The organism is Paenibacillus vietnamensis (assembly GCF_020169515.1).
GTDB classification, from domain to species: domain Bacteria; phylum Bacillota; class Bacilli; order Paenibacillales; family Paenibacillaceae; genus Pristimantibacillus; species Pristimantibacillus vietnamensis.
The window spans coordinates 1-57671 of the sequence record NZ_JAHMHW010000019.1 but is presented as its reverse complement, the minus strand read 5'-3'; the positions used below and the strand labels follow the sequence as shown (position 1 = coordinate 57671).

The window sequence follows — 57671 nt, the reverse complement described above, 5'->3', positions numbered from 1 at the left end:
TTGTACGTGTCTCCCGCCTGATAGTCCCTAACGCCCGCAATCACGAACGGGTCGTTAATAATCCAGCGCCGCACGGACCGGTCGCCCTGCCAGCTGTGATACGGCAGCTCGCTTATCGGAACCTCGGCCGGGCGCGGATAAACGAGCATCCGGCTCTCGAGCGGGATCTGCTTTGTCGCATTTGTAAGGCCGAGCGGATCCCCGCCTGTCAGCGTAACCGTGTGCAGCTGGTACCAGCCTCTTTTGGCGCATGTAATTTTATGCTTGCGGGTAATTTTCGTGTAAGGCGGCAAGCTGAAGAAACTTTTATGATTCTGGTAAAGCTGTCCGCTGCTCACCTGAAAGTTTTCCTGCTTTTGAAAATGAAGATGGGAGGACAGCTGCGATTCCACTCGGAGCCAGGGAACCGGCAGCCACTTCGCATTCGATATTTTCTCGACCAGCTCGACCTGATCGCCGCGGAAGCAGGCTTTGCTCTGAAAATGACGCCTGTACTCGATTTGGCGGAGCACGCGGCTCTTAAACAGCTTGCTCTGCGCCAGCAGGATGGCGGCTGCGGCGACGATAAACCAGAATAAAATCATCGCGGCGGCGCCTAACCGACGGTCATGCCTGCTTCAGCAGGCACGGCCGTGCGGTTCACAATTTGCTCGATGATGCCGTCGGCGCTGCCTGTATTCCGCGCCATCCCGCGCAGCGCCAGCCGGTGAGCAAGAACAGGAACCGCCATCGCCTTGACATCGTCCGGCGTCACGAAATCGCGGCCCCTCAAAATCGCGTGGACCTGACACGCACGAAGCAGAGCCTGGCTGCCTCGCGGGCTTACGCCAACCGATACCTCCTCACACAATCTCGTTTGTTCGACGATTTGCAGCATATAACGAAGGACGTCATCCGTCACCTTTACCCCGGCATAAGCCTGCTGTGCCTTTAGAATGTCATTCATTCCGGCCACCGGCTCAAGCCGGGCAAGCGGATCGTTGTCCTTAAAGCGCTTCAGCAGCAGCATCCCCTCTTCGGTCGATGGATATCCCATTTTGATTTTGAACAGGAAGCGGTCAAGCTGAGCTTCGGGCAAAGGAAAGGTGCCTTGGTGCTCGACCGGATTTTGTGTTGCGATAACCATAAACGGTTTTTGAAGCTGCTTCGTTTCGCCGTCAAGGCTGATTTGCCTTTCCTCCATACACTCGAGGAGGCTCGATTGCGTTCGCGGCGTCGCACGGTTAATCTCGTCGGCTAACAGCAAATTCGTAAAGAGAGGCCCGGCCCGAAATTCGAATTCGCCAAGCTTCTGATTATAAAAATGAATGCCGCTAAGATCCGACGGCAGCAAATCCGGCGTGAATTGTATGCGCTTAAACGACAATGAAACCGATTTGGCAAGCGATTTCGCAAGCAGCGTCTTTCCCGTTCCCGGAACATCCTCCAGCAGCACATGACCGGAGGTAATTAACCCGATTAACAAAAAATCGACAACCTCTTCCTTCCCTACGATCACCTTGCCGATATTGGCCTTCACTTGCTCGGCAAGCGACATGACAGCTTCAAATGACATTTACGAGCAGCTCCTTTTTCGTTAGTTCGGATGACCGCTGCGGCCATGCTGCAGCCTCTGCAGCTCGCCCCAGCGGATAAGGCGGATGTTCTCCTCCTGCAAAGTACGGCGAATGTCTTCGTCGCGGAACAGCTCCAGCTCCATGCCGCGCTTCTCCGGCTGTCCGTGGAAGGCACGGAGCTCTTCGGTGACATGCGAAGGATGAATGATGATTTCCGTCACTCCCGGGCGAAGCCCCCGAAGCAGACGCTTCATCTCTTCCTTCAGGCTGCCGTAAGTTTCGCCAGCCTGCAGCGAAAACGGCAGGCCGGCCAAATAATCTAGGATAACGACGCCCATCGAGTCTGCCAGGCTTGCAAGCTGCCTTGCCTGCTCCTCCAGCTCGGGAGGCGCCACCACCCCGTTATCCTGCTGCAAGTAACGCGGCAGCCGGAACGGCAGGCCGAATTTAGCGCATACCTCGAGCACCTGCGGCAGGAAGTTGCGGCCGGTAGCCAGCCCATAAAGGCTGCCCATATGGTTATCCGCATGCGTAGGCTTCATCCCGAGCGATAAAGCCATTTCGATTTGGGCGGTCATTTCCTCTTTCACCTGATCCGGGTCGGCCTGACGCTCGAAGCTGGCGCTGTCTTTCGGGAAATAACCTTCTTTATCCGTTAATGATGAGGTGACGCCGTTCCGATTGACAGGTCCCCACTTATAGCTGTCCCATTCGCTCGTAAAGGTCAAATGAATCCCTACGTCCGCCTGCGGATAGCTGGCGCTCCATAACGCCGCCTCTCTCGCCCAGCCGCATGGCATCATAATCGTCGCCGAGCTGACCGCGCCTTCCAGCAGCAGCTGCTGGATCCCCGTATTCGTCGAATGGCATAAGCCGTAATCGTCCGCATTTACAATAAGCAGCCGGTCCTTTTCTCCGTAACCAAGCGAAGCTGCCAGGCTCATAGCTCCATCTCCTCCCAATGTTCGTTGATCCAGGTACAACCGTAGTCGGATGAGTCGATAATGCCGCAGAGAACGTCGGTGCCGTCAAGGCCGTCCCGCAAACGCACCGCGAAGTGGAGCGCGACGTCCAGAAATCTGAGCTTCATCAGCAACGGCAGGCTGACAAGCTCCTCTTCCGGCAATGGAAACGATTGCAAATAGCCGCGGAGCAGCGTTTTTACCTTTTCTGCAAAGGAAGGGTTCTCCGCTTTGATCAAATCGGCCGCGATGACCGCAAGCTCCATCGGCCTGACATCGACGGTGGTGAACTCAAAGTCGAGCACACCTGCGATTTCGTCGCCCCTGACCACCGTATTGTTAAGCACGAGATCGCCGTGGATCCACTGCTTGGGCAGCCGGGATAGCGCTTCGCATTCCTCCAGCAGCTTTCTCCGCTCCGCTTGGAGCCGGTCAAAGCCTTTACGCCTCGCCTTCAGCTCCTCCGTGCGATCGGACAGGCTCAGAAAGGCCGCTTCGTCCATCTCCGAATACGTGGTTTCCAATTCGTAATACGGGCTGTAAAGCGGCTTCCCTTCAGGCGAAATCCGGCTGAGAGCGGAAGTAAGCTGCGCGGCCGCCCTGCCCAGCGATAATAGTTGCGCCGGATTGCCGGCGCTGGGGCGTTCGCCTTCAATGTAACGGAACAGCGCAGAAAGCGTGCCGTCCTCCGCTATGCTGACCGTCTCTCCAAGCATGTTCCGGACGGGCACCGGCACCTGAAACGGGAGCTCCTGCCGGCTCAGCTGCCCCAGCACCTCATGCTCCAGCCTGGCGATGTCCGCATCCTTATGGTTGTTATAGATCCGCAGCACATAACGGCCGTTCCCCGACTTGATCATACGCGTCGTATTGTTCATTCCGCTCTCTCTATGTTCTACCTCACAGGGAGCTTCGAACGTGTATTGTGCCAAATAAGAATCAAAATCCGTATGCACTTTCAAAGGTGAAGCCTCCTCGGTCTAACTTCGTATTACTGCTCCAGACGCTGCAGCCGGCTGCCCAGCTGGTCCTGCCAGCTTTGCGCCAGTTCCTTGACCTCCAGCAGCGAGCGCAAGCCTTCTATGTCTTCTTTATCGATATACATCAGCCGATTGGCCTCCGCAATCGTTTTTCCCGCCGGATGCCTTTGCTTCAGCCGAAGCTTCGTGCCGGCTGTCATGCTGCCTTCCTTCAGTACGCGGAAATAAAAACCGGTATAGCCCCGGCTCTGTACCATGGCAGGCAAATCAGGCAGCCCGTGGCGCAGACCCAGCTTGTAGCAAGGCTGACGGGGCTGGCTGACCTGCAAAAGCACGTCCCCCGCCTCCACGATATCGCCGATGCACAGGTCGTCCTCCGTCCAGTCCGAGAGCGTAAAATTTTCGCCGAAAGCGCCGTATTCGAACGGCAAGTTCAATATTTCCCGCCAATAAGGATAGCGAGTGCCGAAATAAGCGCAAACCGCCTTATCGGGACCGCCGTGATGAACCGTATCTCCTTGGCCGTCCCCGCTCAGTCCGGTGAACGTTAGCGTATGGGATGTATCGGATGAGTATTTGTAAATACCGGAAAAAATCTCTTTCGCGCCGTGAGCCAGCGCCGCAGGCTTTCCGACATTTAAGGATAAGAGGCGTGCCGCCTCGAGTTGCTGCGCCATTGCGGATTCAGGCCTCCCTACCGATTTGATCTTTTCATTATAATCCCCCGAGGGAGAAGTTGGCAAAGCGGCCCCGCTTTTTATATCGATAATGCCTTTAAACAAGCGGAGTTTCGACAGGTTTTCGGATTTCTCCCGGTGCGATTGTCGAATCGGTCGGGTTTGTGTTGCATTCTGCGCTTCCCCGGGAAATGTTTTCGCAATTGTTAGAATATTTCCTAAATTGCCGAATCCCATTTCCCGGCGCATACAAGTTTAAGCGGCTGATGTCGTCCCCTGTAAGCACTCCCATCGTGTCGCGAGGAGTCCGAACACCATTCGGTTAAGCTTCTTTTTCGATTAGAAGTCAAAAAAATAAGCTCCGCATCCTCTCGGATGGAAGCTAAACCGGATAACGCCGGCGTTCTGCAGCCTTAATCGTTGACAAGCATCGGGCCAAGCGGGCCTTCTTCGTTCACGATATCCTGCAGCTCGTAGACCGATATCGGGAAATATAGAAACCCGTAAACATAAGCCGCAAGCTCATACAGCTGAAAATAGATCACGAGCGAGCGGTCGGCAACGTAAAAATCCTGATCCGGGCGGATCTCCTTGAAAGGCTCCAGCGTATCGATCGCTCTGGCCGCAATTTGGGCGCTGACAATCGCGCTGATCCGTTTCACGTAATCGGAGCCGGGCTTGAAGAGCTGGGCCAGCGTATAGGTTTGGCCCGTCGACTGCTTAAATGTAAGCGATTCCTGGAGCGTAAGCCCATGGGCGCCGCCGGTGTATGCGTAGTTGAACAACGATAGGCTGAGCACATCCTTTTCGTTGGTCTTCTGTTCAAAATGCCCAAGCATCTCCGCACGCGGGTCCTCAAGCGAGCCTTGACTGTTGACGAGCTTCTGAACGGTTGCATGGATTTTCGCGTTTATCGTCCGGTCCGCAGCGCTGCTGGGGCCTCCGCTTACGTGCGGCATGTACAGCTCCGCTTTCGGAAAAGCGGCTTTGGTCGTCTGGATGACGACGGGTGCTTGAAACGGCATGACGAAGGCACCTTCCTATTCGGTCAGATGCTCCATCTTATGCAGACTCCGGCTCATTTCATACCATTCGATTCCACCGTGAGCGGAAGACGATACGCCGTGCAGGCTGAATTTCTCCGCTTCATAAAAAGGAATCAAATGCTTCTCGCACATCAAAATGATTCTTTCAAGGCCGTAAGCCTCGCATTGGCTGACGAGCATGCGTAAAAGCCGGGCACCGATCCCCCGGCCTCTCCATTCCGGATCAACGGCCACCGTCAGCACGCAAAAGCCGCTGCCGCTGCCGTCGTCCGTTTGCTCGCCCTTCATTTCGTCGCCGCAGGACGTTTGGTCGGTCCGAATCCCGTTGGCGATGCCGATCAAACGCTCACCTGACCAGGCGCTCCAGAAAAACGGACCGTACTTCCGAAACCGGTGAACGAAGCCGGCAAGTTCAGCGGCTGCCTCCGGCGGATAGCAGCGCTGCTCGAGCGCGATCGCAGATTCCAGCTCCTGTTCTTGAATCGGGCGCAATTCTATGACCTCGTTCACAGCAGCGACTTCTCCCGCTCGGTCAGACGTCTGCCTCGAACGTCCAGCACGAGCTTCCCTTTGTTCAGACCGAGTATTCGATCGGCAAACCGCTCGGCCCAGTCGCCCTGATGCATGACTGCGATTACGATAACCCCTTGCTCCTTGCACAGCGCTTTCAAATCGCTCAAAACCTGATCGGCGGTATGCGGGTCCAGCCCTGCAACCGGCTCGTCGGCCGCGATCACCTTGGCTCCGTGGACGAGCGCTCTTGCAACCGCCATCCGCTGCTTCTCCCCGCCGCTCAGCGTGCTGGCCTTTTGATGCGCTTTGTCGATCAGGCCGCGCTTCTCGATCATATCCATAGCTCCCATATAATCGTCGCTGCGCATCATCCCCGTCCATCTGCGCCAGGCCGGCGTCTGCGATACGGAGCCGATGATGACATTTTTCAATCCCGATTTGTTCGGGAACAAAAACGGCTTTTCCTCTATGTAGGCTACCTGTTGCTTGAGCTTGAATCTGCCCTTTAAGCCTTCCTTAAACACATCCTTGCCTTCAAACTGGTAAGTGCCGGAGGTCCATTTTTCCTGAAGGGCGAGACATTTCAGCAGCATCGACTTGCCGCTTCCGCTGTCTCCCTTTATCGCGATAAAGTCGCCGGGATAAGCCTCGAAGGAAATGTCGTCCAGCACCTTCGGCCCTCCCGGAATCCGTTTGGTTAAGCCTTTTATTCTGATCATATTCCGCGCTCCTTCTGTTAGCAGCAATCGATTCTATGAATCTAGTTTACGTGAAACAAAAAACAGTTTCCATACGAACAAATGTTTGCTATAATAAAAACAAGAACAAACGTTCCCTATGAACAATAATTCACCCTATTTAAGGAGGCTTGATCACCATGAATATGAGCTGCGAAAATTTCCGTTACGTAGAGAAAGTACGCCCTTGGCGGGACCTGACCTTCAAGTTTTACTCTGACGGCCGGCTCGTTATTATCGACAATGTTGCGGAGGAGGTGATCACTCCAAAGGATTTGAAGGGCGACAGCAAGGACTTTTATGTACGCAAGCGGATTGCTTTCATTAAGAATCAATTAAACGCAACGCGTCTCAAATATGCATAAGGGAGAGGGGAGACCCTCTCCTCATTCATTTCGAACAGCCGCTACTGCTGCTGTTTGTCGATTTCATTCAAGCTCGGCGGCCGCTTCGCGAATTTTTCGGCTGACAGAGTCCTAACGTGCTCGCTGACGCTTGTATGATTGCGATGACCCCCGGATTTTCCGCTTTTATCCTTTGCCATTCTAATCACCTCCACATTAACAGTATGCGGATTAGGCGGTACCGCTATGTAATTCTGCGCAGTCACATTTTCGCCACATTGACTCGGCCCCTTCTTTTGCGGTAGATTGATCATACAGATTTCACTTCCGTAAAAGGAGACATGACTATGAAGCAGCAAATCATGTTCGATTTGGACGACACCCTCATTCACTGCAACAAGTACTTCTACATGGTCGTCGATCAGTTTGTAGATGCGATGACAACTTGGTTTGGCGGCAACGCCCTCGTTACCGAGAAAGCCATCCGTGACAAGCAGACGGAAATTGATATCGCGGGAGTTGCTGTGTTCGGATTCAAGAGCGAGCATTTTCCACAATCTTTTGTCGATACGTACATTTACTTCTCCGATCTCACCGGACGCAAACGCTCCGTCACCGAAGAAAACTTCTTATGGAAGCTCGGGTTAAGCGTCTATGAGCATGATACGGAGCCTTACCCGAACATGGAACAGACACTGTATTCGCTTGCAGAGGCAGGACATGAGCTTCATTTATATACAGGCGGCGAATTGCCGATTCAGCGGCGCAAGATCGAGAAGCTGCAGCTGGAACGATACTTCGATTCTCGGATCTATATCCGGCGGCTGAAGAACAACGAAGCGCTGGAGGACATTTTGTCGAGCGGGACTTTTAAGCGCGACATGACCTGGATGATCGGCAACTCGATCCGTACGGACGTCGTTCCTGCTCTTACGGCCGGCATTCACGCCATACACATGCGCGCTCAAACGGAATGGGAATACAATGTGGTTCAGATCGATGTGGAGCCGAAAGGCGCATTTTTTACTCTGGATCACTTGAAGGACGTTCCTGATACGATTCATCAATACGTGAATCGTTGAGCGGCTGCCTAGCAAATAGGGGCAGTCCCGAAAGCATCTTGGCTGATGCTCGGGACTGCCCCTTCGTTATTGCTCAACGGCAAGCTCGCCGGTTTCGATATTTTTTACAACGATTTTGCCTTCGGTCGGATTGCCGTCCTCTAACACGAGCTTGAGCTTCGCGGTTTTCCCTTTTTCTGCCAGCGCCTTTACCTGCGAATCCGTCAAGCTTCGTCCGAAGCTTTGTTTCCAAATGACAAATTTGCAGCCTTCTTTATAATTGGAGCAGCCGTAGCCTTTACGCCCCATGAATAATGATCCTCCGCAGCCGGGACGCGGACAGGCTGCAAGCAGCACGGGTCCATCCGTATCTGCTGCAGCTGCGCTCTGTTTGGTCTTTGCAGCCGCAGGCAATTTAGACCTGGGAGATTTGCTTCCAGTAGCGGCGGATGCTTTTGCCTGCCCGGATTTCCCCTTTGACGGGGAGTCGGATTCAAACGAAGTTTTGTCGGCGCGCTGCTGCAGGCGGACTTTGTCGACGATCATAGTTGCAAATTTTTTGACGTTGTCCATAAACTGCTCGTTCGAAGCCGCACCTCTTGCGATTTCGTTCAAGCGGCGCTCCCAGAGGCCGGTCATTTCCGGCGAAGTAAGCAAATCGATGCCCGCTCTGCGGATCAGCTCGATCGCTGTTCGCCCTTTCTGCGTAATCATGATTTTTTTACCCTGCATTTCCACGTAGCCGACGTTTTTCAGCCTTTCGATTGTAGCGGCCCGCGTGGCAGGCGTACCCAGGCCGGAATCCTTCATGGCATCGCGCAAATCCTCGTCTTCAATTTGCTTTCCGGCGCTTTCCATCGCTTTCAGAAGTGTTCCTTCCGTATAATGCTTCGGAGGCTGGGTATCCTTTTCTTTGACGGCCGCATCCGAGCATACCACACCTTCGCTCGCAAGAATGGAGAATGGCTCGCTGACTTCTTCCTCTTCTTCCTCAGCATCCTCTTTCTCTTTGCTTTTGACGGAAGACTTCGGCTTCTCCTTCTTCTGATCCGCGTAAATGACTTTCCAGCCCAAGCTTAGCAGCTCTTTGACGGTCGTTTTGAACAGCTCTTCCTCTACTTCCGTCATGACCGTATGCACCTTATACTCAGCAGCCGGATAAAACTGCGACAGAAACCGTCTCACAATCAAATCGTACAGCTTCTGTTCATCGGCGCTGAGCCCGCTTGCTTTGCGGTTGGTCGGCAGAATCGCATGGTGATCCTCTACCTTGGCCGGGTTGCAGACAAACTTGTTTCCTTTATGCACGAGTCCTCTGCTTGCGCCTTTCACGAACTCATCATATGACGTGCCCTGCAAAGCTTGCAAAGTACGGTGCATTTCCGGGATGTTCTGCTCGGTTACGTAATTGGAGTTCGTTCTCGGGTACGAGATGACTTTGTGCTTTTCATATAGCGCTTGTGCGGTATCCAGCGTTTTTTTCGCTGAAAAACCGAATTTTCCATTCGCTTCGCGCTGAAGAAGCGTCAAATCGTAAAGTTTAAACGGATATTCCTTCGTATCCTTTATTTCATAAGATGCAATCCGTCCGGCTTTTCCTTTCACCTTGGCGGCCAGAGCATTTGCCTTTTCCGGATCGGTCATGCGCTCCCCTTGCCACATGCCGCGATAAGTGACCTCACCCTGTGTAAAATGCCCCTCCAGCTCAAAAAACTTGAGCGAAGAGAACGCTTCAATCTGCTTCTGCCGGTCATAAATCAGCGCCAGCACCGGTGTCTGCACCCGGCCTACCGACAGCAAAACATTATGCTTCGTCGTAAAAGCGCGGGAACCGTTCATCCCGATCAGCCAATCCGCTTCGCTTCGTGCGGTAGCGGCACGAGTCAGGTTGTCATAATCCGCACCTTCCCGCAGCTCGTCAAACCCCTTGCGGATCGTCTCCGGCGTCAGATCGGAAATCCAAAGCCGCTTGACCGGTTGACTCAGCTTCAGATGACGCTGAATAAGCGAAAATATATATTGGCCTTCGCGCCCGGCATCGCATGAATTGACAAGCAGACTGCACCGCTTTGCCAATTCTTTAATGACCTTAAGCTGTTCCAGCGTCTTCGGGTTAGGCACGAGCTTAAATTGCGAGGGAATAATCGGGAGATCATTTATGTTCCATTTTTTGTATTTATTGTCATAAGCGTCCGGCTCGGCCAAGCCGATCAAATGGCCGATCGCCCACGTAATAATATAATTTTCCCCTTCTAGATAGGAACGGTGATTTTTTGCTTTAGGATCGATTGCGGCAGCAATATTTCGCCCCATGTCCGGTTTTTCCGCAATGATTAACGTCTTCAAAAGATAATCGCCCCTTCAAAAGATTAATGCCATTAATCAGTCCCCTGCCGTGAAGCAAAACAAAGGGCTGAATTCGTCTATTCATGAGTGCCGGGCTTCTCCAAATAAGCCGTTATGGCTTTGAAAATCGAACGTACCCCGTCCGCCCAATTCGGGTCTTCCGCGTATTTGCGGTTAATCCATGTGAACGGGTCCGTATCCTCGGGTCTGCCTTTGCTTAAGTTCACGATCGTTCTGGCCGCGATTTCGGACGATTGCCCGATCGTCGTATTAAATTCTCTCCAGCTGTGGAACACGTTAAAAGGATTATTCGCAATTTTCTTGTGCAGCTTGTTCGACTTCGGGACGAATGCCTGCTCCTGTCCGGTGATGGCAAACAACAGGGCCGGGTGAATATCAAAGGCCGCCGCAGCATCCACGATAGATGCAAAATAAGGCGACTCCGCAAGAGCGGACGATCTTTTCTCCAAATATCCGTTCAGCCTGACCAGGTCAACCTCGCGGTATCTAAGCTCCGCAGGAAGTCCTTCCACACTCGGCTCCGGAGCTTTCGTTTGTTTCAGCATAACCGGCGGCTGAAGAATAGACACGGAGGGCTTCCCGAGCGACCAGCCGTACAGCAAGTTAGACGATAATAGGCTCAAACCCAGAATACCGTAGGCGATCGTCAAGTTTCGTCCGCTTTTCTTTGCCCGGGCAGAGCGCATTCGAAACTCGTACAGCTTCACCGCTGCGGTGGTATCCGATGCTTCGACTTTGTCCGGTTGCATACCCTCGGCCTCCAGCAGCGCTCTCAGCTGCCCCCAGAGGCTCTCGGGATTTTCACCCACTTCCGACTTTCCAGATTGAAGCTTGTCCATAAGACGGCGCATCACAGGCTTCTGGCAGCGTATTTGCAGATGCTCCTCCACCCATTCGTGCAGTGCATCAAAAATGTCGGGCCGCGTTCGATCCAGCTGCAAGCATTCGGCGAGCAGATCCTCCGATCTGACGGGCCTCTGCTGTTCAAGAACGGATCTTCGGACAATTGCGTTAGTAATGCTTCTACTTTCGTCGGTGCCGAAATCCGGAAGCCGCTTGTGAATGATCCGGCTCAGAGCATCGGCGACGATTTCCGCAAGCAGCTCCTGCGGCATTCCGGCATATTTGTACTGTATGTAGCTGCGGATATTTCGGACGTCAGACGGTGACAAAACGTAAGATTCCCCGGTTGCCATGACGATTCTCCCCTTCCGTCATCTCAATCCGATTTTACCACAAGCTTCCTTATGTTGAGGAGCTCTGTTTTTCGATCTCCGCTTGGATGTCTGGCCGGTTAATGTATGCGGCGATCTGCTCCTTTTCTCCAACCGTAAACTGATATTCGCAATCGCAGCCTTCGTCCTGAGGCACGATTTGGGCGATTGTTCCGCTCAGCGTACAGATGACAAGCGCCGTAAAGTCAATTAGATCCGAAGGCGCCTCCGTACCCGGAGCAAGCTTGAAGCGAAGCGTAATGTCAATCCACTGCTCGTCCCTGCGTTCGATCTTCGAATCAATCGATTCGAACTTAAGCTCGGTCACGCGATCCAACCCGTATTTAATCATGGATGAACTCCTCCTCCGATTAGGGATTCCTTTGCTTTTTCAGCAAGAAAAGCGCCCGTAGGCGCTTCTCTGCATGCTTTGCTGACTGTTCTTATTCGATTAAGGGAGCATCGAGCTGCCCATCAGATACTTGTCAACCTCGCGAGCTGCTTCGCGTCCTTCGTTGATCGCCCAGACGACCAAGCTTTGTCCGCGGCGCATGTCGCCGGCAGCAAACACTTTGTCGACGTTTGTCGTGTATTTGCCGTAAGTCGCCTTCACGTTCGAGCGGCGGTCCTGCTCGAGCCCCATCTGCTGAATCAGGCCTGCTTCCGGCCCTTCGAAGCCGACAGCGATAAATACGAGATCCGCAGGCCATACTTTTTCCGTACCCGGAATTTCTTTATAAATTTTGCGGCCGGTTTCGTCAACCGTACGCTCGATTTGAACGGTGTGGAGCTCCTTCAGGTTGCCGTTCTCGTCGCCGACGAATTTCTTCGTAAGCACGGAGAAGGCACGTGGATCTTCGCCGAACAATGCTTTTGCTTCTTCTTGCGCATAATCAAGCGTATAAACGTTCGGGAATTGCGGCCAAGGGTTGTTCACGTTGTCGCGGACAAGCGGCGCTTTCGCGTGCGTACCGAATTGAGTAACGGATTTGCAGCCGTGGCGAAGAGCCGTAGCGACGCAGTCCGTACCTGTATCGCCGCCGCCGATGACGATGACGTCTTTGTCTTTAGCCGAAATATAATTGCCGTCCTCCAGATTGGAGTCGAGGTAGCTTTTGATCGTACCGTTCAAGTAGTCCATCGCCATATGAACGCCGTTCAGATGGCGGCCTTCGATCTCGACGTCACGGGCTTTCGTTGCGCCGCCGCAGAGAACGACAGCATCGAAATTATCAACGAGCTCTTGGCCCGAAATATCCTTGCCGATTTCAGTATTGGTAACAAAATCGATGCCCTCGGCCGTCAGCAAATCCACGCGGCGCTGTACGACATGCTTCTCAAGCTTCATCGTCGGGATGCCGTAAGTAAGCAGGCCGCCGATCCGGTCCGCACGCTCGTAAACCGTTACGGAATGCCCAGCCTTGTTCAGCTGTGCGGCTGCCGCCATACCTGCAGGGCCGGAGCCGACAACGGCAACGCGCTTGCCTGTGCGAACTTTAGGCGGCTGCGGTACGACCCAGCCTTCTTCGAAGCCGCGGTCGATGATGGCTTGTTCGATCGTCTTGATCGTAACCGGATCGCCGATCAGGCCGACTGTACATGAGCCTTCGCAAGGAGCAGGACATACACGTCCCGTAAACTCCGGGAAATTGTTCGTTTTATGAAGACGGTCAAGCGCTTCGCGCCATAATCCGCGGTAAATCAAATTATTCCATTCCGGAATCAGATTGTTCACCGGACAGCCGGAAACAGAACCTGCAAGTTCCATGCCGGTATGACAGTAAGGCGTTCCGCAATCCATGCAGCGCGCTCCCTGCGTCTTCAGCTGTTCGTCGGAAAAATGCTTATGAAATTCTTGCCAATCCTTGATCCGCTCGAGCGGGTCGCGATCGGCCGGCAATTCGCGTTGATATTCCATAAAACCTGTAGGTGTAGACATGATCGCATTTCCTCCATCCATATTTCCCGTATACCATTCAACCATACTCATACCAAACTATATCGGGAATCCTTCAAATATTCAATAACAATCTTTATCCTAAACATACAAATTGTTCGGATTACTCGTATACTATTTTATAACATCCTAGCATTCCTGTCTTAAAACCGTTAATGGATTTTCCGCACAATCATTTGCACTTTATGACTAATCGTTCGTCAAATGTTCGTATGCTTCGGATCTAACCGATCGTACGCCGCTTAAAGGTTTGAAAGGTAAATGCATATGCGTTTTTCTCATCGGCTTCCCGCTTCTCGCTCTCCGCAAGCTCCCACTCTGTATCGGAAAAATCCGGAAAATAAGCGTCGCCGCCTTTGACCTCCGCATCCACCGCCGTCAAATAAATCATATCCGCGAAGGGTAAAAACTGTGCATAGATTTCCGCTCCGCCGATCACCATCAGCTCCTCATCCTTAAAGAGGCGCAGGGCTTCTTCAATGGAGTGCACAATTTCGCAGCCTTCGGGCCGATAATCCGGACGCTTCGTCAAAACGACATTTCTGCGGTCCTTCAGCGGCTTTGGAAGCGACTCGAACGTTTTACGGCCCATGATGACGGTTTTGCCAAGCGTATTCCGGGTAAAATACGCCATCTCCGCCGGCAGCCTCCAAGGCAGCTTATTGCCGGCGCCGATCGTTCGGTTCCTGTCCATCGCGGCTATTAAAGTAATTGACATCTTCGTACTCACCTTTCAATATATGAAGCTTTCGTTAAACGGCAACCGGCGCTTTGATAGCCGGATGAGGATCATATTGCTCGACGCTCAAATCGGCAACCTCAAAATCGAAAATCGATTTTTTGTCTGCGTTCAGAACAAGCTTCGGAAGCGCCTTCGGCTCCCTGCCTAGCTGTTCTTCGATCTGCTCTAAATGATTCAAGTAAATATGAGCGTCCCCGAGCGTATGGACGAAATCACCGGCTTGCAGGCCGCACTCATGCGCAACCATATGGGTTAATAAAGCATAGCTGGCAATGTTGAATGGAATCCCTAGAAAAATATCCCCGCTGCGCTGATAAAGCTGACAGGACAGTTTCCCTTCCGACACATAAAACTGGAACATCGTGTGGCATGGAGGCAGCGCCATATTGGTCGGAACGTCTTCGGGATTCCACGCGGAGACGATTAGCCTTCTCGAATCCGGATTCCGCTTGATCGTGTCTACGACGTCCTTCAGCTGGTCAATCGTTTCGCCGCGCGACGTCTTCCATTCGCGCCACTGCTTGCCATACACGTTGCCAAGCTCGCCGAATTCCGCGGCAAAGCCGTCGTCGTTCAAAATCTGCTGCTTGAACAGCTCCATCTGCTTCTCGTACTCGGCAGCGAATGCTCCGTCCCGCTGCGCCCTCAGCCCAAACTCGGTCATATCTGGGCCTGAATAGGAAGGGCTTTCCACCCATTTCTTAAATGCCCATTCATTCCAAATATTATTATGATGCTGAAGAAGAAACCGGATGTTCGAATCTCCCTTTATGAACCATATCAATTCGCTGGCGACAAGGCGGAACGGGACCCGTTTCGTCGTCAGAAGCGGGAAACCCTCGCTAAGATCGAAGCGCATTTGGTAACCGAAGGTCGATATCGTACCCGTACCCGTACGGTCTTCCTTCCTGGTACCGCTGCGCATGACGTGTCTGATCAGCTCCAAATAGGTTTGTTCGCTTTTGCTCATTTTGCTTACGCCCCCAAAATCGACAAAATATCCTCTATTATATCATCAATCGAGCTTTCTGTCGTCCTTTCGTTTCGTCCTGAGCGAATGCCGCTCAGGTGCCGATGCGTGCAGCCCGATTTCCGCTTCCGTCTCCGGGATAACGGCGGGCACCTTGGCCGGTTTGCCGAAATCATCGAGGGCTACGAACGTAAAAAATGCCGTCACGGTTTTCTTTTTCTCACCGGTATACAAATTTTCGGAAACGACGGAAACATAAACCTCCATGGAGCTGCGCTTCGTCCAAGTAACATAAGCCTCGACTTCAATAACCTCGCCGACGCGGATCGGCGCCAAAAAATCCAGACTGTCCGTCGATGCGGTTACGACCTGCATCCTCGCATGCCTCATGGCGGCGATGGCCGCCACTTTATCCATGTATTCCATCAGCTTGCCGCCAAACATCGTATGGTGATGATTCGTATCCAGCGGAAAAATAAGCTGCGTCATAATCGTCCTTGATTCTTTAACCGGCTTTGCCTCCCGCTGCTGTCCCCTATCCATCTGCGCAACTCCTTATATGTATGATTGCGATACGAAAAGAGGCCCCGCAGCTATAGGCTGCGTGACCTCTGATACCGCTAAACTGCATCGATAAGAGCAGATTATTTAATGAAGGTGTGAATCGGGTGGCCGAGAGCAACCTCAGCGGCGTCAAGCACGATTTCGCCAAGCGTCGGATGCGCATGGATCGTAAGCGCGATATCCTCGAGCGTAGCGCCCATTTCGATAGCAAGAGCAAGCTCAGCGATCATATTCGACGCTTCCAGACCGATAATTTGCGCGCCAAGCACCAAGCCGGAATCGGCGTCGGATACAAGCTTGACGAAGCCTTCGTTTGCATTAAGCGACATAGCGCGTCCATTGATCGCGAACGGGAATTTGCCGACCTTTACGTTATGGCCTTTATCCTTCGCTTCTTTCTCGCTCAGGCCCACGCTTGCGCATTCCGGATCGGAGAAGCAAACCGCCGGCACGCATTTGTAGTCGATAATGCTCGGTTGACCTGCAATCGCTTCGGCAGCGACACGTCCTTCGTACATCGCTTTGTGAGCGAGCGCTGGACCTGCGATGATGTCGCCGATCGCGAAAATATGCGGAATGTTCGTACGGCATTGCTCGTCAACTTCAACGAGGCCGCGGTCGGACAGCTTGATGTTGATCAGGTCAAGGCCAAGCTCACCGTCGGTATTTGGACGGCGTCCAACCGTAACGAGCAGGTAGTCTGCCGTTACCTTTTCTTCTTTGTCGCCAACCGAGTATGTTACCGTAACATCCTTGTCGGTTTGCTCGGCGCCTTTCGCTTGCGCACCTGTAATAATGTCAACGTTCGTGCTTTTCAGCTTCTTCGCAACGATGTTGGACATATCTTTATCAAAGCCTGGCAGGATCGAGTCGGAACCTTCGATAACCGTTACCTTCGTTCCGAATTTCGAGTACATTTGGCCAAGCTCGATTCCGATATAACCGCCGCCGATTACGACGAGGCTTTTCGGAATTTCAGGCAGGGACAACGCACCTGTGGAAGATACGATACGGCCGCCGTAAGGGAAAGCCTTCAGCTCGATCGGACGGGATCCCGTTGCGATGATGCAGTTTTTGAAACGGTAACGCGGCGCTTCCTGATCGTTGAAGACACGAGCTTCGTTCTCGTTGATGAACATGACTTCGCCTTGGAAGTATTGAACTTTGTTCGCTTTCAGAAGGGAAGCAACGCCGCCTGTCAGTTTCTTGACGATGCCGTTTTTGAATTCCTGAACCTTGCTGAAATCGACCTTCGCTTCGCCCACTTCGATACCGAAGGAAGAAGCGTGGCTGATCGATTCGTATTGATGAGATGCGGAAATGAGTGCTTTCGATGGGATACAGCCCACGTTCAAGCAAACGCCGCCTACATATTCTTTATCCACGATAAGTACGTTTTGGCCAAGCTGGGCGGCGCGGATTGCCGCGACGTAACCGCCGGGACCCGCACCAATGACTAGAGTATCGATATCGAGAGAAGCATCGCCTACGACCATTTCTTATACCTCCATTATGAACAATTCAGGCTGCGCCAGAAGTGTTTTGATGAAATTCATAAAGTTTTGTGCCGTTGCTCCGTCAATCAGACGGTGGTCAAAGCTGAGCGACAGAGCCATCACAGGAGCCGCTACGATTTCCCCGTTCCGAACGATCGCTTTCTCCGTAATTCTGCCTGTACCAAGAATGGCAACCTCAGGGAAGTTAATGACCGGTGTGAAGAACATGCCTCCGGCCGATCCGATGTTCGAGATCGAGATCGTGCTGCCCTTAAGCTCGTTCGGCGCAAGCTTGCCGTCGCGGCCGCGGGCTGCCAGGTCACGGATCGAATCCGCGATTTTGAACAGATTTTTGCGGTCCGCGTCTTCAATAACCGGTACGATCAGTCCGTTGTCCGTATCCGTCGCAATACCGATATTGTAGAATTTGCGAAGTACAATTTCCTGGTTTGCTTCGTCGAGCGTCGCGTTCAGGATCGGGAACTCGCGGCACGCTGCCACAAGAGCTTTGACGATAAACGGCAGGTACGTAAGCTTGGAGCCTTTTTTCTCGGCATAAGGCTTATACTTAGCGCGTAGTGCTACCAGCTCGGTTACGTCAACCTCATCCATAATTGTAACGTGAGGCGCCGTATATACCGATTTGGACATCGCGTTTGCGATTATTTTGCGAATGCCTTTGAAAGGAACGCGCTCTTCCGGACGGTAAGGCGTGCCGGCAGCAGCCGGTGCAGCCTTCGCTTCGCTTGCGGCAGGAGCGTCCGTCTGTTCGGCAGCAGGAGCCGCTTCGGCTTGTGCAGCAGCGGCAGCGGCAGGAGCGCCGCCAAAGCCGTTTACGTCGTCGCGGGTAATGCGGCCGTTTTTGCCCGTACCGTTCACTAGAGTCAGGTCTACGCCCTTCTCACGCGCAAATTTGCGTACGCTTGGCGTAGCCAGTACCGGACCTGCGTCTGCTTTCGGTGCAGCAGCAGGAGCCGCTTCAGCTTGTGCAGCAGCCGGTGCCGGTGCCGATTCTGCAGCGGCTGGCGCTTCAGCTTTAGACGCTTCTGCAGCAGGAGCTGCCTGCTCAGGAAGCTCGCCTTCGGCGTCGATGATCGCGACAACTTCGCCCACGTGGCAAACCTGTCCGTCCTTTACAAGCACCTCGAGCACTTTTCCGTTTACAGGGCAAGGCACCTCGACGATCGCTTTGTCGTTTTGCACTTCCATAATTACATCATCATCCGTTACCGTGTCGCCGACTTTGACATGCACTTTAATAATTTCGCCTTCGTGCAAGCCTTCGCCGAGCTCAGGGAAACGATATTCGAATTTAGCCACCGCTAGTATCCTCCTTTAAAAGTTCAGTACTTTTTGAACCGCTGCAGAGATACGAGCTACGGAAGGAAGCCACGCATCTTCAATTTGTGCGAACGGATAAACCGTATCCGGACCAGCAACGCGAAGTACAGGAGCTTCCAGATGCAAAATCGCTTTTTCGTTAATTTGCGCAATAACCTCTGCGGCTACGCCGGAAGTCTTTTGAGCTTCCTGAACGACGATTGCGCGGTTCGTTTTTTGGATCGAAGCAACGATCGTATCGATATCAAGCGGAAGCAGGGTGCGAAGATCGATAACCTCTGCTTTTACGCCGGTTTTTTCGAGCTCTTCCGCCGCCTTTACAGCTGTGTGCACCATCATGCCATATGCAATGATCGTAACGTCGCTGCCCTCGCGGACAACGTTCGCTTTGCCGATCTCAACCGTATATTCGCCTTCCGGAACGTCAGCTTTGAATGCGCGGTACAGATTCAAGTGTTCCATGAAGAAGACAGGGTCATTGTCGCGGATTGCGGAAATCATCAAGCCTTTTGCATCGTATGGATTGGAAGGGATGATTACTTTAATGCCCGGAGTCTGAACGGCAAGGCCTTCCAGGGAGTCGGTGTGCAGCTCCGCTGCCTTTACGCCGCCGCCGAATGGCGTACGGAATACGATAGGCGAATTGTAACGGCCGCCCGAACGGTAACGCATGCGGGCCGCTTGGATGAACATTTGGTCAAGCGCCTCATAGATAAAACCTACGAACTGGATTTCGGCGATCGGACGGAAGCCTTGTAAGCCCATCCCGACGGCCAAGCCGGCAATCGCAGACTCGGCAAGCGGCGTATCGAATATACGGTCCTCGCCGAATTCTTCCTGCAAACCTTCTGTCACGCGGAATACACCGCCGACCTTACCTGCGTCCTCACCGAAGATGAGCACGTTCGAATCACGCTTAAGCTCGACCCGCATCGCATCGCGAATCGCTTCCAACATATTCATTTGAGCCATGATCGTCTTATCCTCCTCTACTATTGAAAATCGGCCTTTTGCTCTTCCAAATGCTGCGGCGTCGTCTCGAACATCGAATCAATCAGGCCGGCAACCGTCATTTTCTCGACTGCTTCCGCTTTTTTGATATGCTCGTTAACCGTCGCTTTCGCTTCTTCCTTCACGCGGTTTGTATCTTCTTCCGACCAGAGGCCTTTACTCTCCAAAAACTTGCCGAAACGGATAAGAGGATCCTTCAAAGCCCATTCCGCTTCTTCGTCCTTCGTACGGTATTTGGTCGCATCGTCCGCCATCGAATGCGGGCGGAAACGGTATGTCAGCAATTCGATCAAGGTTGCTCCCTCGCCATTGCGTCCGCGTTCAGCCGCTTCCTGTACCGCTTTAATAACCGCAAGCACGTCCATGCCGTCGACTTGTACGCCGCGGATGCCGGCAGCAACCGCTTTGTGGGCGATCGAAAGAGCGGCTGTTTGCTTCGAGAACGGTGTCGTAATCGCATAACCGTTGTTTTGAACCGCATAAATAACAGGCAGCTTGTAAACGCCCGCAAAATTGAGGCCTTCATAGAAATCGCCTTCCGAAGAACCGCCGTCGCCTGTGTAAGTAATCGCTACGCGCTTCTCGTTCTTCTTCTTGAACGCCATAGCAACGCCCGTCGCGTGCAAAATTTGCGCGCCGATAATGATTTGCGGCATGAGAACATGTACGTCCTCCGGAATTTGTCCGCCGTGCTGATGTCCGCGCGAATACAGAAACGCCTGGTACAGCGGCAAGCCGTGCCATACGAGCTGTGGCATATCGCGGTAGCCCGGGCAGATGAAATCGTCTTTATTGAGCGCGAACTCGCTTCCGATCATCGAAGCTTCCTGTCCGGATACCGGAGCGTAGAAGCCAAGGCGCCCTTGGCGGCCTAGATTTACGGCGCGCTCATCCCATGTACGGGTAAATACCATGCGGTACATTACTTCTCTTAATTGTTCGTCCGTCAATTCCGGCATTAAGTCCGGGTTTACCACTTCGCCCTCAAGAGAAAGGACGGATAACGGTGTAACCGGTTCCGTTTGAACTTCGTATGGCAATTTGCTCATCTTGAACGTTCACCTCAATCGAAATATTTGAAAATCATGGACCTCTGTTATAGAATTATTATAAACCTGTTTAGCGAAAATGGTCAAAGTAAAAAACAAAAAAACCGTTGTTTTTTCGCTGATTGTCTTCATTCTTTTAAGAAATTGTATATGCAACAGTTATATTTTATCACTGTAACAGCATAATACAATACATCAAAATCAGAAGGGCTTGGTTCGTGCGTAGCGCCAGCCGTTTACGCTTGCATACCTTTCTATTGTTTTCCCACTTGCGCATCATTCCATTCAACCATTCAAATCTTAAGGAGATAAAGAAATGACCGATGAGAGATACTTAAAGAGAACGATCGTCAAGGAAACGGTCGAAAGCCGCTATTTGCCCGAGCAAAGCCGGAGCTTAAGAGTTTTTTTGCCGCCGGGCTACAATGAAGTGCTAAGCTATCCGGTCGTATACTGCCAGGACGGGGAGGATTTTTTTAATTTCGGACGGATCGCCACGATCGCGACCAGATTAATATTGGACGACGGGCTGGAGCCTTTCGTCATTGTCGGCGTCGATGTGGACAAGAAGCAGCGCACGGAAGAATATGCTCCTGACGGCAGCCGGCATGCCGGCTATGCCCGCTTTTTTGCAGAGGAGCTGCTGCCTTTCGTCGAAGAGCGTTATTCCGTCAGACGCGATCCTCAGCACAGAGTGCTCGCAGGGGATTCGCTAGGCGGCTCTGTTTCGCTGCATCTGGCGATGGCGTATCCCGAATTGTTCACGAGGGTGATGTCGCTGTCGGGAGCTTTTTACGGCGTATCGCAAAATATCATTTCCGCGCAGGAGGATTTGAGCTGGCTGGACATTTACATGATCGTCGGACTGCAGGAGGATGCGTACGAAACGGACCGAGGGGTTTACGACTTTGTCGCCTTAAACCGGAATGCCAAAGCTTTATTGGAGCTGAAAAACGCGAAGGTTTATTATGAGGAGAAGGATGGCAAGCATCAGTGGGGCTTTTGGCAAAAAGAGCTTGACCGGGCGCTTTCTTACTTTATCGAGGCGGAATAAACGCATAAAAAAGACGGAAGGCTGCCCGGCAGGTCGATGACCCGGGCAGCCTTCCGCTTATTCGGATAACTTCAAATCGTTACGGATTCGCATCAGCAGCTGTGCGCAGCCTTTGTCGACGAGCTCGTAAACGAACGGAAAATTACCGTCGTAATAAGGATCGGGCACATCCGCGATGCCCTGCTCCGGCAGCAGCTCCATGAAGGTAAAGAGCTTGACGTTCCGTGCGTCTTCAGCCTTGCCGATCAGCTTGCGCACGTCGCGCAAATTGTTCGAGTCCATGCAGACGATGTAATCGAATGAATGAAAATCGTTTTTGGTAACGAGCCTTGCTTTCATGCCTTCGTACGAAATCCGGTGCTCGTCAAGCAGCTTGCGGGTCCCTTCATGCGGCGGATGGCCAAGATGCCAATCGCCCGTCCCGGCCGAATCCACTTCAATCAAATGGCCCAGTCCCGCCTGCTTCACCTGATGGCGCATCACGGCTTCCGCCATCGGGGAGCGGCAAATATTGCCCAGACAAACGAATAATACGCGTACTTTCATACAGCTTCCCCTTTCGTATGCTGCTCCGCCGGTGCCGGCTTCAGCGAACGGCGCGGAAGCTTCCAGTTGAAATACACGGACAGCATGCGGAATGTAATGACGACAACAAACAAAAACAACAGCTCCAGCGTAGACTTAAACCAGCCCAGTGCGATAACGAGTCCGGCCAGCATCGCCCATACGGCATAAATTTCATCCTTCAGGACGAGCGGCTTGCGTCCCGCCAGCACGTCGCGGATAATGCCGCCTCCGATACCCGTCAGCATTGCGGCTACGAGCACCGCGCTGAGCGGATGCTTCATTTGGGTTGCGTACAAGGCCCCCTGTATCGCAAACGCAGACAGTCCGATCGCATCGAAAAAAGCCTCGCTTCGCCTCCAGCGCTGAATCCAGTCCGCCGGCAGGATGAATGCAATCGTCATGGCGATCATCGCTATTTTGAACAAATGCCCTTGATTCCATAACGAGGTGACCGGCATGCCGATCAGCAAGTTGCGCACCACGCCTCCGCCAAATGCCGTAACGAGCCCGAGCACGAAGACGCCAAGAATGTCGTATTCTTCCTCCATAGCCACGATCGCTCCGCTGACCGCGAAGGCAATGGTGCCGATAATACTAAAAATTGAAAATATATCCATTTCCACCGCTGCCGCTCCTCGCTTTCCTGCCTTGCGCCGGCTGCTCCGCCGGCACTATATCCTAAATCATTTTAGCCGGGAGCACCCCGCTCGCGCAACGACAATTTTCGCGTCTTTCGGCATATTTTTCATGAACCGGCACTTTAACCTAGTTTTTCATCCTATACAAGCTTTATACTGTAAAGATGAATCCGAATCAACTAAGAAAGGCGGCTTTTTCATGCAACCCCGCGTCATTATTTGCTCAGGCGGGAAATTAGGCGCTTGGGCGATTGAACATATACAAGAAGGAGATCTGTTAATCGGCGCCGACAGCGGCGCCCGCTTCCTCGTCGGCCATGGCTTCCGGCCGGATATTGCTATCGGCGACTTCGATTCCGTATCCGTTGAGGAACTGAACCTGATCCGGGAGAGCAGCGGGCAGGTTATCGCCTGCGATCCGGTTGACAAGGATTATACCGATACGGAAATGGCGTTCCGTCTGGCTCTTGATTTAAAGCCTTCGGAAATCCTCCTGCTCGGAGCTCTGGGCACCCGATTCGACCATTCCCTGGCTAACGTTCATCTGCTTGCTTTAGCCGGTGAGCAAGACATAGACGCCTCAATCATCGATGAGCATAACAAAATCAGCTTATTGCGTCGCCGCAGCGGCATTCGGAAGCTGAACTATCCGAATGTTTCACTTCTCCCGTTGTCAAAGACAGTAACGGGGATTACCTTAACCGGCTTCCGATATCCGCTGCATGAATCGACACTGAGTATCGGCCAATCGCTCGGAATCAGCAATATTCTGCTGGAGGACAGCGGAACGATCGATTTGCGCGAGGGCCTGCTGCTGGTCATCCAAAGCAGAGATTAATGCTTGGCTTCCGATTCGACTCAGGCCGGTCACTCAAATAAATCTTCTTTTGGGGTTTCGATGCAAACCCCTTCGACATGCTTCCGGCTCATCTGCTTGCGCAGCTTCCGGTTCTGCTTCGATTCGAAGACGATATCCAGATCGTATTCTGCGTCCGGATAGAGCTCGGACCTTTCGATATACAGCTTCAGTCTTTTCTGATTAAAGCTGAGTTTTTGCCCCTGTACCTGCACGATTACCGTTCCTCTTTCATCTGCAGCCCGATAGACGATGCCTTGCCGCCGGAGCGGATAGATCCAGACGGCGTCTCCTTTCTCCAGCGGCCGCTTCTTCGTTTTTTCCGGTACGGCAGCTGCTTCCGCCGCAGCTTTTTCCGCAGTGTCAGGTTGAGTCACGCTATAAGCCGCGTTCCCCTCCGGATCTTTGAGCCCAGTCTCCGGTTCGGCATCCCTTCCGTTTTTTCGGACAAGAAGCTGCTCCGCACGCTGCATAACCTCTTCCGGCAAGCCGTATCGTCTGGCGATGGCGAACGCATGACTTTCTCCCGCTTCCCCCATCTCCAGACGGTATAACGGTTTCAAGGTTATCGGGTCAAAAGCCATCTTCCCGTTTTGACACCCGGGGGTCCTGGATGCATAAGTTTTGATTTCGTTAAAATGTGTCGTTGCCACCGTTAGCGCTCCACGCTGCAGCAGCTTTTCCAGCAGGGCTATCGACAAGGCGATCCCTTCCGCGGGATCGGTGCCCGCAGCAAGCTCATCGAGCAGCAGCAGCGCCCGGGGAGAGGCGCGATCCAGCATTTCCTTCAGCACGGTAATGTGCGAGGAGAAAGTGCTGAGTGATTGCTCCAGGCTCTGTCCGTCGCCGACATCGGCGATAACATGGTCGAACGTGCCGATTTCGCTGCCTTCCGCCGCGGGAACGAGAAGTCCGGATTGTACCATCAGCACGAACAATCCGATCGTTTTGAGCGTAACGGTTTTCCCGCCCGTATTCGGGCCGGTAATGATCAGCTGCTTCCACGAATAACCGAGCTCGACGTTGAGCGGCACCCCTTCTCCGCCCAGCAGCGGGTGCCTTGCTCCTTCCAGCCGGATGACCGGCCGGTCGGACAGTCCGATCCGGATTCCGTCATAGGAGCGTGACAGCTTGGCTCTTGCCAAAATGAAATCAAAGGAAGCCATCGCTTCCACATTGCGGTGCAGCTCACCGGAATAGGCTTCGGCAAGCTCCGACAGCCTCGCAAGCACGGCCGTTCGCTCCCGTTCTTCCTCCGCCTTCCACTGCTGAAGCTCCGCCTGCAGCTCCGCTACGTCGATCGGCTCGACGAACAGCGTTTGTCCGCTTGATGATTCGTCCCAAACCGTCCCGGGTACCTGCTTGCGCAGCTCCCGCTTTACCGCTATGACAAACCGGTCCCTCCGTTTGCTGATTACCGTTTCCTGAAGTGAAGTACGGTATTTATGCAGCGACTGCTCGAGCTTACGCTGGATTCTGTCCTCGGATGCGTAAATGTGACGGCGGATAAATGCAAGATCCGGGCTTGCCTGATCCGTTATTAAACCATAACGAATGCAGCGCTGCAGCTCTTCCCGCAGCTCGGGACAATCGTACATGGAATCCGCATACGATGCGATGGTCGGCGCGATTTGGCGTTTGGCGGCCATGTACTTTTTCATCTGAGCCACGGAGGTCAGCCAGACGGACAGCTGCTCCAGCTCCGTCTCGTTATAGATCCGGCCTTTGCCGAGCAGGACCAGAAACGCATCGATGCCTTCCATCGCGGATAACGGGACGCTGGCGCCGCTAGCAAGCAGCCTGGCAGCCTCCTCCGTTTCCCGAAGCCATGCGTCGACCTGCCGCAGCTTCGGGCTCGGCTGAAGCCGGTCTGCCAGCTGCCTGCCCGCTGGTGATACCGTAAATCCGAGCAGCAGCTCTTTTATTTTGTTAAATTCCAGTTTGCTGTAAGTCGTTTCGTTCATCTTTGTAAGCCTCCTAAAAATGGGAATAAAAAAGACAGAAACAGAACGCGAGCGCGTTCCATTCCTGTCTTATCCGGCAACGGCCATTCGATATCCCCGTCTTCGGACTATACGTAACGGAATCGATACGTATAGCCAAAAAAGGGTATAAAAAAACCGTGCTGAAGAGCACGGTGATTTGGCCGATGTCAAACTGCAATCAGGCGGAAATCCTCATGTCCAGAACTCTTGGCGTCAGATCACTAAATAAACCTTGACATTCGGCACATGCGCACCGGACAGGTCTATCCCATCGTATCTGACTATATCCAATTAAGAGTTATGGACACCGGCAAACATTAAAATTTCCCCTTTAAACAGCAATTGTCAAAACAGCTTACTTCCTTAATGTACATAAAGGACAAGTATAATGTCAAGCAGAAAACTAAAGTAATAAGCTTCCCTATATCTCTATCGTCATGCCGGTTCGTGCGAACGATATTTCCGGAGGCAGCTCATAATCCCTCTGCAAATCAATGTCGTGGGACATATGCGTAAGCAAAGTGCGCTTTACTCCCCATGTACGCGTAAGCTCGACAGCCTCCGTCACGTCGTAGACGGACCTTGTCTCATAAGCGTACGGCTCCTTGTAGAAGCTCGTTCCGAATACGAGAAGATCCAAGCCGTACAAAGGCTCCTGCTGCTGCTCCGTTAAGCCTATCGAATCGGAGCAGTACGCCCATTTGTAACCGCTGCGGATATGCTCGAAACGGAAGGCATAAGCGTATCCGTTCTTGCCGTGGTTGACGCGCCAGCTCGATACCTTCCACTTGCCAATGACGATCGGCTGATCGAAGGACTGAAAATCAATGTGGCCGCTCAGCCATGGAAAGCGGGCCAATACGTCCCGAATGACTTCAGAGGGAGCATAGGCGCTACCCCGTTCCTTCCGCCAGCGGCAGGCGTCGGCCCACTCAACCAAACCTCCAATATGATCGAAATGCGCATGCGTAATCAGCATCGAATCGACGGTCCGGATAGCGGCCGCTTCCATTTGCGAGCCCCAATCCGGCCCGCAGTCGATCCATATCGTCCCCGCATCCGGGTCCTCGATTTGCAGCGAGGAACGCAATCGCCTGTTGACGCCGGTCCGTCTCGCCTCTTCGCAAACCTCACAGTCGCAGTAAACACGCGGCACACCCATCGAATCCCCGGTTCCCCTGAAAATCAGTTTTGTCATAACGGCAGCAGCCCGATCGAACTTGCCGCGCGGATCCGGCCCATCATGCCGTGCCATTCCGCAGGCTTATTCGGCAAGGCGGCATAATACGTTTCGAGAAACTCGGCGACGAGCGAGGAATCAAGAGAAACCATCTCCTCGTCCTTTGGCAAAAAGCATAAATCCAGCTCGGATACGGCCTGTCCTTCATGGTCCCACGAAGGATGCACGTAGGTCAGATTCAGCCTCTTGTAGCCAATGTGCGACAACACCTCGCGCCGCACGTACGGGCTCATTGGGGTTACGCCGCCAAATTCGTGCCCGCCCGCCCGGTAAGGGTCGTATACCTCCGCGAACATCCCGATCGGTTCGGTTCCCGATTCTGCGGCGAGCCTTTGCAAATCGCGCTCCCGGTTGCGGAGCAGAAACCTTCCGATGCCGAGCGAAGGCTTCCCGATGATCGTAAAATCGGTCATCGCAACGCGCATGGAAGGATAATAGCGGTATTCCGTCGACCCGACGACTTCTCCCTCATGAATAGCGGCATAAACATGGATGGAAGGATCCTCAAGCGGCTCCTTCCACAGCTCATAAGCCAAAACCTCCTCAGACGGAAAAATGGTCTGAAGCAGCTGATGCAGCGAGCCGAAATAAGGATCATCAATCGAAGTAATGCGGTGATAAATTAACATATATGTATCAGGCTCCTTTATTTAAACGGATTTCTCCATTCCATAATGACGGCGCAATTGCGGGATTGCTCATCCTCCAAATATTGATGGGCGACGGTGACCGGCATGCGTCCGCAGCGCAGCAGAAACGAGATAACCGGATCCTTCAGCTCTCCCATTACCACCTTGTCCAAATATTGCTCGGCGCTCAGCTCGTCGGCATAAGCCTCGTAGCCCGGCATTCTTCCGCCTCCGAGCAGCCTGTCCAATCCCAAATATACGACCGTATCGTACATCGCCTGCATAAGCCACTTGCCGATTCCAGACTTCCTGTACTCCGGAATAACGCAAATGTCAACGACATACAAGGTTTCGCCTGCCGGATTATGGTTGCGGATAAAGCCGTTTCCCGTTATCGATTCCCAGCTGTGCGCATCGCCGTAATCCCCCATGCTGACGATAAGCCCGGTCATCGATCCGATGATCCTGCCGTCCGCTTCGGCGCATAAAGCGCCTTCCGGGAAACGGGTCACATGCTCGAGCAGCTGTTCTTTGCTCCAAAGCAGCTCCTCCGGAAATGGCGGCGGGAAGCTGGCCCGCTGCACATCGATTAAAGCCTCGAAATCCTGCTGGTCGTAATTGCGGATAACGGTTTTCCGCGGCTTGCCTTCCACATACAAATATAGCTCTTTATGCATGAGCTTTCATCGCCTCCCTGGGCCGCGAGTCCGATTGTACATTAGCTCCAATCCGGGTACAAGTCCGTCCGGCGGTCGCGCCAGGTCGTAACCGATCCGCTTGCCCGCACATCCTCCAGCAGCGTCAGGTCGAGATCCGCGACAACAAGCATATCGTCGTTAAAGACCCCTTCGGTCATGATGCCGGCCGGAGGAAAAGGAATATCGTTCGGGGTTATGACCGCAGCTTGTCCGAAGTTCGCTCTCATGAAGTCGACGCTGCGCAGCGCCCCTACCGTTCCCGTCGTCACGATATAGACCTGATTCTCTACCGCTCTTGCATGGCAGCAATACCTCACGCGGTAAAAGCCGTGACGGTCGTCAGTGCAGGAAGGACAGAAAATAACGTCCGCTCCCTTGGCACGGGCCATACGTACGATTTCGGGAAATTCAATGTCATAGCAGGTGAGCATCGCGATTTTCCCGAATGCCGTCTCGAAAACCTCAAGCCCTTCGCCCGGAGACATGTTCCATTCGCTTACTTCGGTCGGCGTGAGATGGATTTTATGCTGAACGTCTATGCGGCCGTTCGGGTGAAACAAGTGAGCGGCATTACGTCTTTTTCCGTCTTCCACCTCGATGACATGAGTGCCTCCCACGATATACATGCCGTACTCGGCTGCTAGCGACTGGAACAAGGCCAAGTAGCCGGCCGTAAATTCCGGCAATCGTTCAATTGGAAGCGCGGCACCTTGCTCATCGCCGATCGACAGCAGCTGCGTCGTCAAAAATTCCGGAAACAACAGAAATTGTACGCCGTATTCCGAAGCGTTGCGGACATAATGCCTCACCTGAGCGGCAAACTGCTCGAACGAGCTGATATCCTCCAAACGGTACTGTACCGCCGCCGTCCGGTATTTCATAGCTTCTTCCTCCCTCATGTCAGTTACGACTTCCGCTGCTTGAACTGAATTGTAATGGTTGTGCCCAAATCCGGTTTGCTAAACACATCGACCTTGCCTTCGTGCAAATCAATGATCCGTTTGGCGATCGACAAGCCGAGGCCGACGCCTCCCGTCGTCCGGCTTCTCGCCCCGTCCACGCGGTAAAAGCGTTCGAACAAATGCGGGATCTCGTTTTCCGGAATGCCGATCCCTCGATCCTTAACCTCAATCTTCACGATATGTCTGGTAAGCGAAATCGTAATATCGATCGGTTCCTTCGAGTATTTGATGGCGTTATCGAGCAGGATGACAAGCAGCTGCCTGATTTTGTCCTTGTCGCCGACCATCCGTACTACCTTCGACATCGCTTTTACGCGGATCGGCCTCCCGAATGTCGTTTGCAGCATCGTGGCGAGCTCGTCAACGACCTGTACGACATCGAACAGCTCTTGGCGGAGCCAATCCTCTTGCTCCGCTTCCGCCAGCATGAGCATGGATTTCGTTAAGTTTTGCAGACGGTTCGCTTCCTTGTCGATAGCCTCGATCGCTTCGTCCCGCAAGCTTTCGTCATCGCGTCCCCAGCGCTTCAGCATGCCCGCGTAGCTGCTGATAACCGTCAGCGGCGTTTTCAGCTCATGCGAAGCGTCGGCAACAAACTGCTTCTGCTTGGCAAATGTACGGTCGAGCCGCTCGATCATCTGATTGAAGGCGCGGACGAGCTGCAGCAGCTCCGCCGACTCTTCCTTCGTGCTCAGCTCGATTTGCCGCAGCTTCCCGCTCCGGTCGATTTCCCGCATCGTATTGACCATCTGCTGGATCGGCGCGGTCAGCCTTGAGGTGAACCAGTACGTGCCGAATATGGCGAACAGGATGGCGCCTGCGCTCGTTACGCTTAGCGCGGCCACCAGAACCTGCAGGTAATTGTCCAGCTCGTCCAGAATCCGGTTCACCTCGAGCATCGCAATTACCCGGTTGCCCTCGTACAGAGGTACGCGCATGAACAGGATCCGCTCTCCGCTCTTCGTAATCATGCCCGTATGGTGCTGTATCTCGAAGGTTGCGGGCAGCTGAAGCAGCAGAGGATCTGTTCCTGTAATATTGACAACCCGGTTGTTCGGATCGATAATCCGGATCATTTCGTTCACATTGTAATACTCGTTAAGCAGCTCAGGCGTATTAAGCCCTCTGCCGCTTTGGATTCGAGGATTTTCAAGCATCAGATTGACCTTATTGACGATCACTTCTTCTTCGCTTTCGGTCGTAATCTTGATCACGTAAAAATAAACGAAAATATTAAACAATATTAAAATAAAGATAAGCCAGAAAATCGTAAAAAGAGTGAATCTTTTGCGCAGCGTCATGCATCGGGCTCCTTAATCATGTAGCCGACGCCTCTTACCGTATGAATAAGCTTATGACGGTAACCCTTGTCCAGCTTTTGCCGCAAATATCGGATATAAACATCTACGAGATTCGTTTCCCCGATAAAATCGTAGCCCCATACCTCGGATAAAATATCTTCCCTCGATTTTTCATCGTTTTTATTCTCCACGAGATAAACGAGCAGCTCGAACTCGCGGGGCGTCAGCTCGATCAGGATATCCTTGCGGAACACCTTTCGGCTTCTGAGCTCGATAGTCAGATCGCCTACCTTGATCATGTCAGAGCCTTCCGCTTCTCTAGGATGCTGCTGGAAGATGCGCAAAATGTTACGAACCCTTGCAAGCAGCTCCTCCATCGCAAAAGGTTTGGTTATATAGTCGTTCGCGCCGTGCTCAAACCCGCTGACCTTGTCCGGCACGGTATCTCTTGCTGTTAATAGAATGATAGGGACCGGATTGCCTGCCTGCCGCAGCAGCCTAAGCACCTCGATTCCGCTCATTTCGGGGAGCATGACGTCGAGCAGCACAAGCTGCCATTCGCCCGTCGATGCCATTTCGTAGCCCGTGCGTCCGTCGGCAGCCGTCCCGACCGTATAGCCTTCGTGCTCCAGCTCCAGCTGCAAAATACGGGAAATGCCCGCTTCGTCTTCCACAACGAGAATTCGCTCTTTCATCTTAGAGGTTCACCTGCTTCCGGTTGTCATAAAAACGGATAATCATTTTAATCATAATGAAGGTTAATCGCAAAATCAAGCAAGCCGGCCTACGGGAACGCAGGCCGGCTTGCGCGGGAAATGTTAGCCTCGGGAGGACCAGGCTTCCACATCCCAAATCTTCGTCACCCAATCCTCATAAAATTCCGGCTCGTGCGAGACGAGCACGACCGTGCCTTTATAAGCCTTCAAGGCGCGCTGAAGCTCCGCCTTCGCAACGATGTCCAAATGGTTCGTCGGCTCGTCGAACAAAATCCAGTTGCTCTCTCGCATCATTAGCTTGCAAAGCCTGACCTTCGCCTGCTCGCCGCCGCTAAGCTGGTTTAGCGAACGTGTAATATGCTCGTTCTTCAGCCCGCACCGAGCCAAAGCGGCTCGCACCTCGTGCTGATTCATGTAGGAAAACTCGTTCCATACATCATCCAGCGGCGTCATGGACGGCGCCTTAACCTCCTGCTCGAAATATGCTGGGCTCAAATAATCCCCGGTGTACAATTTGCCCTCTAGAGGGGGAATGACGCCCAATATCGTTTTCAACAAGGTGGATTTGCCTACACCGTTGCAGCCTACGATCGCAATTTTGTCGCCGCGCTCGATCAGCACGTCCATCTTCGGCAGCAGCGGCCTGCTGTAGCCGATCGACATCCCTTCGGCTTCAAAAACGGTTTTGCCGCTCGTTCTCGATTCTTTGAAGTTGAAGGTCGGCTTTGCCGCCTCCTCCGGCCGGTCGATGCGCTCGATGCGGTCCAGCTGCTTCTCGCGGCTTTTGGCCCGGCCTGAGGTCGACGCTCTGGCTTTATTGCGCTGGATAAAATCCTCCTGCTTCTTGATATAATCCTGCTGCTTCTCATACGCTTCCAGGTGCTGCGCCTTGTTCATGTCGGCCATCTCGACGAACTTTTCGTAATTTGCCGAATACCGGGTCAGCTTCGAAAATTCCAGATGATAAATGACATTAACCACCTGATTCATAAATCCCGTTTCGTGCGAAATGAGAACGAAGGCATACGGATAGTTTTTTAAATAATTCGTCAGCCAGTTAATATGCTCTTCGTCTAAATAGTTCGTAGGCTCGTCGAGCAATAGGACGGTCGGCTTCTCCAGCAGCAGCTTCGCCAGCAGTACCTTCGTCCTCTGTCCGCCGCTCAGCGACGTGACGTCGCGGTCCAGTCCGATGGCGTTCAAACCGAGGCCGTTCGCCATCTCCTCCACCTTCACGTCAATCAAATAAAAATCGCCGATCTCCAGCTCTTCCTGAATTTCGCCCATTCGCACCAGCAAAAGCTCCAGTATCTCGGGATCGGCATCGCCCATCTGCATGGCGATATCGCCCAGCTCCCGCTCCAGTACGAGTAGTGGCGCGAAAGCTTCCTTCAGGACGTCTCTGATCGTTTTTCCGGCTTCCAGCTTCGTATGCTGGTCCAAATAGCCATATCGGACGCGAGGCGTCCATTCCACCTTGCCCTCATCCTTCAGCTGCTTGCCTGTCATAATATTCATCAGCGTCGATTTGCCGGTCCCGTTCGCTCCGACCAGACCGACGCGCTCGCCGGCCATCAGACGGAAATTAACGTTTTTAAATAAAACCCGGTCGCCGAATGTATGCGATAATTGCTCAACCGTCAACAAGCTCATTTCCCGTATCTCCAATCCTGGAATGCCTATAAAATAAGTGCGCCAGCCCGAAGGCTGAGCCCGTCTTATTGTACCACAATTACTGTGCGGATGCGCTTCTTTCGCGGCCGATCCGTTTCATCAAAGGGCGGAGCGCCTTGCTCAGCCGATCTTTCAGCCTCATATCCTCGAAAGGCAGCCGCCCTTCCCAATTGGCCTGCACGATTAAATGACTTGGCAGCCCCGGTATAACCGCTGCCGGCGGAGAAGGAAACATCGAAAGCCATTCGCTTCGCCCCCGAAATTCCGTGTCTTTGTTCGCAATCCATAGCAAGGCGCCGCCGCGGCTACGCAATTTCTCATCCAGGTGCTGAAGCTGCAGCAGCTCTTCCGCCTGCCATTTGTAGGCGGACGGGTCTGCAACCGCCAGCACGTAGCGGGATGCCATCATCGGCTCGGCGGCCTGCACGCTGCGCCAGCTGCCGGACAGGTCCAGGAGCGTAACGGGAGTTGGAAGCTGTCCCATCAGCCGGTCAAAGGTTTGCTTCAGGCGCTTCGCCAACAAATGATTTCCAGGGCGAAGGGACAGCCAGATCAGCCCGTCACTCGAATGATCGCCTAGCATATACCGCTCATCAAGCGGGTATGGACGTAAGCCGGACGGCCGATCCGGTCGCCCCGGACGCGAAAGCAGCGCGTGCCATTCAGGCGCAAGCTCATCATATTCGACCGCAGTGACCGGCCTATGCGGATCGGCCAGGCATTGCGCGAGGGCAAGCGTCAGAAAAGTCGCGCCTGCTCCGGGTGTGAGCGATAAAACGCTAATCGTTGTCCTTTGCCGGCCGCGAAAGGCTGAAGCTTCTTCAGCCGCATTAAAATCAGGGACACCCACGTGTTGGCTCCGCAGCCTCTGCAGCTTAAGCTCAACCTCTTCCATCGACTGACAGCGCCCGGACGGATCCGGCTGCAGCATATTTTCCAGCAGGGAAATAAAAGCGCGTGGAACGCTACCGCGAATCAGGCCGAACGGAATTTTTCCTCCCTTAATGCTCATGTGAGGAAAAAAGGCGGAGCTTCCGACCGCCATTGAACAGAGGACGGCACCCAAGCCGTAAATATCCGTTCGGACATCGGTTTGACCGCCGTTATTTTGCTCGGGGGCTGCGAAGCCGGCCGTGCCAAGCTGTTCGGTCTGCTGCTGACCTTCCGAACCGTAATGCCCGGAGATGCCGAAATCAATGAGCTTCGCGTTGCCGGAGCGGTCAAGCATAATGTTGGACGGCTTTAAATCCCGGTGTACGATCGGCGGCTTTTGTGCGTGCAAATATTTAAGAGCAGAGCAAAGCTGCAGCGCGATATGCAAAATAAAAGCGTAAGAAAAGCTCCTATTTCCTGAGTCCAGGCAGGCTTTGAGCGTTTGACCGTCAAAATAATCCATAACAAGCGCCCCTGCGCCCGGCAAGCTTAATTCGAAGCAGTCAATAATTTGAGGCAAATGAGGATGGTTCAGCTTCATCAGCATCGCTGCCTCCTCCGGGTATTGGCCGTTATTCTGTTGAAAGCCTGCCGTCACCTTGACCGCTCTCAGCATATGGCCAAGGTTCAAATCATGAGCGGCGTAGACGACGCCCATCCCTCCGCTTCCGATCGTCCCCGCGATCCGGTAACGGCCCCCGATGACATCCCCTGTTTTTATGAAATCCGCCGGTATGAAGCTTCTGCTCACTGCTAATACATCCCCTTCCTAGCACGAAAAAAAAGCATCCCGACGACGCTTGCCATTGGCAAGACTCGCCGGGATGCTTTCCCGTTTGCGATTTGAATATCTATACGGTAGCATATCCAAAGCAGACAAGCAACTATTTTAAACCGCTTGTGCTGATCCCTTCCACGATATATTTCTGGAAGGCGAAAAAGATAGCCATAACCGGAAGCAAGCTGACGATTGACATCGCGAACATCGCACCCCAGTTGGACACCGTATCGCTGTCCAGGAACATTTTGAGCCCCATGGACACCGGATACAAGCTAGGCCGGTTCAAGTATAGAACGGGACCGAGCAGATCCTCCCAGCGCCAGTAGAAGGAGAAGATTGAAGCTGTTGCCAGGGCAGGCACGACAAGCGGCAAAATAATGCGGAAGAACAAACGGAACTTGCCGCAACCGTCAATCGTTGCCGCTTCGTCCATCTCGTTAGGAATCGTCCGGATGAACTGGATGAGCAAGAAAATAAAGAACGGAATGCCGAAGTATTGCGGAATAACGATCGGTTTGATCGAGTTTAACCAATCGATTTTGGCAAACAAAATGTATTGAGGGACAAGCACGACATCATGCGGCAGCATAAGCGTCACCATCATAACACCAAACCAGAACGTTTTACCTACAAAATTTAACCTCGCAAAGCCGAAAGCGATAAAAGCTGACGAAAGTACGGCGCCGATCGTCGACAGCACGACGATTTCAAGCGAGTTCATAATAAAGGTGCCGAACGATTGACCGGCGATGCCGATCCAGCCGATTTTGTAGTTTTCCCAAATCCAGGGCTGCGGAATGAGCGAGTCGGCTGTTGCAAAGATGAGATTGCTTTGTTTAAAAGAGCTCATAAGCAGCCACAAGAGCGGATAAATCATAACCAGGGCCATCGCGCCTACAAAAATGTGGTAGATGGGCCATTTCAGCTTTTTGAGAGTCATATTAGTGCCCACCTTTCGATTCGTAATGAACCCATTTTTTTGAAGTGGCAAAAAGAATGGCCGTCAAAATCGCGATAATGATCAGCATAACCCAAGCCATCGCGGATGCGTAGCCCATATCGAAATAAACAAACGCTTGGCGGAACAGATAAAGCGAGTAAAGCAGTGTACCGTCGAGCGGACCGCCTTCGCCTTTCGAAATAATGTACGCAGGCACGAAGGTCATGAAAGCGCCGATTGTTTGCATGATCGTATTGAACAAAATGATCGGGCTAAGCATTGGAATCGTAATTTTGAAAAACCGGGTAACCGGACCGGCGCCGTCTACATTAGACGCTTCATAAAGCTCAGGAGGAATATTTTTTAAGCCGGCCAGGAAAATTAGCATCGACGAACCGAACTGCCATACCGACAAGGTAATGAGCATCCAAAGAGCTGCAGCAGGTTCCGCAAACCATCTCACGCTATCTAAACCGAGTGCGTTCAGGAAATGGTTGATTACCCCTTCGTCTCCAAACAGGTTACGCCACATGATCGATACCGCGACGCTGCCGCCGATAATGGAAGGAAGATAATAAACCGTCCGATACAACCCGATTGCTTTCGAAGCTGTGTTAAGAATCATGGCAACGAACAAAGCGAATGCCAGTCGGAGCGGTACTCCGATGAAAACGTACAGAAAGGTTACTTTTAGAGAAGCATAAAATTTCGAATCGTCTGTGAACATTGATGTATAGTTTTCTAAACCGATAAAGGAAGGCGTAGATAACAGATCATAATCCGTTACCGAAAAATATAACGAAGCTACTGCGGGAATTAATGTAAAGATCAAAAACCCGATTACAAAAGGACCGATAAACGTATAGCCGATAAGGTTGTTTTTGAGTAAAGACGATTTCATCTTATCCAACTCCTATAACGAAGTCTAACATGCCACTTAGGAAGTGCGATGGCCGATCTGCGAACGGCCACCGCGTTTGCGTTATTCCCGATTACTTGTTTTTCTTAAGAATGGCGGTTGCTTCGTCTCTAAATTTCTTAGCTGCTTCTTCTGGCGAAATTTTGCCGTAGTTCATTTGCTCTGCAAGGCTTGTCAACGATTTGAATACTTCGGCGGAACCGATCGGATCAGCCGGATCCATTGGTGTGCTGTGCTCTTCAGCCCAAGCGACATAATCATAAACCTGAACTTGCGCTTCCGTTGATACTTCTTTAAGAGCATCTTTTACTTTTGAAGAAACCGGTACGCCGCGGTCGCCGAGGATCAGCTTGTTCGCTTCGATGTCGTTGACGAAGAAGTTGATGAATTTAGCCGCTTCTTCTTTTGCTTTCGAGTTCTCGGAGACCGAGAAGAACATGCTCGGCTTCAGGAACAAACCTTTCTCCATGTTCGGACCAGGCATTGGAGCCAGAGCCATCGGACGGTTTGCAACCTGCTGCAAGCCTACATATTGATTCGACCATTGCCATACGCCGATACCTTGATTCAAAACAAGATGGCTGTCTTCCGCGCCTTTGATTTGAGCAAGCACGTCAGGAGAAGGTACCGCTCCGTCTTTCACCAGATTAGCCAGCATGCTGAAGAAATCGACGAACATTTTGTCGTCCTCATAACCAAGTCCTGTACCTTCTGCGTTAAACAACGTTTTGTCAAATGTACGGAGGTAGTAAGCGAAGAAGACTTCCGCACGCATGCCGCTATCGAAGAACAAGCCGGCTTCTTTCGCTTTTTTCGCCATCGCTACGTAGTCATCCCAAGTAAAGTTTTCAGGGATGGATTCGATGCCGGCTTTTTTCAGAAGCGCCGGATCGTAGTTGAAGCCGAGGGCGTTAACACCGAGATTAAAGCCGTACAGGCCGTCGCCCAATTTGCCGCCGTCAATCGCGTTTTGGCTGATATCGGTAACGTCGATTTCTTTGCCGATATAAGGCGTCAGGTCAGCCAGCTGATTGCGGCCGGCGTATTGCGAGAAGTTTTGCGTATCGATTTGAATGATATCCGGAAGCTCGTTTGCTGCCGCCTGCGGCGCAAGCTTCTTCCAGTAATCGTCATAGTTTGCGTATTCCATTTCGATTTTTACATTCGGGTTTTTCTCTTTGTACATTTCGATGACTTTCATCGTGTAATCGTGACGAGGCTGCCCGCCCCACCAAGCGATGCGCAGCGTGACCGGCTTCGCTTCGCCAGAGCCGCCGTTTTCCGTGCCGGGATTATTGGTTGCGTTATTTCCTGCGTTATTGCCTCCGCAAGCGCTTACGAGCACCATAGCTGCAGTCATAAGCGTCAAAAGCATTTTTTTAGGTGCTTTCATTTGTGTTACGCCCCTTCCAGACTCTTAAATGTTGTTTACATGATTCATTATAGGATTTTTGTCGAATCATCGGAATTTAAAAAACCGCTTTCTTTGTTAAAAAAACAGAGATCGCCATTATGGCGACCTCATATATTCCGATGGAGTAAATCCGGTATACTTTTTAAATACTTGACTGAAATATTGAGGATTGTCGCCGAAGCCCAGTTTCTCCGCAAGCTCAAAAACCTTCACGTCGCCCGTTTTTTCGATTTCCTCGATCGCCCGTTCCATCCGGAGCCGGACAACATAGTTGGAAAACTTCTCGCCGGTCTCCTTCTTGAACAGTTTGCCCAGGTAATCGGCGTTCATGTACAGAATTTCGCTGGCGACCCAGTTCAGTGACAGCTCCGGGTTGGCGATCTGTTCCTCAATAACTTCAATCATTTTATGAATGATGAACGAATGCTTTTTCGTATGAGACTGATAATTGTCCATGCAGATTCGTTCCGCGTTTTCCGTCACGAACTGCTCGATCGAACGGAGTGTCGATAATTGGTCGAAACTGGCGATTTTCTGCAAATAATCGTTAATCCGCTCGGGATTGCTCTGCCTAACGATTGAAATATAGAGCGGAATAACATAGGACTTGGACAAATAGGTGTCCATTCTGCTTTCGGCGATCAGCGAAAAATAGTGGCCAAGCTCCGCTTTAACAAAATCCCAGTCTCCGGACTTTACATGCATACATAAGGGCTCTTCGTCATAAATAAAAGGCTTCGGAGAACCGTCGTCTTCTTGCTCGATGTCCTTCTTCGTAATGATGCTGCCTTCCCCTAAATAAAACTGGTAATTGAGACATTCCAGCGTCTCTCTGTACATTTTGCGCGCTTCGACGATCTGGCCGCTTCCGCTGACCGCAACCGTGGTGTCAAGCTTGTAATACGACGTGAACGTTTGCTTGATCTGTTGAAGCTTCCGGAACAACGGCTCCGCTTCTTCCGTTGCCTTGATGAGCAGCAGAACATGCTTACCGATCGTTGTGCTAAGGAGTACGACCTCGTTTCCGAGAACGTCCTGCGCGATGTTTTTGACGGCGAACAAATGCTCAAATTCGTATTCCCCTTCGATTTGAAACAGGAGGAGCTGCACATTACCGTTCTCCAGAGAAAGACGGAACAGCCGGCCGTAATCATCCCATTCGCGCTGCCCGTACGTTTTGTTCGTCACAAGCTCCTTCAAAAACTGCTCCTTCGCATGGGGGAGCACCTTAGACAGCTCCTTCTGTATATTTTGCATAAACGTTTCCTGGGAATGATGCTTTTCAAGTTCCTCAATCACTTCGGTTAACGCCTGTGTTATGGCGTTTTCGTTGCACGGCTTGAGCAAATAATGTTTGACGCCGAACTGCATCGCCGTCCGTGCATAATCGAATTCGCTGAAGCCGGACAACAAAATAAACGCGATATGCGGATACTGCTCATACACCTTTTCCACCAGCTGCAAGCCGTTCATTCCGGGCATTTTAATATCGGAAATAACGATGTCGGGCATATGCGTCTCTATGAAGGACAAAGCCTCGATCCCGTTCCGTGCCGTACCGATCAGCTCGGTACTGTACGCCTGCCAATCTACGGTTAACGATATTCCTTCCACAATAATTCGTTCGTCATCGACCAGCAGTACCTTATACATGGTTATCCCTCATTTCATAAGGAAGCATCAAAGTGACCTTCGTGCCTCCGTTTGGTTCGCTTTCCACGGTCAGTCCGTAAGCTTCGCCATACAGAAGCTTGATGCGTTCCTCGATGTTTTTCAGTCCGAGTCCGGAGCCCTTCGTTTTGACCTGCCCGTTTAACAATTGGGAAACGAATTGAGGCTCCATTCCCGGTCCGTTGTCCTCTACCGTTACGAATAGGTGACCGTCTTCATCATAGGCGTGAATCTTAATCCTGCAGGTGTCGATCATTTGCTCAAGCCCGTAATTGACCGCATTCTCGACGAGCGGCTGCAGAGACAGCTTGGGAATGCCGCAGGCTTGCAGCTTGTCCGGAACATCCGTTTGAAAATCAAGCCGTTCCTCAAAGCGGTATTTCTGGATAGTCACGTAATGGTTGATGATATCCAGCTCTTTGCCGAGCGGAATAATCGGTTCCTTCAGATTGATCGACGTGCGAAGCAGTGATCCCAGCGCTTCGACCATTTGCGAAATGTTCGTTTGCTTGCTCAGCTTGGCCATCCAGTTGATCGATTCTAGCGTGTTGTAAAGAAAATGCGGATTGATCTGCGCCTGCAGCGCTTTGAATTCCGTGTCGCGAATCGTGAGCTGCTTGACATAGTTTTCCTGGATTAGCTCATTGATCCTCTCGACCATAATCCTGAAATTACGATGCATTTGCCCCGCTTCATCCATAGCCAACGCTCCGGAATGAGGCTCGTCCACATAATCGAAATGACCGAGTTGTACCCTCTTCATTTTCGCATTCAGACGCTCGATCGGATCGGTGATACTGTTGGCGAACCCGACAGCGATAATAATAATCGCAATAAACAAAATTGCTGCAATCAGCAAAATCGTATTTTTCACCCTGACGATCCTCTCGAAAATATCGTCGAACGGAATAAGCGTGAAATAGGTCCAATCGGTATTTTCGGATGCCATGTAAGTCACAAAGTACTTTTTGCCGTTGGAATTTAAAATTTTATAACCTTCATCACCAGTAAACTGAGCCAGCTGATCGACCGTAAAATCGGGAATTTCCGCGTACAGTTCCTCTTTCCCCTGCATAATAATGAGCTTGGCATCATTGCTGTTCATTCCTTTGGCGAAATCGCTGAACAGCTTATTCATGTCGATGCGGATGAGAAGCGTACCGATATAATCCAGCTGCAGCTGGGCGAAGGAACGAACCTCACGGGCGGCGATCAATGAGCTGCCGGTGTTGTCGGGCGGGATCCAGGTGTTCCCTCCTTTGTTGGCAGCCGTAAGCTTCATAATATCGAAAAGACGGGTATGGCTTAACGTAATCGGATTGTAGCCTACGGTATATCCATTGTTCTGGACATCATAGAGCTGTGCGGACATGACGTATTTATCGAGGGCGCCGATATTGACCATCCTCTCGAGCACGGTTTGTCTGACCACATAATCGTCATATTCGGACAATTCGCTTTTGATCGAGCGCATCTGGCTTTGAATGGTGGGATCCGTTGCAATCATGTACGTGAGCTTCTCCATTTTTTTAAGCTCGTTCTCGATATTGGTCGTGGATAAGGTGAGCGCTTTCGACGATTGCTTATAAATTTCCCGATCATAGATATCGAAAGCATACTGCTGTACGGTGAATCCGAGCACGGCGAGGACGATCATAATAACCGAGATCAGGACAAACATTTTGTGCTTGATTCGCAGGTTCATATAAAGCGTTTTCAGGTCGAACACTTGGTATCGCCTCCGTCATGCTTCACTAGATGTCGAAAATGAAGAGCGCCCTTCGGAGAAGGCCGCTCTGGGGGTTATTTTTTCGTTAGATGCAGCGTAATTTCTTCGCGGTTATGGAAGAGCTGCTTGGCTTTTTGAAGCACAAACTCCGTAGAAAGCCTGGATACGACGTCCCGTATCGTTTGCAGTGGCTTGCGGTGCATGAGCTTTACGGTAATGATCGCCGTTGCGCCTTTTTTCAAAGCCGACTCCAGATCGAGAATCAGTCTGCACATCTGCATCGGACTCCAGCTCATATCGCAGACGAGCAGATCGTAAGTATCATCCTTCAGCTTAGCGTCGGATGCATTGCTTTTCAAATAAGTCAGAGTAGGGTAAGCGAATAAAGAAGGATGAAGCTCCGCCGGATCGACGGCCGTTACCCTCAGTCCCCGCTCCAGCAGCAATGAGGTCCATCCACCCGGCGCCGCGCCGATGTCGAGCGCCTGCTGATGCTTCGCATATTGAAGACCGAAGGTCCTCTCCGCCTCGAGCAGCTTGAATTTGGCCCGCGATATTTGCCCTTCCTCGCGCTGAAAGCGGACGGAGCCGCCCGGCCAATCGGACAGCATGTCCCGCGGCGTGCCGAAGCCGATATACAGCTCTTTGTCAGCCGCGTAAATCGCGATTATGACTTCCGGATCCTGAACGACGGGTTCTGCGTCTATCTCTTCAAGGACGGCATCGAGTACGGCTTTCGTATCGGCGGCCGAATAAACGAATGCCGTCTTTGAAGTTCTCCGCACATGCACCGCCGTCCGTTTATACTCGAACGTCAGCACCGCATGCCTGACCATGTCCGATAACCGTTCCAAATCGGAGGCATTCCCCTCAATTTCGATCGTACGGTCGACGGGCTGCACATGCCGCAAAAATATCGGTTCGTTCCGGTGAATGGTCTGAAGCGTTTCCTCCCGGCCAAGAGGGCTATTCATTAAAAACACTTCTCCGGGGGCCAGCTGCGTGAATCCCGCTCCTTCGAGCAGCCTCCGCAGCTCCTCCATTGCATATGGCGCATATTGCTGATTAGCCGTTCCAATCCATTGACTCACTATTCAATGCCTCTTTCAATTTAAAGTATATAAGGTCGATCTATTATAACACTAACATACATGGTTATGAATGATTGGCTATCTCCATTAACAAGGAGTCAGGCATCGGACCGTTAAACAACTTTGTACTTTCCGGTGCGTTTGCTGCCAAAGTATGATACATTTGAATCCGGCCGGAGTAGCTCGATGTATGGAAATAAATACGTTCCGGGTAGCGGCCGGTTTCTACGATATGTCTGACGACCTCGTAGCCGGTCGGCTGAGCCCAGCCAAGATCGAAATCCAGGGATAAAATATCCACCTTCTCGTGATCAATCAGCTGCTTGCATTCCTCCGCATTGCTCGCTAATACGAATCCTCTCGGACAGTCGCGGTAATCATCCAAATAAACATGAATCATCCAGAATCCCCCGTTCATTAGTAAGATTCAAAGGCAACTGCTCAGGTCCCAATGACACATGTCTTGCAGCCGTTAATCGGGCTGGCATTTCCGCCGCCGGACCGCTCCGGCGCATTCATTTCATCAGCTCTTCTGATATTCCGGACAGTAATATGCAGCACGTCCCGACACATCGATTTTCTCGACCACTGCGCCCGATTCGGAGCATGTCTGGCCTTCGCGGTTATACACATGAAGCCGAGCAGCATACCCTCCGGTCACCGTATCGTCTGCGCTGAAGGGATGCTCACCCGTACCGCCAAATGAAACCGCTTCCTTTAATATTTTATGCACCGAATTATACAATCCTTCCCATTGCTCACGGCTCAGATCGGGAATTTTTGTATCGGGCCGGACGGCGGCGGAATAACAAATCTCATCCGAATAGACGGTTCCGATGCCCGTAATGACCGACTGATCCATCAATGCCGATTTGATCGGCCCGCGTTTTCTGGCGAAACGTTCGATGAATCGGTCCAGTGTTAATTGCTTATGGAACGGATCGGGACTATGGGTGGCCAGCTGCTCTTCAACCTCCCTGGCCGAGAGAAGCTGCAGATCGTTTAGCCGAAGCCCGATAAAATACAAGATCCGGCTTCCAAAACGGATTTGGACCTGCGCAGCTTTACCCGGCCGCTCCTCCTCGCTGCCGCTGTAAAGGTAGGCGCCTTGATGCAATGAAAGGCGAAGACGTCTGCCGTTATCCAGATGAAACAGCAAATATTTGGAACGGCGTTCAATATACCATACGATGGAACCGATTAGCTCCCTCGTTATTGTTTCTTCGCTGACTTGGAACGCTTTTTCATTCCTGATATCGATTGCGGTTATTTGTGCACCGGAAAAATTGTCCGCCAATAAATTCCGGTAATGGTCCAGTTCAGGTAGTTCCTGCATGAAATAATTCTTCCTTCCTCTAGCTCCCGGTTCGTTCCGCCTATATTCCTCTGCGATCGGAAATATAGGAACGCAGCTCGTCTAATTGATGACATATCATATCCGGTTCGCAGCCGGCTTGCTTCATATAGTTATCTATATTCTTCAAGGTGGTCAGACCCGTTAAGACAAGAACCGTTCCGCAGCCGGCGGATTTGCCGAAGGCAATGTCCGTTGCCATATTGTCCCCGACGACCCAAGTCTCGCCGGCTGTAAGTCCGATGCTTTTTAACGAGTAATCCATTAAAATTTGCGAAGGTTTGCCGATCAGAACGGGCTCCTTGCCTCCCGCCGCAGTCAACATGGCCCCGATTGAGCCCGCCCCCGGAATAAGACCGTCTGTCGATGGCAGCAGCAAATCCGGATTAGTCAATACGTATGCCGCACCCTCATGAATATGACGGACAGCCTTGGCCAATCGCTCGTAAGTGAAGAACCGGTCTATTCCCTGCAGGACAAAATCCGGCTTCTCCTCCGTCAGTGTGAGGCCTGCACCCCGCACGGCTTCCAGCAGCCCTTTCTCGCCTATCGCAAATACGGATGCGCCGGGGCGCTTCCCCGCAATGTATCCGGAGGCCGCCTGCGCAGAGGTGCATACCTCTGCCGGCTCTGCGGAAATGCCCATATCGGCAAGCCGCTTCGCAACCTCTTCAGGCGTGGCGGAGGAATTATTCGTCACGAACCGAAACGGCAGCTCCGTTTCCCGCAAATAAGTAATTAGAGTATCGGCACCCTCGATCCGTTTCGTACCATGGTAAAGCGTGCCGTCCAAATCAATAAGCAAACCGCGCATCGCGGGCAATTGTATCGACATTGCTGCATCTCCCCTGCGCTCTAATCTGACGTAAATATTATGTGAACAGCTTTACGATTACCTTATAAAAGCTGCTTTTCCCGCTTGCGGTTTAACCGGGCCATCCGGTTTCTAAGCGCATCCAGCTCGGACCGTTTCTTCGAGTCCAAACGGGTGAGCCTTGAGGATTGCTGAATATGCTCGAACGCCGTGCTGGCATAGGCCAGCGCCGCCCCGTAATCCTTAAGCTTATGTTCGTAATACATGGCGAGCTCAATGCTCGCTTCCAGCGCAGAAGCGCCGAAATGCTGATTCGAGCGCAAAACGGCCTTCTGCCACAATAACACAGCCCGATTCCAATTTCCAGCTTTCTTGTCCCGGGCGGCCAGCATCAGCAGCGTCGACGGCTTTGCCGCTTCCGAATTTTCCGCTAAATGGTACAGGTTTCCGGTCAGCTCATATCTGCCCATTTTCTCCAGCCAAATTCCCGTCCGAACCAGCTCTTCGGGCTCTTCAGGCAGCGGAATGTAACTGCTGATCGTGCCGTTTAATAAATGCCCGAACCGGATCGCCAGGCAGGCAAGCGACAGCATATCCGTTTCGTTGTGACGGAATACGCCTTCAAGCGGTGCCGGATTGCCGTCCGCCAAAAATTGAAAATAAAGCTGCGGCGCCAAGGAGCCCGGCACGTCGTCCTCGCGGCGAATGCCAAGCCTCTCCTCCTCGACGTGACTGAGTCTGCAGGAGGCGAGTGTGTTGCGCCAAATTGAGCGGGCAGGATGGAGAAAGTCAAGATGCTTGGGCTCCCAAATGTTGCGGCCGAGCCCGTTCATAATGAGCCTGCTTTGGACAAGCGGCCAGTCGAAGGTTTTGCCGTTATAGGTCGCCAGGTATTCAAAGTCTGTGAGCTTTTCCGTTAAATAAGCGAGCATCGCTCTTTCTTCGGCCGGATGCCGAATAATCGTCTGTTCAATGACGTATTGACCGTTCTTCACATATCCGATACCGATCATGAAAGGCACATTTCCCGCCCCTACACCAAGTCCGGTCGTCTCCAGATCAAGGAATAAAATCCGCTCTGAAGCTGCTCCATTCGGTGCACCGGGGTGAAAAGAGGCCAAGCCCGCTGAAGCGGCGTCGAGCTCGCCCAGCGCATGCAAGCCGTGATAATGATCGGCCTGATAGACGGTTTTGCGGATCAGGAAGCTTCCTATCTCATGAACGTGAAGCTTCACGCCGATCTCTTCCCAATCGGGGGACAGCCTTTCGGACTCCGCGATTTCCATTGCAGGCTCTTCAACTGCTGAAAGGTTTTGAACCGGCGGAGTATCCTTGGCTGAAGCTTCGCCCCGCAGACGGTTCATCCTGTCCCTTAAGCCGCTCATCGCACTCCCTCCGCTTCTTTAAGCAGCTCTAGAGCCTGCTGCTTTCCGAGCAGACCGACCTCCTCGATCGGCCCGACGCAAGCCGGACAGCCGCTAAGGCAGCTGCAGGACCGGATATGCGATTTCGCCTGCTGGAGCAGCTCGTCATGCACCTCGAACAAACGCTCGCTGAGTCCGATCCCCCCGGGATACCTGTCATAAAAGTAGATAGTCGGCTTTTGAGTATGGACCGCCTTAACCTGCGGGACGACGCGGATGTCAAACGGATCGCACATCAGATACAACGGCGCGATATGAACAAGGACGTTTGCAATGCCGAGCAGCGCGAACTGCATTTCGTTTTTGCTCTTTCGCGCGGCGGCTTCTTCGCTGAACGAGAACCAATACCCGCTTGTATGCAGTTCTTCCTCCGGCAGGTGAATCGGGCCTGAGCCGATATTCTCATGGGTCCGAAGCTTTATTTTTTTGAAAATCGTCGGTTTTGCGTTAACGGTCAGCTCGCCGTACTGCCTGACAATTTCGCCGGATTCCCGTTCCTTGTCGACATGGAGCACCTTCAGCTCCACGGCAAGATTCGCATCGGTGTAATAATCGACGCTAACTTCACGCACGTAAGCTTTCTTTTCCGGGTAATCCAGCTTTTCCACCTGGTACTGTACGCCCTCGTGCAGGTAGATCGCTTCCTCATGGATCAGCGTCGGTGCGCCGAAGCGGTCGACCTCGCCAAGCACGCGGCTGCCGTTTGTCAGGTCGATAATGACGAAGTTTTCCTGTGCGGCCGTCCGGAGCGAAATGTTATGGGCGGGAAAGGATTGCTCCATCCAATACCATCTTCCTCCGGCCCGGTGAAGGACCTTCTCCTCGACGAGAAATTCCATCATGTCCTCCAGCGGCTCGGACCCGAATTGCTCTCCTTGCTCGAAAGGAAGCTCGTAGGCGGCGCATTTGACATGATCGATCAAGACGAGGAGATTGTCAGGGTGAATCAGTGCCCGCTCGGGCGGCCGGTTAAAGAAGAAATCCGGATTTTGAATCATATATTGGTCAAGCGGATTGCTGCTTGCCACCATAAAGGTGACCGAGCTCTCCTGTCGCCTCCCCGCCCTTCCGGACTGCTGCCACGTGCTCGCGATCGTTCCCGGATAACCGTTCAGGACGCATGCCTGCAGTTGGCCGATGTCGATACCGAGCTCAAGCGCGTTTGTGCTGACGACGCCTCGGATTTCTCCGCTTCTGAGTCCCCGCTCGATTTCGCGGCGCAGCTTCGGCAAGTATCCGCCGCGGTAGCCGCGGATCGTCTTGTCATTCACCTTATCGCGGTTAAGCTCCTGCAAATAGGTAAGCAGAAGCTCTACCCGCACTCTGCTCCTTGCAAACACGATCGTCTGCACTCCCTGCTTCAGAAGCATGGCGGCCAGCTTTCTCGTCTCGAGCACGCTGCTTCTGCGAATTCCCAGCTGCTTGTTGACGACGGGCGGATTATAAAAAACGAAATGCTTCTCTCCCATCGGCGCGCCGTTGTTATCGACCAGCGCAACCTTTTCGCCGATCAGCCTTTCCGCATGCTCCCGGGGATTATCGATGGTCGCTGAAGCGCAAATGAATTGCGGCTTCGAGCCGTAAAACCGGCAAATGCGCTTCAGCCGGCGGATGACGTTGGCGACATGGCTCCCGAACACCCCCCGGTAAGCATGCACCTCATCGATCACGATAAACTTAATATTCTCAAACAGCTTGACCCACTTCGTATGATGCGGCAAAATGGCGGAATGAAGCATATCGGGATTCGTAACGACGATATGCCCCGCATTTCTGATCGCCGTTCTAACCGTAGGCGGCGTGTCTCCGTCATACGTATGGGTCTTGATTCCCGCGTCCATCAAATCGGCTAGCGCCTGCAGCTCGGCCACCTGGTCCTGTGCGAGCGCCTTGGTCGGGAACAAATAAAGGGCGCGCCCCTCTTCGTTCTCCAGCAGCGATTGCATAACGGGCAAATTATAGCAAAGCGTCTTCCCGGAGGCCGTAGGCGTCACAGCAACGACGTGATTCCCTTCACGCGCCGCGCGGTAAGCCGCCGCTTGATGCGTATATAATTCGCTGATTCCTCTTGAATGCAGCGCTTCCTTCCAAGCCGGGTGCAGTCCGTCAGGCAGCGGGACGGCCATTGCTTCCCGCGGCGGAATAGTCCGCCAGTGCGTGACGTTATTCATAATCTCGGGATCAGCCTTCAAATACTCCAGCCATTCCGCAAGTCCGGAGGTTTTACCCGTAAACCGGTTCATTGTCCTCCCCCTCCAATCCACGTTCCTCTCTTTCATTCTACAGAATACATGTTCGGTCTGCAATTCATTTATCATCCGCAAAATCAAAAAAACGCGGCATGCGCATGCCGCGTTTTCGTTCACTACTTCGTGGTTTCCCGCGTAATTTCGATCATCATCAAGTCGGCAGCGGCCGTTACTTCTTCAAACCGGCTCGCAGCCTCCCGCTCCAGCATGGCAAGGTCCTCGCTGCCGTACCGGCCGCTGAAATGCGTCATCACCAAACGCCCGACTTTAGCTGCAGCCGCCGCAGCCGCCGCCTCATGGGTCGTGCTGTGACCGAATTCATGCGCCTTTTCCTCCAGCCCTGCGGCAAAAGTTGCCTCGTGCACCAGCAGGCTTGCGTTTTCGGCAAGCTTCACCGCATTACCGCACGGCTTTGTATCTCCTAGAATCGTCACGATTCGGCCCGGCAAATGTGCACCGGTCACCTCTTCCGGACGAATCAGCCTTCCATCCGGCAGCGTGACGGCCTGCCCGTTTTTTAACTGCCCATAGACAGGGCCCGGCTGAACGCCCAGCTCCCTGAGCTTTACAGCATCCAGCTTCCCCGGCTGATCCCGCTCCGTCAGACGATAGCCGAAGCAGGTCACCCGGTGCTCAAGCGGCTTTGCTTCGACCGATACCAGTCCGTTATCGAACACGCTGCCTTCATGCTCAGCCGGAAGCTCGTGAATCGTCAGCTCATAATCAAGCTGAGTGCCGCTGACCGCGAATATCGTCTCCATATAATGTTTAATTCCCGGCGGCCCGATCAAAGCAACTGGAGTGACGCCACCGTCAAAGGAGCGGCTGCTCAGCAGGCCTGGCAGGCCGTAAATATGATCGCCGTGCAGATGGGTCACGAATACCGCCTCCAGCTTGCTTAGCTTAAGCGGCGTGCGCATAAGCTGGTGCTGTGTCGCTTCTCCTGCATCGAACAGCCACCAGCCGCAGCCCGGCTCCGGCAGCTGCAGAGCAATTCCCGTCACGTTCCGATGTTTGGAAGGCCTGCCCGCCCCCGTTCCCAAAAACCATATTTTCATCGTTAACCGACTTCCTTCCCGGAATCCGACTCGGCGGCTCCGATTATGAAACGAAGAGCCCTCTCTAGCTCGATGGTCCGAATGCTGGAGGGCTCTGCATATCCTTTATTATTATACTTTTTCTACGTTAAAATATTGCGCCTCAGGATGCGCGAAGACCATCGCGGATACGGATGCTTCCGGCTCCATCATGTAACCTTCCGTAAGCTCTACCCCGATATCCTGCGGTCGCATCAGATCGAACAACGGCTCCTGATCCTCCAAATTCGGGCAGGCCGGATAGCCGAACGATACGCGGATGCCTTGATAACGCGCGCCAAGCCGCTGCTTCATCGTCATTTCGGCCGGATCCGGGTAACCGCAAATATCGCGCATCATATGGTGGATGCGTTCGGCAAGACCTTCCGCAACCTCCAGCGCAACCGATTGAAGCGCATGCGACCTCAAATAATCGCCGCTGTCCTTCCATTCGTTCGCCAGATCCCGGATTCCTTGTCCGGCTGTAACAACCAGGAAACCGACATAGTCCATGACGCCGCTGTCTACCGATTTCAAATAATCGGCCAGGCACAAATACGGCTCTACCTGCTGGCGAGGGAACGTAAACCTTTTAATCTCCTGTTTCGGATCGGCCGGATTATAAATAATAACATCGTTGCCGGACGACTGTGCAGGGAAAAACCGGTACATCGCATGAGCTTTAATGTAGCCTTCCGCACTTCCCTCCTGCAAAATCCGGTCGACGGTCGCCTTCAATTGAAGCGCTTTTTCGTTACCTTCCTTCAGAAGGTTGTCTATATTGCCCTTCAAGCCGAGATGGTGGCCGAGCAGCATCTGCATATTCACGTACGGTATAATGTGCGGAATCGGCACGTCGCGAAGCACGTGACGTTCCAGATCCGGCGGCGTAAACACCGGCGCGTCCGGCGAAATTTTCGAACGGACCGCCCTGCTGAGCTCAGGCAGCTGCTTTTTATCCTCTTCCTCCGCACCTCCGGAAGCTTTATAAGCGGCCATTTCCTCTTCCATGCGCGCCCGGTGTTCAGAATCCATCAGCTTATTCGCAATATCCAGTCCGTCCATCGCGTCCTTCGCATACAGGACGAGACCGTCGTATTCCGGACCGATCCGTGTCTTCGTGAACTTTCGGGTCAACGCCGCCCCGCCGACAAGAATAGGCACGTCAATGCCCGCGGTACGCAAATCCTGCGCCGTGATCACCATTTGCTGCGCCGATTTGACGAGCAGACCCGATAAGCCGATTGCATCGACCTTCTCATTGCGGTAAGCCTCGATCAACTGCTCCGGCGGTACTTTAATGCCGAGATTGATAATCTTATAGCCGTTGTTGGACAAAATGATTTCGACGAGATTTTTGCCGATATCATGGACATCGCCTTTAACCGTCGCCAAAATAATTTTGCCTTTCACCGAGGACTCGTTTTTCTCCATAAACTGCTCCAGATAACTTACGGACGCCTTCATAACCTCCGCGCTTTGAAGCACTTCCGCCACGATGAGCTCGTTGTTGTTAAACAGGCGGCCTACTTCCTCCATACCCTTCATTAGCGGTCCGTTAATGACCTCCAGCGGCGAGTATTTCTTAAGCGCTTCGTCAAGATCGGGAATGAGGCCTTCTTTCGTGCCTTCCACGACGTAAGAAGCAAGACGTTCCTCCAGCGTGAGGTTGGAAATTTTCTCCTTCTTCTCGACCTTTTTATTGCGGAAAGCGGCGACAAACGCGGCCAGCGTATCGTCATTCGTATTATAGATGAGCTCCTCAGCCAGCTTCCGCTCATCTTCCGGAATCGACGCATAGCGTTCGAGCTTCTCCGTGTTCACGATCGCGTAATCGAGACCCGCCTTAGTCGCATGGTACAAATAAACCGAATTCAGCACCTCGCGTCCTGCGTCAGGCAAGCCGAAGGAAATATTGCTGAGACCTAATATCGTTTTGGCAAGCGGATATTTTTCCTTGATCATCCGAATACCCTCCAGCGTCTCCACAGCCGAGCCGATATATTGCGGATCGCCGGAGCCGACCGGGAACATGTTCGGGTCAAAAATAATATCCTCTGGATTCATGCCATATTTATTGACGAGGAGATCGTAGGACCGGCCTGCCACCTCCATCTTGGCTTCGCGCGACACCGCCTGTCCGCGCTCATCGATCAGAATCATAACGACGGCCGCCCCGTAGCGGTGAATTAGCGGCAATATTTTCTCGAACTTCGATTCCCCGTCCTCCAGGTTAATCGAGTTAATGATCGCCTTGCCCTGCGAATATTTCAACCCGAGCTCAATAATATGATCGTAAGTGGAGTCGAGCATAAGCGGAGCTTTAATTTTCTTTACGACCTGCGGCAAAAACTGATGAACGGCGTACGCCTCGTCAATGTCCGTATCCTGAAGATTGATGTCAATGACATGCGCCCCGCCCTTCACTTGGGCTCTTGCAATTTCCGACGCCTCGTCGAACTTCTCTTCCTTAATCAAACGCTTGAATTTCCGCGATCCGGATATGTTTGTTCTCTCACCGATCATAATCGGACGGTTCTCCGGCTCGATATAAACCGTGTCAATGCCGGAAACCGCATTCGGATGGTCGCCAAGCTTCGTGCGCGGCTCGTAATTGGCCATTGTCTCCGCCATGACGCGAATATGCTCAGGCGTCGTGCCGCAGCAGCCGCCGGCAATATTCAGCCAGCCCTGCTCAGCGAAAGAGGCGATTTTCTTGGCCAGCGATTCCGGTGATTCGTGATAATGACCGTTCTCGTCCGGCAAACCCGCATTCGGGTAACAGCTGATCGCCGCCTTGGAAATATCGTTGAGCGAACGGATATGGTCACGCATGAACTCCGGCCCCGTCGCACAGTTTAATCCGATCGAAATCGGCTTCAAATGCTCGAGTGAAATATAAAACGATTCGATCGTCTGTCCCGCAAGCGTCGTTCCCATCGGTTCAATCGTACCGGAAATCATAATCGGAAGCTCGCGTCCGAGCGTGTCGAAGGCGTTCCGGATACCGATGCTGCCGGCTTTTACGTTCAGCGTATCCTGCGAGGTTTCAAGCAGAAGCGCGTCTGCGCCGGCTTCAATTAAGGCAAGCGCCTGCTCGTAATAGCTCTCTACGAGCTCGTCAAACGTTACGCCGCCTGTTACGGACAACGTTTTGGTCGTCGGGCCCAATGCGCCCGCGACGAATCGCGGCTTGTCCGGCGTACTGTACTTGTCGCAGGCTTCCCTTGCCAGCTTTACCGCAGCCAGATTGATTTCCCGCGCTTTTTCCGGAATATCGTAATCGGCCAAAACGATGCTAGTCGCGCCGAATGTGTTCGTTTCCAAAATATCCGCTCCGGCTTCCAGATACTGCTCATGGATCGAGCGGATCACGTCCGGCCGTGTCAATACGAGCATTTCGTTGCATCCGTCCAGCTCAGGACCGCCAAAGTCATCTTCATTCAAATTCGCTTGCTGAATCATCGTACCCATTGCGCCGTCCAAAATAAGGATACGCTCTTGAAGCAATTGTTGTATGGTCGGTTTCGACAAATTACTACACCCTTCCCGCAAATCATTAACCCATAGTTTATCAGAATACCTTGTGTGTGAAAAGGTACATCCATCGACATTCGGTTGGTTTTGTTTTATAATGATTATATCATTTAATCTCTATAGGAAAAGAGGGAATGTTCTTGGCTGAAATAAGAATTCGCAATACGGAGGAACGGATTCAAGGGGAAGATAATGTCCGCGCCTTTCTAGAGAAGCAAGAAGTGCTTTACGAGCATTGGGATCCGAAGAAGCTTGAGGCTGGGCTGCAAGAAAAATTTGTCCTCTCCGACGAAGAGAAACAGCAAATTTTGGCAACATTCGACGAGGAAATCCGCGATTTGGCCGAACGCCGCGGCTACAAAACCTGGGACATCATCTCTTTATCCGATGCAACACCGAATTTGGACGAATTGCTTAAGAAATTCGAGAACGTGCATACGCATACGGAAGACGAAGTGCGCGCCATTACAGCCGGCAAAGGCATTTTTATTATAAAAGGCACCGATGATGTCGGATACTTCGACGTCGAGCTTGAAGCAGGCGACGTCATTTCCGTACCGGAATATAAACCGCATTTCTTTACGCTGATGGAAAACCGCCAAATCGTTGCCGTAAGATTATTCATCGAAACCGAAGGCTGGATCGCTCATCCGTACGCGGATGAATCTTTCGGATCGAAGCAAGCGTAAACGGCCATCCCCGTCCTTCGGCGGCATTAGCTTACGTTTCGCGGTGAGATTTAGACGTCAGTATAGGAGCTAAACTAATACTTTTTTTTACAAAGCAAACCCCTCGATACAAGCAAATCTGATATCGAGGGGTTTTTGTCATGCAATTAAGCTTCCAGAATCGTAAGAAGCTCCTCTAAATGCTTAATCTCATGGGTCGGAATAATATCGTCGTTCCGAACTGCGCCGTGTCGGTTAACCCATACGGAGGTCATCCCGATCGTATTCGCACCCAGAATATCGGTAGTCAGCTTATCGCCCACCATAATACCATGATCCGGCTCGATACCGAGACGATCCAGCGCATGCTTAAAGATCGAAGCAGCCGGTTTTCCTTCCCCGAACTCACCCGATATAATAATATGATCGAAATAAGGAATAAGCTCGGGCACGCCAGCCAGCTTCTCCCGCTGTAAGTCGGGTGAACCGTTCGTAAGCAACAGCAGCTTATACTTGCCTTTCAAGGCATCCAGAAGCCGGAACGTTTCTTCATATACGATCGGACGTGCACGTCTTTCGGCAGGAAATTGCTCGGCCAGTTTAGCCCCCAGCTCTTCATCGTCCACGCCTACCGCTTTCAATCCTTGCGTCCATGCCGCCTTGCGGTAGCCCGGTGCCAGCCGCTCCAGCTTGCGGAACTCTTCCTGTTCACCTTCGAGGAACGGAGCCCAAAGTGCCTCGAACGGATTGATTCCGATCATTTTGGTAAACGGAAAGGTTTCGTAGGACTCGTACAGCGTCCTGGCCTCGCGGCGAACCGCTTCCTCCAACTCCGCCGGGTCTACGCCGGTTTCCTTTGCTGCCGTTTGGCAGGTTGCTTCAAACGCTTCCTTTACGCTGCGGTCGTCCCACAGCAGCGTATCATCCAGATCAAATAATACTGCTTGTTTTGCCATCGTTGTTCGTACTCTCCTGCCTATTTATTTTTGCTCAAAAGAGATGCCGTTCGCTTGCGCAAACAGCTTCAGCTTATCGCCGATTTCATCGGTCGGGTACCGGTTCAGCAACTTGGAAAACACCCAGTTCGCTCCTTTATGCTGTTCAATGATAACATACCCCGGCTGTACGCTAATTGCCTTAATATTGGACGCGGGCAGCCGCTTGTCTCCCGTCATCCGGCGGGTTTGGACATAATCCTTGCCTATCGTTATGTAAGGTCTGCGGAAATAAAACACAGCGGCAAGCAAGATATAACAGCCGACCGTTATCCAAAACATTGTGTCCATTTGAAACTCGGTTGAGCTTTGCATCAAGATTACGTATAGCGCAATAAACAATAATAGAAGAATAGGCGCGATGTAGTTGCGGCCTACGATTTTCTCCGATTTCTCGGCATTAAAAACAAGTTGACCGGTCCCTTGCTTCTTGCGCTGTTTGTTGATGTTGCTCATGTTTTTGCGCACCTTGCGCTCCCAAGAACGTGACAAGCTGTCATTCCTCCTGAATCGGTATTCTATTCGAACGGCCTGCGGAATTTATGAATAAACCGGTTTGGGTAATCATCCGGCAATGCGCTTGCTTCATCCAGGCGGCTCCACAGCTCCGCAGGAAGCTCCCAGCCGATTGCACCGATATTATCTTCAAACTGCTCAAGCCTGCTCGCCCCGAAAATCGGAGAAGTAATTCCTTCACGCTGCAGCAGCCATCTTAACGCGACCTGAGCCGGCGTTTTGCCCGCTTCCTCCGATACCGAAAGCAGCTCATCCAGGATCGCGAAGTTTTCGTCCGAGGCACGATTCACCCAAGCGCTCTCGCCTACCTTCGAGGTTAAGCGGCCCTCCTCCGGCATTTGCCTGTTATACCTGCCCGTCAGAAAACCTCCGCCAAGCGGAGCCCATGGAATGACGCCAACCTTCTCTTCCAGACATAGAGACATCATTTCACGGTCCATTTGTCTGCTGACCAGACTGTATTGCGGCTGAATCGACACAAACCTAACGTAACGGTTCGCATCGCTATAAGCTAACGATTTCATCAGCTGCCATGCAAAAAAATTGGAGCAGCCTATGTACCGGACTTTGCCCGAGGAGACAAGATCGTCGAGCGTTCGCAGCGTTTCCTCGATCGGGGTTGCATGATCCCAGACGTGTACCTGGTACAAGTCGATGTAATCCGTCTGCAGCCGTCTTAAGCTCGCTTCGACGCCGTCCATAATGTGCTTGCGCGAAAGCCCGACGCCATTAATGTTTCCTGAGGTCGACATTCTTACCTTCGTCGCCAGCACGATATCCGATCGTTTGTCCTTAATCGCCTTGCCCGCGATTTCTTCCGACCGGCCGTTTACGTAAACGTCGGCCGTGTCCAGAAAATTACCCCCATGCTCTACGAACCGGTTAATCATTTCGATGGAATCCGTTTCGCTTGTCGTATTGCCGAAAGTCATCGTCCCGAGACACAGCTCGGATACAGCCAGACCGCTCTTGCCTAATAGATTGTATTTCATCTCATCACTCTCCCATGGATTATAAATGAGTTGCCACACGTTACGCTAATGCTTGATTCCTTCCTCGTCGTCCCCGTCAACGATCTTAATGTTATCCAGCTGCTGCCGGAAATTGCGTTTGAAATTGTCCAAATATTGACGACGCAGCTCGTCCCGTTCGGTCGTTTCCGCATCGGTAAGCCCTACGGTTTTGTTCTTGCGGGACAGCTCGTTAATTCGGGCGATTAATTTGTCGATATCCATATTCCGCTCTCCCCCTTTCATGATGACAAAAAAAGCTCTACTCTTTACTTTTACATTTCAAAGGACAGATGTCAAGGTAACGAAGCCTAACCCTAAAATAAAAAACTTTCCGGTATCGAACGATAATCGGCCGACAATTCCGGAAAGCTTAAACATGATGGGTGTATTCTATTATATAGAAGGTATGATCAGCTTCTGGCCAGGCTTTATGTTCGCATCCTTCAACTCATTACGTTTTTTAATCATATAAATAACGAACCGGGTATCGTCTTTGCCTTCGACATATCTCTTCGCAATATCCCAAAGAGTGTCACCTGAGCTTACCGTAACAATTTGCTCAGCCGGCGAGGCTGCAGCAGGCCCGTTGCCCGAAGCATCGGTGCCGATCATCAGAAAGCTCGTAAACAGAAGAATAAAAACGAGCATACTTACTGTAAGCTTAACGGCATGCCGTTTCAAGACCTTAGCCAAAACCACTTTCCATTTCTTCGCGCCGCTCGGATTCTCTTTATGGATCGTTCTATAAAAACTTGGACTGGTCATCATCATCTCTCAACACCCCAAACGTTTGTTCTGTTATTGATATCAGAATACACGAACAAGCGTTTGGTGTCAACGCAAAAATACGAACTTTTGTACGGAGAACTTATGTTTGTGCGAACTCCGGTTCTATGTTATAATTTTCTACAAATCTACTAATGGAGTGATCGCAGTGTCGAAGATTTCGAACCGGCAACATTCGATTCTAGAGTTCATAAAGAATGAAGTCCGGGAGAAAGGCTATCCGCCGTCCGTAAGAGAAATCGGCGAAGCTGTAGGACTATTGTCAAGCTCTACCGTGCACGGGCATTTGGACCGTTTAGAGAAAAAAGGCCTTATCCGCCGCGACCCGACCAAGCCGCGCGCGATTGAGATTTTGGATCAGGATCAGGAAGGCGCGGACAACGTCATTCCGTTCGCAGTCTCCAAGGTGCCGATCGTAGGTAAAGTTACAGCCGGCGTTCCGATTACGGCAACGGAGAACATCGAGGAATATTTTCCGCTTCCGTCACACTTTGTCGGAGATAACAGCGTGTTCATCCTGAATGTCATCGGTGACAGCATGATTGAAGCCGGCATACACAGCGGAGATTATGTTATTGTTCGCCAGCAGCAGACGGCCAACAACGGCGAGATCGTCGTCGCAATGACCGAAGATGACGAAGCGACGGTCAAGACGTTTTATAAAGAGAAGAATCACTTCCGTCTGCAGCCGGAGAATTCCACGATGGAGCCGATCATTCTCCAGAACGTTACGATCCTCGGCAAAGTGATCGGTTTGTTCCGCGACATCCATTAATTTTAAACAAGCGCAATACATGAGAATCGAGTAGGCCTATGCGCATGCGCATAGGCCTCTCTCAGATCCGGACGTGCGG

At 52.2% G+C, this 57671-nt stretch carries 55 protein-coding genes (1 of these 55 running past the window's edge); 6 read left to right on the top strand and 49 right to left on the bottom strand.

Translation table 11 applies throughout. The features are described 5' to 3' along the window. The 8 genes from KP806_RS23490 to KP806_RS23455 all read right to left on the bottom strand — a co-directional run. Positions 1-584: the 5' portion of a DUF58 domain-containing protein gene (locus tag KP806_RS23490; RefSeq protein WP_224726191.1), read on the bottom strand. 532 nt of this gene lie to the left of the window's left edge; only the first 584 of its 1116 coding nucleotides appear in the window; the start codon lies at positions 582-584; the stop codon falls past the left edge of the window. 11 nt (positions 585-595) lie between these two features. Next, positions 596-1555 carry an AAA family ATPase gene (locus KP806_RS23485; RefSeq protein WP_224726190.1) on the bottom strand — a complete coding sequence of 320 codons (960 nt, stop codon included), beginning with the start codon at positions 1553-1555 and terminating at the stop codon, positions 596-598. A gap of 21 nt (positions 1556-1576) precedes the next feature. Further along, the gene (locus KP806_RS23480) at positions 1577-2500 is read right to left on the bottom strand and encodes a polysaccharide deacetylase family protein (RefSeq protein WP_224726189.1); all 924 of its coding nucleotides are present in this window, start codon (positions 2498-2500) and stop codon (positions 1577-1579) included. Then, a complete protein-coding gene (locus tag KP806_RS23475; protein ID WP_224726220.1) occupies positions 2497-3474 on the bottom strand; it encodes a phosphotransferase in 978 nt (325 codons plus the stop codon). The genes KP806_RS23480 and KP806_RS23475 overlap by 4 nt, the downstream gene beginning before the upstream one ends. 35 nt (positions 3475-3509) lie before the next feature. After that, positions 3510-4175, bottom strand: coding sequence for an MOSC domain-containing protein (locus KP806_RS23470; RefSeq protein WP_224726188.1), 666 nt, complete (start codon positions 4173-4175; stop codon positions 3510-3512). 413 nt (positions 4176-4588) lie between these two features. Next, positions 4589-5200, bottom strand: coding sequence for a DUF3298 and DUF4163 domain-containing protein (locus KP806_RS23465; RefSeq protein WP_224726187.1), 612 nt, complete (start codon positions 5198-5200; stop codon positions 4589-4591). Between the two features lie 15 nt (positions 5201-5215). After that, on the bottom strand, positions 5216-5731 hold the full coding sequence (locus tag KP806_RS23460) for a GNAT family N-acetyltransferase (protein WP_224726186.1): 516 nt from the start codon (positions 5729-5731) through the stop codon (positions 5216-5218). Further along, the gene (locus KP806_RS23455; protein ID WP_224726185.1) at positions 5728-6453 is read right to left on the bottom strand and encodes a phosphonate ABC transporter ATP-binding protein; all 726 of its coding nucleotides are present in this window, start codon (positions 6451-6453) and stop codon (positions 5728-5730) included. Before KP806_RS23455 ends, KP806_RS23460 begins: the two co-directional genes overlap by 4 nt. A gap of 158 nt (positions 6454-6611) precedes the next feature. Here KP806_RS23455 and KP806_RS23450 point away from each other — a divergent pair, with 158 nt between their 5' ends. Continuing rightward, positions 6612-6836 carry a hypothetical protein gene (locus tag KP806_RS23450; protein ID WP_224726184.1) on the top strand — a complete coding sequence of 75 codons (225 nt, stop codon included), beginning with the start codon at positions 6612-6614 and terminating at the stop codon, positions 6834-6836. Positions 6837-6877: 41 nt separating this feature from the next. On the opposite strand, the gene KP806_RS23445 is transcribed toward KP806_RS23450, so the two are convergent. Further along, on the bottom strand, positions 6878-7015 hold the full coding sequence (locus tag KP806_RS23445) for a hypothetical protein (protein WP_224726183.1): 138 nt from the start codon (positions 7013-7015) through the stop codon (positions 6878-6880). Positions 7016-7162: 147 nt separating this feature from the next. Between KP806_RS23445 and KP806_RS23440 the strand changes: the two genes are divergently transcribed. Beyond that, entirely contained in the window at positions 7163-7897 is a 735-nt protein-coding gene (locus KP806_RS23440) for an HAD family hydrolase (RefSeq protein ID WP_224726182.1), read from the top strand. Between the two features lie 66 nt (positions 7898-7963). On the opposite strand, the gene KP806_RS23435 is transcribed toward KP806_RS23440, so the two are convergent. The 11 genes from KP806_RS23435 to pdhA form a co-directional block, all read right to left on the bottom strand. Further along, entirely contained in the window at positions 7964-10222 is a 2259-nt protein-coding gene (locus tag KP806_RS23435) for a type IA DNA topoisomerase (RefSeq protein WP_224726181.1), read from the bottom strand. Positions 10223-10299: 77 nt separating this feature from the next. Next, positions 10300-11439 (bottom strand): hypothetical protein, encoded by a 1140-nt coding sequence (locus tag KP806_RS23430; RefSeq protein WP_224726180.1) that lies wholly within the window; start codon positions 11437-11439, stop codon positions 10300-10302. 49 nt (positions 11440-11488) lie between these two features. Further along, positions 11489-11809 (bottom strand): hypothetical protein, encoded by a 321-nt coding sequence (locus KP806_RS23425; RefSeq protein ID WP_224726179.1) that lies wholly within the window; start codon positions 11807-11809, stop codon positions 11489-11491. A gap of 99 nt (positions 11810-11908) precedes the next feature. Further along, the gene (locus tag KP806_RS23420) at positions 11909-13396 is read right to left on the bottom strand and encodes a glutamate synthase subunit beta (protein ID WP_224726178.1); all 1488 of its coding nucleotides are present in this window, start codon (positions 13394-13396) and stop codon (positions 11909-11911) included. A 241-nt stretch (positions 13397-13637) separates the two neighbouring features. Further along, positions 13638-14132: a type 3 dihydrofolate reductase gene (gene folA / locus KP806_RS23415; protein ID WP_224726177.1), complete on the bottom strand. Its 495-nt coding sequence runs from the start codon at positions 14130-14132 to the stop codon at positions 13638-13640. Positions 14133-14166: 34 nt separating this feature from the next. Continuing rightward, positions 14167-15126: a thymidylate synthase gene (locus KP806_RS23410; RefSeq protein ID WP_224726176.1), complete on the bottom strand. Its 960-nt coding sequence runs from the start codon at positions 15124-15126 to the stop codon at positions 14167-14169. A gap of 45 nt (positions 15127-15171) precedes the next feature. Further along, positions 15172-15669, bottom strand: a complete 498-nt coding sequence (locus KP806_RS23405) for an acyl-CoA thioesterase (RefSeq protein ID WP_224726175.1) — start codon at positions 15667-15669, stop codon at positions 15172-15174. A 101-nt stretch (positions 15670-15770) separates the two neighbouring features. Beyond that, complete coding sequence (lpdA, locus tag KP806_RS23400; protein ID WP_224726174.1) at positions 15771-17186, bottom strand: dihydrolipoyl dehydrogenase; 1416 nt, start codon at positions 17184-17186, stop codon at positions 15771-15773. Positions 17187-17189: 3 nt separating this feature from the next. Next, positions 17190-18506, bottom strand: coding sequence for a dihydrolipoamide acetyltransferase family protein (locus KP806_RS23395; RefSeq protein ID WP_224726173.1), 1317 nt, complete (start codon positions 18504-18506; stop codon positions 17190-17192). Between the two features lie 15 nt (positions 18507-18521). After that, complete coding sequence (locus KP806_RS23390) at positions 18522-19499, bottom strand: alpha-ketoacid dehydrogenase subunit beta (protein ID WP_224726172.1); 978 nt, start codon at positions 19497-19499, stop codon at positions 18522-18524. A 20-nt stretch (positions 19500-19519) separates the two neighbouring features. After that, positions 19520-20587 (bottom strand): pyruvate dehydrogenase (acetyl-transferring) E1 component subunit alpha, encoded by a 1068-nt coding sequence (gene pdhA, locus KP806_RS23385; RefSeq protein ID WP_224726171.1) that lies wholly within the window; start codon positions 20585-20587, stop codon positions 19520-19522. A 316-nt stretch (positions 20588-20903) separates the two neighbouring features. On the opposite strand from pdhA, the gene KP806_RS23380 reads away from it, so the two are divergent. Beyond that, complete coding sequence (locus tag KP806_RS23380; protein WP_224726170.1) at positions 20904-21641, top strand: alpha/beta hydrolase; 738 nt, start codon at positions 20904-20906, stop codon at positions 21639-21641. A 57-nt stretch (positions 21642-21698) separates the two neighbouring features. Here KP806_RS23380 and KP806_RS23375 read toward each other — a convergent pair whose 3' ends face one another. Continuing rightward, a complete protein-coding gene (locus tag KP806_RS23375) occupies positions 21699-22187 on the bottom strand; it encodes a low molecular weight protein-tyrosine-phosphatase (RefSeq protein ID WP_224726169.1) in 489 nt (162 codons plus the stop codon). Continuing rightward, positions 22184-22825 carry a trimeric intracellular cation channel family protein gene (locus KP806_RS23370; RefSeq protein WP_224726219.1) on the bottom strand — a complete coding sequence of 214 codons (642 nt, stop codon included), beginning with the start codon at positions 22823-22825 and terminating at the stop codon, positions 22184-22186. Before KP806_RS23370 ends, KP806_RS23375 begins: the two co-directional genes overlap by 4 nt. Before the next feature lie 220 nt (positions 22826-23045). Between KP806_RS23370 and KP806_RS23365 the strand changes: the two genes are divergently transcribed. Next, positions 23046-23684, top strand: a complete 639-nt coding sequence (locus KP806_RS23365) for a thiamine diphosphokinase (RefSeq protein ID WP_224726168.1) — start codon at positions 23046-23048, stop codon at positions 23682-23684. 29 nt (positions 23685-23713) lie between these two features. On the opposite strand, the gene KP806_RS23360 is transcribed toward KP806_RS23365, so the two are convergent. The 22 genes from KP806_RS23360 to metH form a co-directional block, all read right to left on the bottom strand. Beyond that, the gene (locus tag KP806_RS23360) at positions 23714-25666 is read right to left on the bottom strand and encodes an endonuclease MutS2 (RefSeq protein ID WP_224726167.1); all 1953 of its coding nucleotides are present in this window, start codon (positions 25664-25666) and stop codon (positions 23714-23716) included. A gap of 442 nt (positions 25667-26108) precedes the next feature. Next, positions 26109-26885, bottom strand: coding sequence for an MBL fold metallo-hydrolase (locus KP806_RS23355; RefSeq protein ID WP_224726166.1), 777 nt, complete (start codon positions 26883-26885; stop codon positions 26109-26111). Beyond that, on the bottom strand, positions 26882-27556 hold the full coding sequence (locus tag KP806_RS23350) for a GNAT family N-acetyltransferase (protein WP_224726165.1): 675 nt from the start codon (positions 27554-27556) through the stop codon (positions 26882-26884). Before KP806_RS23350 ends, KP806_RS23355 begins: the two co-directional genes overlap by 4 nt. A gap of 17 nt (positions 27557-27573) precedes the next feature. Further along, entirely contained in the window at positions 27574-28233 is a 660-nt protein-coding gene (locus KP806_RS23345; protein ID WP_224726164.1) for a GNAT family N-acetyltransferase, read from the bottom strand. Between the two features lie 41 nt (positions 28234-28274). Beyond that, positions 28275-29135 (bottom strand): carbon-nitrogen hydrolase family protein, encoded by an 861-nt coding sequence (locus tag KP806_RS23340; protein ID WP_224726163.1) that lies wholly within the window; start codon positions 29133-29135, stop codon positions 28275-28277. A 23-nt stretch (positions 29136-29158) separates the two neighbouring features. Next, positions 29159-30517 carry a sensor histidine kinase gene (locus KP806_RS23335; protein WP_224726162.1) on the bottom strand — a complete coding sequence of 453 codons (1359 nt, stop codon included), beginning with the start codon at positions 30515-30517 and terminating at the stop codon, positions 29159-29161. Next, positions 30514-31212 (bottom strand): response regulator transcription factor, encoded by a 699-nt coding sequence (locus KP806_RS23330; protein ID WP_224726161.1) that lies wholly within the window; start codon positions 31210-31212, stop codon positions 30514-30516. Before KP806_RS23330 ends, KP806_RS23335 begins: the two co-directional genes overlap by 4 nt. Before the next feature lie 123 nt (positions 31213-31335). Further along, positions 31336-32886, bottom strand: coding sequence for an ABC-F family ATP-binding cassette domain-containing protein (locus KP806_RS23325; RefSeq protein WP_224726160.1), 1551 nt, complete (start codon positions 32884-32886; stop codon positions 31336-31338). 79 nt (positions 32887-32965) lie between these two features. Beyond that, positions 32966-34591, bottom strand: a complete 1626-nt coding sequence (locus KP806_RS23320; protein ID WP_224726159.1) for a serine/threonine protein kinase — start codon at positions 34589-34591, stop codon at positions 32966-32968. 133 nt (positions 34592-34724) lie between these two features. Next, a complete protein-coding gene (locus KP806_RS23315; RefSeq protein ID WP_397376431.1) occupies positions 34725-35510 on the bottom strand; it encodes a carbohydrate ABC transporter permease in 786 nt (261 codons plus the stop codon). 52 nt (positions 35511-35562) lie between these two features. Beyond that, positions 35563-36462: a carbohydrate ABC transporter permease gene (locus KP806_RS23310; protein ID WP_224726157.1), complete on the bottom strand. Its 900-nt coding sequence runs from the start codon at positions 36460-36462 to the stop codon at positions 35563-35565. Positions 36463-36553: 91 nt separating this feature from the next. Beyond that, positions 36554-37873: an ABC transporter substrate-binding protein gene (locus KP806_RS23305; RefSeq protein ID WP_224726156.1), complete on the bottom strand. Its 1320-nt coding sequence runs from the start codon at positions 37871-37873 to the stop codon at positions 36554-36556. A 117-nt stretch (positions 37874-37990) separates the two neighbouring features. Beyond that, positions 37991-39547 carry a response regulator transcription factor gene (locus tag KP806_RS23300; protein WP_224726155.1) on the bottom strand — a complete coding sequence of 519 codons (1557 nt, stop codon included), beginning with the start codon at positions 39545-39547 and terminating at the stop codon, positions 37991-37993. Beyond that, on the bottom strand, positions 39540-41294 hold the full coding sequence (locus KP806_RS23295; RefSeq protein ID WP_224726154.1) for a cache domain-containing sensor histidine kinase: 1755 nt from the start codon (positions 41292-41294) through the stop codon (positions 39540-39542). Before KP806_RS23295 ends, KP806_RS23300 begins: the two co-directional genes overlap by 8 nt. A 74-nt stretch (positions 41295-41368) precedes the next feature. Further along, on the bottom strand, positions 41369-42385 hold the full coding sequence (locus KP806_RS23290; protein ID WP_224726153.1) for an SAM-dependent methyltransferase: 1017 nt from the start codon (positions 42383-42385) through the stop codon (positions 41369-41371). A 64-nt stretch (positions 42386-42449) separates the two neighbouring features. Further along, positions 42450-42785, bottom strand: a complete 336-nt coding sequence (locus KP806_RS23285) for a cyclic-phosphate processing receiver domain-containing protein (RefSeq protein ID WP_224726152.1) — start codon at positions 42783-42785, stop codon at positions 42450-42452. 123 nt (positions 42786-42908) lie between these two features. Further along, the gene (locus KP806_RS23280; RefSeq protein ID WP_224726151.1) at positions 42909-43721 is read right to left on the bottom strand and encodes an Fpg/Nei family DNA glycosylase; all 813 of its coding nucleotides are present in this window, start codon (positions 43719-43721) and stop codon (positions 42909-42911) included. A 40-nt stretch (positions 43722-43761) separates the two neighbouring features. Next, positions 43762-44574, bottom strand: coding sequence for an HAD-IIA family hydrolase (locus KP806_RS23275; RefSeq protein ID WP_224726150.1), 813 nt, complete (start codon positions 44572-44574; stop codon positions 43762-43764). A gap of 62 nt (positions 44575-44636) precedes the next feature. Next, a complete protein-coding gene (locus KP806_RS23270) occupies positions 44637-45938 on the bottom strand; it encodes a ribonuclease H-like domain-containing protein (RefSeq protein WP_224726149.1) in 1302 nt (433 codons plus the stop codon). Then, complete coding sequence (locus KP806_RS23265) at positions 45935-48220, bottom strand: DEAD/DEAH box helicase (RefSeq protein WP_318153780.1); 2286 nt, start codon at positions 48218-48220, stop codon at positions 45935-45937. The genes KP806_RS23270 and KP806_RS23265 overlap by 4 nt, the downstream gene beginning before the upstream one ends. Positions 48221-48342: 122 nt before the next feature. Next, entirely contained in the window at positions 48343-49284 is a 942-nt protein-coding gene (gene rnz / locus KP806_RS23260) for a ribonuclease Z (RefSeq protein WP_224726148.1), read from the bottom strand. A gap of 111 nt (positions 49285-49395) precedes the next feature. Then, the gene (gene metH, locus KP806_RS23255) at positions 49396-52836 is read right to left on the bottom strand and encodes a methionine synthase (protein ID WP_224726147.1); all 3441 of its coding nucleotides are present in this window, start codon (positions 52834-52836) and stop codon (positions 49396-49398) included. Between the two features lie 143 nt (positions 52837-52979). On the opposite strand from metH, the gene KP806_RS23250 reads away from it, so the two are divergent. Then, positions 52980-53528: a 1,2-dihydroxy-3-keto-5-methylthiopentene dioxygenase gene (locus KP806_RS23250; RefSeq protein ID WP_224726146.1), complete on the top strand. Its 549-nt coding sequence runs from the start codon at positions 52980-52982 to the stop codon at positions 53526-53528. Between the two features lie 146 nt (positions 53529-53674). Here the strand turns inward: KP806_RS23250 and KP806_RS23245 are convergent, their stop codons facing one another. From KP806_RS23245 to yneA, 5 genes are all read right to left on the bottom strand, one after another. Beyond that, positions 53675-54463 carry an HAD family hydrolase gene (locus tag KP806_RS23245; RefSeq protein WP_224726145.1) on the bottom strand — a complete coding sequence of 263 codons (789 nt, stop codon included), beginning with the start codon at positions 54461-54463 and terminating at the stop codon, positions 53675-53677. A gap of 24 nt (positions 54464-54487) precedes the next feature. Continuing rightward, on the bottom strand, positions 54488-54994 hold the full coding sequence (locus KP806_RS23240; protein WP_224726144.1) for a hypothetical protein: 507 nt from the start codon (positions 54992-54994) through the stop codon (positions 54488-54490). A 26-nt stretch (positions 54995-55020) separates the two neighbouring features. Next, positions 55021-56010, bottom strand: coding sequence for an aldo/keto reductase (locus KP806_RS23235; protein ID WP_224726143.1), 990 nt, complete (start codon positions 56008-56010; stop codon positions 55021-55023). Positions 56011-56055: 45 nt separating this feature from the next. Then, positions 56056-56253 (bottom strand): DUF896 domain-containing protein, encoded by a 198-nt coding sequence (locus KP806_RS23230; protein ID WP_224726142.1) that lies wholly within the window; start codon positions 56251-56253, stop codon positions 56056-56058. Positions 56254-56424: 171 nt separating this feature from the next. After that, the gene (gene yneA / locus KP806_RS23225; RefSeq protein WP_224726141.1) at positions 56425-56802 is read right to left on the bottom strand and encodes a cell division suppressor protein YneA; all 378 of its coding nucleotides are present in this window, start codon (positions 56800-56802) and stop codon (positions 56425-56427) included. A 163-nt stretch (positions 56803-56965) separates the two neighbouring features. Here yneA and lexA point away from each other — a divergent pair, with 163 nt between their 5' ends. Further along, positions 56966-57592, top strand: a complete 627-nt coding sequence (lexA, locus tag KP806_RS23220; protein ID WP_224726140.1) for a transcriptional repressor LexA — start codon at positions 56966-56968, stop codon at positions 57590-57592. Positions 57593-57671 lie beyond the last annotated feature (79 nt).

What these genes read in the sequence shown, in the direction of transcription:
- KP806_RS23280 (WP_224726151.1), bottom strand. Translation starts at nt 43,721, where the DNA reads ATGCAGGAACTACCTGAACTGGACCATTACCGGAATTTATTGGCGGAC.
- KP806_RS23340 (WP_224726163.1), bottom strand. Translation starts at nt 29,135, where the DNA reads ATGAAATACCGGACGGCGGCGGTACAGTACCGTTTGGAGGATATCAGC.
- KP806_RS23325 (WP_224726160.1), bottom strand. Translation starts at nt 32,886, where the DNA reads ATGAGCTTGTTGACGGTTGAGCAATTATCGCATACATTCGGCGACCGG.
- KP806_RS23420 (WP_224726178.1), bottom strand. Translation starts at nt 13,396, where the DNA reads ATGTCTACACCTACAGGTTTTATGGAATATCAACGCGAATTGCCGGCC.
- KP806_RS23390 (WP_224726172.1), bottom strand. Translation starts at nt 19,499, where the DNA reads ATGGCTCAAATGAATATGTTGGAAGCGATTCGCGATGCGATGCGGGTC.
- KP806_RS23230 (WP_224726142.1), bottom strand. Translation starts at nt 56,253, where the DNA reads ATGGATATCGACAAATTAATCGCCCGAATTAACGAGCTGTCCCGCAAG.
- KP806_RS23300 (WP_224726155.1), bottom strand. Translation starts at nt 39,547, where the DNA reads ATGTATAAGGTACTGCTGGTCGATGACGAACGAATTATTGTGGAAGGA.
- KP806_RS23305 (WP_224726156.1), bottom strand. Translation starts at nt 37,873, where the DNA reads ATGAAAGCACCTAAAAAAATGCTTTTGACGCTTATGACTGCAGCTATG.
- KP806_RS23465 (WP_224726187.1), bottom strand. Translation starts at nt 5,200, where the DNA reads ATGCCGTTTCAAGCACCCGTCGTCATCCAGACGACCAAAGCCGCTTTT.
- KP806_RS23335 (WP_224726162.1), bottom strand. Translation starts at nt 30,517, where the DNA reads ATGACGCTGCGCAAAAGATTCACTCTTTTTACGATTTTCTGGCTTATC.
- KP806_RS23470 (WP_224726188.1), bottom strand. Translation starts at nt 4,175, where the DNA reads ATGGCGCAGCAACTCGAGGCGGCACGCCTCTTATCCTTAAATGTCGGA.
- KP806_RS23410 (WP_224726176.1), bottom strand. Translation starts at nt 15,126, where the DNA reads ATGAGCAAAAGCGAACAAACCTATTTGGAGCTGATCAGACACGTCATG.
- KP806_RS23370 (WP_224726219.1), bottom strand. Translation starts at nt 22,825, where the DNA reads ATGGATATATTTTCAATTTTTAGTATTATCGGCACCATTGCCTTCGCG.
- KP806_RS23455 (WP_224726185.1), bottom strand. Translation starts at nt 6,453, where the DNA reads ATGATCAGAATAAAAGGCTTAACCAAACGGATTCCGGGAGGGCCGAAG.
- KP806_RS23480 (WP_224726189.1), bottom strand. Translation starts at nt 2,500, where the DNA reads ATGAGCCTGGCAGCTTCGCTTGGTTACGGAGAAAAGGACCGGCTGCTT.
- KP806_RS23245 (WP_224726145.1), bottom strand. Translation starts at nt 54,463, where the DNA reads ATGGCAAAACAAGCAGTATTATTTGATCTGGATGATACGCTGCTGTGG.
- KP806_RS23310 (WP_224726157.1), bottom strand. Translation starts at nt 36,462, where the DNA reads ATGAAATCGTCTTTACTCAAAAACAACCTTATCGGCTATACGTTTATC.
- lpdA (WP_224726174.1), bottom strand. Translation starts at nt 17,186, where the DNA reads ATGGTCGTAGGCGATGCTTCTCTCGATATCGATACTCTAGTCATTGGT.
- KP806_RS23315 (WP_397376431.1), bottom strand. Translation starts at nt 35,510, where the DNA reads ATGGCCCTGGTTATGATTTATCCGCTCTTGTGGCTGCTTATGAGCTCT.
- KP806_RS23425 (WP_224726179.1), bottom strand. Translation starts at nt 11,809, where the DNA reads ATGATTAAATACGGGTTGGATCGCGTGACCGAGCTTAAGTTCGAATCG.
- KP806_RS23330 (WP_224726161.1), bottom strand. Translation starts at nt 31,212, where the DNA reads ATGAAAGAGCGAATTCTCGTTGTGGAAGACGAAGCGGGCATTTCCCGT.
- KP806_RS23440 (WP_224726182.1), top strand. Translation starts at nt 7,163, where the DNA reads ATGAAGCAGCAAATCATGTTCGATTTGGACGACACCCTCATTCACTGC.
- KP806_RS23355 (WP_224726166.1), bottom strand. Translation starts at nt 26,885, where the DNA reads ATGACAAAACTGATTTTCAGGGGAACCGGGGATTCGATGGGTGTGCCG.
- KP806_RS23360 (WP_224726167.1), bottom strand. Translation starts at nt 25,666, where the DNA reads ATGAACGAAACGACTTACAGCAAACTGGAATTTAACAAAATAAAAGAG.
- KP806_RS23350 (WP_224726165.1), bottom strand. Translation starts at nt 27,556, where the DNA reads ATGTTAATTTATCACCGCATTACTTCGATTGATGATCCTTATTTCGGC.
- rnz (WP_224726148.1), bottom strand. Translation starts at nt 49,284, where the DNA reads ATGAAAATATGGTTTTTGGGAACGGGGGCGGGCAGGCCTTCCAAACAT.
- folA (WP_224726177.1), bottom strand. Translation starts at nt 14,132, where the DNA reads ATGTCAATTACTTTAATAGCCGCGATGGACAGGAACCGAACGATCGGC.
- yneA (WP_224726141.1), bottom strand. Translation starts at nt 56,802, where the DNA reads ATGATGATGACCAGTCCAAGTTTTTATAGAACGATCCATAAAGAGAAT.
- KP806_RS23265 (WP_318153780.1), bottom strand. Translation starts at nt 48,220, where the DNA reads ATGAACCGGTTTACGGGTAAAACCTCCGGACTTGCGGAATGGCTGGAG.
- KP806_RS23450 (WP_224726184.1), top strand. Translation starts at nt 6,612, where the DNA reads ATGAATATGAGCTGCGAAAATTTCCGTTACGTAGAGAAAGTACGCCCT.
- KP806_RS23285 (WP_224726152.1), bottom strand. Translation starts at nt 42,785, where the DNA reads ATGATTCATGTTTATTTGGATGATTACCGCGACTGTCCGAGAGGATTC.
- KP806_RS23375 (WP_224726169.1), bottom strand. Translation starts at nt 22,187, where the DNA reads ATGAAAGTACGCGTATTATTCGTTTGTCTGGGCAATATTTGCCGCTCC.
- KP806_RS23380 (WP_224726170.1), top strand. Translation starts at nt 20,904, where the DNA reads ATGACCGATGAGAGATACTTAAAGAGAACGATCGTCAAGGAAACGGTC.
- KP806_RS23275 (WP_224726150.1), bottom strand. Translation starts at nt 44,574, where the DNA reads ATGTCGATACAATTGCCCGCGATGCGCGGTTTGCTTATTGATTTGGAC.
- pdhA (WP_224726171.1), bottom strand. Translation starts at nt 20,587, where the DNA reads ATGAGCAAATTGCCATACGAAGTTCAAACGGAACCGGTTACACCGTTA.
- KP806_RS23445 (WP_224726183.1), bottom strand. Translation starts at nt 7,015, where the DNA reads ATGGCAAAGGATAAAAGCGGAAAATCCGGGGGTCATCGCAATCATACA.
- KP806_RS23405 (WP_224726175.1), bottom strand. Translation starts at nt 15,669, where the DNA reads ATGGATAGGGGACAGCAGCGGGAGGCAAAGCCGGTTAAAGAATCAAGG.
- KP806_RS23235 (WP_224726143.1), bottom strand. Translation starts at nt 56,010, where the DNA reads ATGAAATACAATCTATTAGGCAAGAGCGGTCTGGCTGTATCCGAGCTG.
- KP806_RS23485 (WP_224726190.1), bottom strand. Translation starts at nt 1,555, where the DNA reads ATGTCATTTGAAGCTGTCATGTCGCTTGCCGAGCAAGTGAAGGCCAAT.
- KP806_RS23365 (WP_224726168.1), top strand. Translation starts at nt 23,046, where the DNA reads ATGCAACCCCGCGTCATTATTTGCTCAGGCGGGAAATTAGGCGCTTGG.
- KP806_RS23430 (WP_224726180.1), bottom strand. Translation starts at nt 11,439, where the DNA reads ATGGCAACCGGGGAATCTTACGTTTTGTCACCGTCTGACGTCCGAAAT.
- KP806_RS23270 (WP_224726149.1), bottom strand. Translation starts at nt 45,938, where the DNA reads ATGAGCGGCTTAAGGGACAGGATGAACCGTCTGCGGGGCGAAGCTTCA.
- KP806_RS23345 (WP_224726164.1), bottom strand. Translation starts at nt 28,233, where the DNA reads ATGCATAAAGAGCTATATTTGTATGTGGAAGGCAAGCCGCGGAAAACC.